The 46,063-nt window shown below is 46.8% G+C and carries 36 protein-coding genes; 11 read left to right on the top strand and 25 right to left on the bottom strand.

What is annotated here, in order from left to right; translation table 11 throughout:
• Positions 1–150 precede the first annotated feature (150 nt).
• From BCT27_RS14895 to BCT27_RS14880, 4 genes are read right to left on the bottom strand one after another with little or no spacing between them, the layout of a single operon-like run.
• Positions 151–591: a type IV pilus modification PilV family protein gene (locus tag BCT27_RS14895; RefSeq protein WP_102318945.1), complete on the bottom strand. Its 441-nt coding sequence runs from the start codon at positions 589–591 to the stop codon at positions 151–153.
• A complete protein-coding gene (locus BCT27_RS14890) occupies positions 581–1,867 on the bottom strand; it encodes a hypothetical protein (RefSeq protein WP_102396126.1) in 1,287 nt (428 codons plus the stop codon). The genes BCT27_RS14895 and BCT27_RS14890 overlap by 11 nt, the downstream gene beginning before the upstream one ends.
• A 3-nt stretch (positions 1,868–1,870) precedes the next feature.
• Positions 1,871–2,560, bottom strand: a complete 690-nt coding sequence (locus BCT27_RS14885) for a PilW family protein (protein ID WP_102391824.1) — start codon at positions 2,558–2,560, stop codon at positions 1,871–1,873.
• Entirely contained in the window at positions 2,557–3,096 is a 540-nt protein-coding gene (locus BCT27_RS14880; protein ID WP_102318948.1) for a pilus assembly FimT family protein, read from the bottom strand. The genes BCT27_RS14885 and BCT27_RS14880 overlap by 4 nt, the downstream gene beginning before the upstream one ends.
• Positions 3,097–3,153: 57 nt before the next feature.
• Here BCT27_RS14880 and BCT27_RS14875 point away from each other — a divergent pair, with 57 nt between their 5' ends.
• Complete coding sequence (locus tag BCT27_RS14875) at positions 3,154–3,630, top strand: type IV pilin protein (RefSeq protein WP_102396125.1); 477 nt, start codon at positions 3,154–3,156, stop codon at positions 3,628–3,630.
• A gap of 43 nt (positions 3,631–3,673) precedes the next feature.
• On the opposite strand, the gene dnaJ is transcribed toward BCT27_RS14875, so the two are convergent.
• From dnaJ to grpE, 3 genes are all read right to left on the bottom strand, one after another.
• Positions 3,674–4,816 (bottom strand): molecular chaperone DnaJ, encoded by a 1,143-nt coding sequence (gene dnaJ / locus BCT27_RS14870; protein ID WP_017012482.1) that lies wholly within the window; start codon positions 4,814–4,816, stop codon positions 3,674–3,676.
• Between the two features lie 126 nt (positions 4,817–4,942).
• The gene (gene dnaK / locus BCT27_RS14865; RefSeq protein ID WP_102318950.1) at positions 4,943–6,856 is read right to left on the bottom strand and encodes a molecular chaperone DnaK; all 1,914 of its coding nucleotides are present in this window, start codon (positions 6,854–6,856) and stop codon (positions 4,943–4,945) included.
• Positions 6,857–7,052: 196 nt separating this feature from the next.
• Entirely contained in the window at positions 7,053–7,655 is a 603-nt protein-coding gene (gene grpE / locus BCT27_RS14860) for a nucleotide exchange factor GrpE (RefSeq protein ID WP_017012480.1), read from the bottom strand.
• A gap of 183 nt (positions 7,656–7,838) precedes the next feature.
• Between grpE and nadK the strand changes: the two genes are divergently transcribed.
• From nadK to bamE, 3 genes are all read left to right on the top strand, one after another.
• Positions 7,839–8,720 (top strand): NAD(+) kinase, encoded by an 882-nt coding sequence (gene nadK, locus BCT27_RS14855; protein WP_017013349.1) that lies wholly within the window; start codon positions 7,839–7,841, stop codon positions 8,718–8,720.
• A gap of 158 nt (positions 8,721–8,878) precedes the next feature.
• Positions 8,879–10,546 (top strand): DNA repair protein RecN, encoded by a 1,668-nt coding sequence (gene recN / locus BCT27_RS14850; protein WP_102396124.1) that lies wholly within the window; start codon positions 8,879–8,881, stop codon positions 10,544–10,546.
• A 147-nt stretch (positions 10,547–10,693) separates the two neighbouring features.
• Complete coding sequence (bamE, locus tag BCT27_RS14845; protein ID WP_017012477.1) at positions 10,694–11,050, top strand: outer membrane protein assembly factor BamE; 357 nt, start codon at positions 10,694–10,696, stop codon at positions 11,048–11,050.
• Between the two features lie 69 nt (positions 11,051–11,119).
• Here bamE and phoU read toward each other — a convergent pair whose 3' ends face one another.
• The 4 genes from phoU to BCT27_RS14825 are packed head-to-tail and all read right to left on the bottom strand — an operon-like array spanning position 11,120 to position 16,547.
• On the bottom strand, positions 11,120–11,827 hold the full coding sequence (gene phoU / locus BCT27_RS14840) for a phosphate signaling complex protein PhoU (RefSeq protein ID WP_017012476.1): 708 nt from the start codon (positions 11,825–11,827) through the stop codon (positions 11,120–11,122).
• 13 nt (positions 11,828–11,840) lie between these two features.
• Complete coding sequence (pstB, locus tag BCT27_RS14835; protein WP_017012475.1) at positions 11,841–12,659, bottom strand: phosphate ABC transporter ATP-binding protein PstB; 819 nt, start codon at positions 12,657–12,659, stop codon at positions 11,841–11,843.
• Positions 12,660–12,684: 25 nt separating this feature from the next.
• On the bottom strand, positions 12,685–14,331 hold the full coding sequence (gene pstA / locus BCT27_RS14830) for a phosphate ABC transporter permease PstA (protein ID WP_102396123.1): 1,647 nt from the start codon (positions 14,329–14,331) through the stop codon (positions 12,685–12,687).
• A 44-nt stretch (positions 14,332–14,375) separates the two neighbouring features.
• On the bottom strand, positions 14,376–16,547 hold the full coding sequence (locus BCT27_RS14825; protein WP_102318953.1) for an ABC transporter permease subunit: 2,172 nt from the start codon (positions 16,545–16,547) through the stop codon (positions 14,376–14,378).
• A gap of 241 nt (positions 16,548–16,788) precedes the next feature.
• Here BCT27_RS14825 and BCT27_RS14820 point away from each other — a divergent pair, with 241 nt between their 5' ends.
• The 3 genes from BCT27_RS14820 to ppx are packed head-to-tail and all read left to right on the top strand — an operon-like array spanning position 16,789 to position 20,915.
• Positions 16,789–17,298 carry a glycine cleavage system transcriptional repressor gene (locus BCT27_RS14820; protein ID WP_102318954.1) on the top strand — a complete coding sequence of 170 codons (510 nt, stop codon included), beginning with the start codon at positions 16,789–16,791 and terminating at the stop codon, positions 17,296–17,298.
• A 19-nt stretch (positions 17,299–17,317) separates the two neighbouring features.
• Positions 17,318–19,414, top strand: a complete 2,097-nt coding sequence (gene ppk1, locus BCT27_RS14815; RefSeq protein WP_102318955.1) for a polyphosphate kinase 1 — start codon at positions 17,318–17,320, stop codon at positions 19,412–19,414.
• Entirely contained in the window at positions 19,407–20,915 is a 1,509-nt protein-coding gene (ppx, locus tag BCT27_RS14810) for an exopolyphosphatase (protein ID WP_102318956.1), read from the top strand. The genes ppk1 and ppx overlap by 8 nt, the downstream gene beginning before the upstream one ends.
• A 114-nt stretch (positions 20,916–21,029) precedes the next feature.
• Here ppx and BCT27_RS14805 read toward each other — a convergent pair whose 3' ends face one another.
• The 5 genes from BCT27_RS14805 to sbcD form a co-directional block, all read right to left on the bottom strand.
• Entirely contained in the window at positions 21,030–21,983 is a 954-nt protein-coding gene (locus tag BCT27_RS14805; protein WP_102318957.1) for a PstS family phosphate ABC transporter substrate-binding protein, read from the bottom strand.
• A gap of 14 nt (positions 21,984–21,997) precedes the next feature.
• Positions 21,998–23,293 (bottom strand): phosphate regulon sensor histidine kinase PhoR, encoded by a 1,296-nt coding sequence (phoR, locus tag BCT27_RS14800; protein WP_102396122.1) that lies wholly within the window; start codon positions 23,291–23,293, stop codon positions 21,998–22,000.
• 63 nt (positions 23,294–23,356) lie between these two features.
• Positions 23,357–24,046 carry a phosphate regulon transcriptional regulator PhoB gene (gene phoB, locus BCT27_RS14795; protein WP_017012467.1) on the bottom strand — a complete coding sequence of 230 codons (690 nt, stop codon included), beginning with the start codon at positions 24,044–24,046 and terminating at the stop codon, positions 23,357–23,359.
• A gap of 146 nt (positions 24,047–24,192) precedes the next feature.
• The gene (locus BCT27_RS14790) at positions 24,193–27,882 is read right to left on the bottom strand and encodes an AAA family ATPase (protein WP_102396121.1); all 3,690 of its coding nucleotides are present in this window, start codon (positions 27,880–27,882) and stop codon (positions 24,193–24,195) included.
• Complete coding sequence (gene sbcD / locus BCT27_RS14785; RefSeq protein ID WP_158240036.1) at positions 27,879–29,114, bottom strand: exonuclease subunit SbcD; 1,236 nt, start codon at positions 29,112–29,114, stop codon at positions 27,879–27,881. Before sbcD ends, BCT27_RS14790 begins: the two co-directional genes overlap by 4 nt.
• A 122-nt stretch (positions 29,115–29,236) precedes the next feature.
• On the opposite strand from sbcD, the gene rdgC reads away from it, so the two are divergent.
• Complete coding sequence (rdgC, locus tag BCT27_RS14780) at positions 29,237–30,151, top strand: recombination-associated protein RdgC (RefSeq protein ID WP_198597572.1); 915 nt, start codon at positions 29,237–29,239, stop codon at positions 30,149–30,151.
• Positions 30,152–30,227: 76 nt separating this feature from the next.
• On the opposite strand, the gene BCT27_RS14775 is transcribed toward rdgC, so the two are convergent.
• Entirely contained in the window at positions 30,228–31,508 is a 1,281-nt protein-coding gene (locus BCT27_RS14775) for a peptidoglycan DD-metalloendopeptidase family protein (RefSeq protein ID WP_102396120.1), read from the bottom strand.
• Positions 31,509–31,800: 292 nt separating this feature from the next.
• Between BCT27_RS14775 and trhP the strand changes: the two genes are divergently transcribed.
• Both trhP and BCT27_RS14765 read left to right on the top strand, forming a co-directional pair.
• A complete protein-coding gene (gene trhP / locus BCT27_RS14770; protein ID WP_102318963.1) occupies positions 31,801–33,192 on the top strand; it encodes a prephenate-dependent tRNA uridine(34) hydroxylase TrhP in 1,392 nt (463 codons plus the stop codon).
• 3 nt (positions 33,193–33,195) lie between these two features.
• Complete coding sequence (locus tag BCT27_RS14765; protein ID WP_102318964.1) at positions 33,196–33,450, top strand: YfhL family 4Fe-4S dicluster ferredoxin; 255 nt, start codon at positions 33,196–33,198, stop codon at positions 33,448–33,450.
• Positions 33,451–33,508: 58 nt separating this feature from the next.
• Here the strand turns inward: BCT27_RS14765 and mepA are convergent, their stop codons facing one another.
• From mepA to BCT27_RS14725, 8 genes are all read right to left on the bottom strand, one after another.
• The gene (mepA, locus tag BCT27_RS14760) at positions 33,509–34,345 is read right to left on the bottom strand and encodes a penicillin-insensitive murein endopeptidase (RefSeq protein WP_102396119.1); all 837 of its coding nucleotides are present in this window, start codon (positions 34,343–34,345) and stop codon (positions 33,509–33,511) included.
• 202 nt (positions 34,346–34,547) lie between these two features.
• Positions 34,548–36,473, bottom strand: coding sequence for a TonB-dependent receptor domain-containing protein (locus tag BCT27_RS14755; RefSeq protein ID WP_102396118.1), 1,926 nt, complete (start codon positions 36,471–36,473; stop codon positions 34,548–34,550).
• A gap of 151 nt (positions 36,474–36,624) precedes the next feature.
• Positions 36,625–37,329, bottom strand: coding sequence for a response regulator transcription factor (locus tag BCT27_RS14750; protein WP_241908579.1), 705 nt, complete (start codon positions 37,327–37,329; stop codon positions 36,625–36,627).
• Between the two features lie 143 nt (positions 37,330–37,472).
• Positions 37,473–38,303 carry a sugar phosphate isomerase/epimerase family protein gene (locus BCT27_RS14745; protein WP_102396116.1) on the bottom strand — a complete coding sequence of 277 codons (831 nt, stop codon included), beginning with the start codon at positions 38,301–38,303 and terminating at the stop codon, positions 37,473–37,475.
• Between the two features lies 1 nt (position 38,304).
• On the bottom strand, positions 38,305–39,579 hold the full coding sequence (locus tag BCT27_RS14740; RefSeq protein WP_102396115.1) for a DUF6005 family protein: 1,275 nt from the start codon (positions 39,577–39,579) through the stop codon (positions 38,305–38,307).
• 9 nt (positions 39,580–39,588) lie between these two features.
• Positions 39,589–40,845: an AMP-binding protein gene (locus BCT27_RS14735; RefSeq protein ID WP_102396114.1), complete on the bottom strand. Its 1,257-nt coding sequence runs from the start codon at positions 40,843–40,845 to the stop codon at positions 39,589–39,591.
• A 22-nt stretch (positions 40,846–40,867) separates the two neighbouring features.
• Positions 40,868–42,583, bottom strand: a complete 1,716-nt coding sequence (locus tag BCT27_RS14730) for an IucA/IucC family protein (RefSeq protein WP_102396113.1) — start codon at positions 42,581–42,583, stop codon at positions 40,868–40,870.
• Positions 42,570–44,378, bottom strand: coding sequence for an IucA/IucC family protein (locus BCT27_RS14725; protein WP_241908578.1), 1,809 nt, complete (start codon positions 44,376–44,378; stop codon positions 42,570–42,572). Before BCT27_RS14725 ends, BCT27_RS14730 begins: the two co-directional genes overlap by 14 nt.
• A 207-nt stretch (positions 44,379–44,585) precedes the next feature.
• On the opposite strand from BCT27_RS14725, the gene BCT27_RS14720 reads away from it, so the two are divergent.
• Positions 44,586–45,938, top strand: a complete 1,353-nt coding sequence (locus BCT27_RS14720) for an MATE family efflux transporter (RefSeq protein ID WP_102396111.1) — start codon at positions 44,586–44,588, stop codon at positions 45,936–45,938.
• The last annotated feature ends 125 nt before the right edge of the window (positions 45,939–46,063 follow it).

Here is a 46,063-nt window from a genome sequence, read left to right as displayed (position 1 = left end):
ATCAATTTTGAAGCCGTTTCACCGTACTGATTCAGTGGCCAGTTCCGTGTGGAGCAGGTCGCCGTGTCAGTGAGGTCGCATTATAGGGATGGTTCAGATCTTGGCAAGGGCTTTTTGTGAAAAACATCACGAAAAGCGCCCGCTCGAGCACTAATTGAGCAGGTTGGTGTATTTTGATACGGAAACAGGTATCGATAGGTTTTTGAAGCTTCCTGAACGGTCATTCCAGGATACGCTAACAATAAGTACCTTCGCGTAGGGCTCTTCAACGCCAGTTTCATCGGGATCCTTTAGCACTCCACCTTCAGCCCCCCTTAGAACAATAGAGAAAGGGCTACCATTTTCTAGCGACAATTTACAATCCGTGATGTCAGCTAGCGTTCTATCGGCGCAGCTAGAACCTATCGTATTAAAGCTTTGAAGCATGGCAATTTGCCTTTCAGCAATATAGGTCGCTTTAACAAATAGACCTGCGTTAGCTTTTTCTACCTCTATATAGCTGTATAGCTTTAGTGTTCCAACGCCTGATAGCACAACAATAAAGATAGATATCAGAACCTCTACCAATGAAAACCCACGATTAGAAGTCATGAATGCTCCCTTTTAATATCCTAGGTATACCAGAACCTCCTGGCGATGGGTCTTTACCTTCGTCATACCCTGGCTTAAATGATCCCTTCACGAGTGATATTGAACCCGGAACATCGACGAGATAGCTTCCCTTACTCTCATAGGAGCCATGGAAGTAAAACGGTAATTTACCCCATTTACTCGAATCATTTTTGTACTCAAGAATCAACTCAGCACAAAGAGAAGACATCGCTCCGCCTTCACATAGATTGTGACCCGTCCCGTCTGTCTTTTGATATGCTCCCCACGAATCTGCGAGGCTACTTTCTGAATAATCGACCGTAAACTGAAAAATTGTTCCATGAAATGTGAAAGCATCTTTAGCGCCGACCACACCATTCTTTATAACGACAAGCGGAGGGTTTTCACTACTTCCTGCACCAGATAGCCCAGCTATAAAACAGTCGCCATCAACCCAGATCTTTTTTTTACCCGCATCGATTTCAGACTTAATGGTACTGCCGCAACTGCTAACCGCTTCTTTGTTTGAAATCGCAGATCCTGTGGTTATCTTTACGTCAAAAGTCTTTTTTACACTTGCCCAATTTTCTTTGGGTGTATAAAACAAATCTTGGAATACATCGATATTTTCTTGATTATCTAATATGTCAGATTCGAATTTGTTTGTTACAGGATCAGACTTCGCAGGTATGTGAGTGCTGAAGTTTTCATGACATTGCTCATTCGTTCCGGTCAGTGCCGATTTGAATTCAGCGGAACTTTTGCCAACATCGATAGTGACATCGCCTCCTGCAATAATGGCAATGCACTCATATATACCTATATCTCCATCGGTACCGATTTTGTCGCCTTTCGCAGGTATCCAAGCATTACCGCCATCTAGAACCAAACTGCCCGAGGTCTTGAATGTTGCAGCCGTAGCTCCACCAGATTTAACCAATACACTCTGAACGGCATAGCCTGACGTGGCACTCAATGTCCAGTGCGTCATGTCATCAGTCAATGTAATACTGCTGTTTGTTGGCGCTTGACAAACATCAAAGACTGATTGGCTAAAATCAGCATCTTTTGGATTGAGCCCCTTTTCCTCAAACACTGCAATGGCGCAATCTAGCCCGGCTTTAGCGTTTGCTCTTTGCTGAGTATCTATCACTATGTTTTGTGAATTTTTAATGTCTGAAATCCCCGAGCTTCCAACTGATATAGCAAACAAAGCGATAATTAAAACAACACTGCTAACTACAGCTAACGTAGCCATTCCTTTTTGGTTGTTCATGCATTAACCATCCACGTTGGGTACAACAACGGAGAAATTTACCGAATCAACGACCGAGCTGTCTGCTTTCAATGAAGCTTTGATCTCTATGTCAATAGATTGAAGGCGATTCGTATTGCTGCCAACAGAGTGGTAGCTGCTTCTTTGGAAAGTCAGTGTATTAATAACGATCCTGTCGAAAGTCATATCTCGCCAATATCCACTTGTACCGCCATCAGAGCTACCACTGCCGCAGTTCCAATTCGTAAGCCCTTTCCAATTTTCATAAACTTCAATGACAGGGTTATTCTTACTGTCTTGTCCTAACCTGTATCCCTTCGCATCATCTTTATTAAGAGATAAGGCTCCCGAACGCTTGTCATGGTTGTAGGCAAATAGGATGCATGCCCTTTTCTTCGTTTCAGTCGCGCTATCATCGATTAAAATTGAAGAAGAATCACCTAACGAATCTGACAACATAAAGACATTCGTAGACACGCAGTCAAAGCAAAAACCCGCTCTTTTTATCTCATTGCTTATCGTTGTCGCTAACATATTTAGCTGAGTATTGAGGAAATCCCTTTGGAGTTGTTGCGTACCCATGCTGGTGTTAACTGAAAACAAGGCGAGAGCGGAGGCAAGAACGATAAGACTGACGGTCAAGCCAATCATCATTTCTATAAGGGTGTAACCGTACAGCAATGCTTTTTTCATGATGGACAAGCATCCCAATCACTCACGGCTGTGTTACTGCATCCTTTTAGACCGGAATATTGTCGGATCATAATGCCAGACTCTTTGCCTGTTTCAGATCCTGCCGAAAGTTTGAGCGTCGTGTTTGTAGAGGGAAGGCCAGTCATATGTGAGAAGTGAAAGAGTTTTACTGGTCCAGTTTCCACTGGAGATTGGACGGCAACCAAGTCGTCAATATCAAGAAAAACCTTCTGCAAACCTTCATTATCCGAACAAGAAAACGCCTTAGCATCAGATGTTTCGCTTAAACCAATACAACCACCAAACACATTGGAAACAGGGATGTAATGTACATAGACATTACGATGACGTTTTAGCGACTCTGATTGCCCGACTTCCAAAACCGAAAGCAACTGCATTGCAGTGCTTTCAACCTTCGCAGTTTTGTGTGAGGAAACATATGTAGGGACTGCTACCGCTGTGACCACTGCCAGTACTGACAAGGTTGTTATCATTTCAATTAAGCTAAATCCGCGTAGTCGATTCCAATAACTCACTGTTGACGTCCAATATTTCCAACATAACTTGTCTGGATATTATCACGAAGATAACTTATGCCTTTGGAATCAATAAAGAATTACTGCATAGCGAAGATAAAAATGGTTCGAGGAATCAAAACGTTACAACTGGGTATGACATTGATCGAAATATTAGTGGCTATCGCTATTATTGGTGCGCTGACATCTATAGCGGTACCCGCATTCAGCAACTATTTGATCCAAGCAGAAAGAAGCCGTGTACAAACCGATCTTTATCAATTGCAGGTTTGGGTAGAGCAGCAATACACAGCTACAAGCGCTTACCCTTCAAAAATAGAATGCACAAGATGCCAAGTATCCGAGGAATATACATTTTCTATCGACAATTCAGGGGCAGGCAATGACGTTTACAAAATTAAGGCCACCCCAAAATCAACGTCAAATCAGAAAAATGATACCGACTGCTACACAATGATCATTAATGCTGCATCGGAGCAATCAAACACGAGTAAAGATGGAACCGCATTAGATAGCAGCAAATGTTGGACATAAAAAAACCGGCCATCAGGCCGGTTTTTTGTATTCGCTTTGCGTCTTAGCTTGTCAGGTCATCAAAGAATTTTTTGACGCCATCAAAGAAGCCTTCAGATTTAGGCTTGTGCTTTTTCGCTGCACTTCCACCCAAAGACTCTTCAAACTCTTTTAGAAGTTCTTTTTGTTTGCTGCTTAGGTTAACAGGCGTTTCTACCACAAGCTTACAAATCAAATCACCGACGCCGCCGCCGCGCACTGACTGAACACCTTTACCACGCATGCGGAACATGCGACCGGTTTGTGTTTCAGACGGTACTTTCAGGCTAACACGGCCATCAAGAGTTGGGACTTCAACTTCACCACCTAGCGCAGCCATCGTAAAGCTCACAGGCACTTCGCAATAAAGGTTGTTGGCATCACGCGTAAAGATGTGGTGGTCGCGAACGTGAACTTGTACGTATAAGTCACCCGCTGGTGCACCAAACTCTCCAGCTTCACCTTCGCCAGTCAAACGGATACGGTCACCCGTGTCGACACCTGCTGGGATCTTCACGCTAAGTGTTTTGGTTTTCTGAACTCGTCCTTGACCATGGCAAGAATCACAAGGATCTTTGATGATTTTTCCACGACCGTGACAGGTAGGACAGGTTTGCTGAACTGCGAAGAAGCCTTGACGCATCTGCACTTGGCCTTGGCCATGACACGTACCACAAGTTTGTGGTGATGAGCCCGCTTTCGCGCCACTGCCACCACATGGGTCACAGCTTACATAGGTAGGAACATCGATTTCGCGTGTAATACCGCGAACCGCCTCTTCAAGAGACAATTCCATGTTGTAACGAAGATCCGCGCCGCGTTGCGCACGTTGTGCACCACCGCCACGACGACCACCGCCAAAAATGTCACCGAAGACATCACCAAAGATGTCACTGAAGTCTGCGCTTCCGCCACCGAAACCGCCGCCACCCATGCCACCTTGTTCAAATGCAGCATGACCGTACTGATCGTAAGCAGCACGTTTCTGATCGTCAGTTAAGATTTCATAGGCAAGTTTAACTTCCTTAAACTTATCTGTGGCTGACTCATCACCTGGATTTTTATCAGGGTGATATTTCATCGCCAGACGCTTGTACGCTTTTTTAATGTCGCGTTCGCTGGCGTCACGGCTTACGCCAAGTACTTCATAAAAATCACGTTTTGACATTTTTCAGTTGTCACCTGTTTTTATACTAGGCGGACAAAAATCCGCTTCGCATGATACAACTACGGGCGGAGGAGAATCCTCCTACGCCCGTGCGAAATAAAACGGCTAGCTAAAAATTAGCTGGTTTTATTTTTTGTCGTCTTTAACTTCTTCGAACTCAGCATCAACAACATCGTCGTCTTGCTTAGACTCTGCACCGGCGTCTTGAGCTTGAGCAGACTGGGCTTGTTGCTGTGCAACTTCCATCAATTTCTGAGAAGCGGCGATAAGCGCTTGTACTTTCTCGTCGATTGCTGCTTTGTCTTCGCCTTTACGCGCTTCTTCTAGCTCAGAGATAGCAGTTTCAATTTTTGCTTTCTCGTCTGCTGGTAGTGCGTCGCCAGCTTCTTCAATTTGCTTGCGAGTACCGTGAACCATTTGGTCAGCTTGGTTGCGAGCAGTAACCAGTTCTTCGAACTTCTTATCTGCTTCTTTGTTCGCTTCCGCTTCCTGAACCATTTTCTCGATTTCGTCGTCGCTCAGACCACCCGATGCTTGGATAGTAATCTTCTGCTCTTTACCTGTGCTCTTGTCTTTTGCAGACACGTGCAAAATACCATCCGCATCCAAGTCGAAAGTAACTTCGATTTGTGGCATACCACGTGGTGCCGCTTGAATACCTTCTAGGTTAAATTGACCTAGAGATTTGTTATGCATGGATTGCTTACGCTCACCTTGCAGAACATGGATAGTTACTGCGTTTTGATTGTCGTCAGCTGTTGAGAACACTTGATTCGCCTTAGTAGGGATCGTGGTGTTTTTCTCAATCAGTTTCGTCATCACACCGCCCATGGTTTCGATACCAAGAGACAGTGGAGTAACGTCTAGTAGAAGTACGTCTTTAACGTCACCCGCAAGAACACCACCTTGAACCGCAGCACCAACAGCAACTGCTTCATCAGGGTTTACGTCTTTACGTGCTTCTTTACCAAAGAATTCAGCAACTTTTGCTTGAACCATTGGCATGCGAGTTTGACCACCAACCAAGATAACATCGTTGATGTCGTTAACAGACAGGTCCGCATCCGCAAGAGCAACTTTCAATGGCTCCAGTGAACGTTGAACCAAATCTTCAACAAGAGACTCAAGCTTCGCACGAGTCACTTTGATGTTCATGTGTTTAGGGCCTGACGCATCAGCAGTGATGTACGGCAGGTTAACGTCAGTTTGTTGCGCAGAAGACAATTCGATCTTCGCTTTTTCTGCAGCTTCTTTTAGACGCTGCATCGCTAGCGGATCTTTACGCAGGTCAATACCTTGGTCTTTTTTGAACTCTTCAACCAAGTAATTGATCATGCGGTTATCGAAATCTTCGCCGCCTAGGTGAGTGTCACCGTTGGTTGCTAGAACTTCGAATGTTTTCTCGCCGTCAACTTCATCAATCTCGATGATTGAGATATCGAAAGTACCACCACCAAGGTCGTATACCGCGATAGTGCGGTCGCCGCCTTCTTTATCCAGACCGTATGCCAATGCAGCAGCGGTTGGTTCGTTGATGATACGTTTAACTTCTAGACCTGCGATACGACCAGCATCTTTGGTTGCTTGACGCTGAGCATCGTTGAAGTACGCAGGAACAGTGATAACCGCGCCAGTGACTTCCTCACCAAGGAAATCTTCTGCAGTTTTCTTCATTTTTTTCAGAACTTCGGCAGAAATCTGAGGCGCAGCCATTTTCTCGCCTTTCGCTTCTACCCAAGCGTCGCCATTGTCAGCTTTAACAATTTTGAACGGCATGATTTCGATATCACGTTGTACTTCTTCGTCTTCAAAACGACGACCGATCAGACGTTTGATCGCGTACACTGTGTTTTCTGGGTTAGTAACAGCTTGGCGTTTTGCAGGCTGACCTACTAAAGTTTCACCGTCCTGGGTGTATGCGATGATCGATGGCGTTGTGCGATCGCCTTCGGCGTTTTCGATTACGCGTGGCTTGTCACCGTCTAGTACTGCTACACATGAGTTGGTAGTACCCAAGTCGATACCAATGATCTTACCCATTTGGTTTTCTCCGAAAATTCATCTTATATATTGCGTAACCCCTATATGGGGTTGGCTATTCAGGGTTCAACCCTAATAAAGAAAATTTTTTATTTTCTTTCCCGTTGACAGGTAAATGAGGGCTGCTTTTTTGCTTTCAAGGCTTCAAACGAAAAAAAACCCGCTTAAAAACGGGTTTTCTTCAAAACTGGCAATATTAGGCTTGTTCGTTAACGTTGCCTGATGCTGCTTTTGAAACCATAACCATCGCTGGACGTACAACGCGACCATTCAGTGCGTAGCCTTTTTGCATGACCAACATCACTGTGTTTGGTGCATGCTCAGCACTTTCTTGAATAGACATAGCTTGGTGGAATTCAGGGTTGAAGGCTTCACCTTCAGGGTTTAGCTCAACAAGGCCAAATTTCGCCACAGAATCTTTCATGGTTTTCAAGGTCAACTCAACACCTTCAAGCATAGGCTTCAGTGTTTCGTTTTCTTTGTCTGCCATTTCTAGGGCGCGTTCCATGTTGTCGATAACTGGAAGCAGTTCATTCGCAAAACGTTCCAATGCAAATTTACGCGCTTTATCGATCTCTTGCTCGGTACGACGACGAATGTTTTCAACATCTGCGCGTGCACGTAGCACGCTATCTTGCTGCTCTTTTACCGTCGCTTCGCTTGCTTCAAGCGCCGCTTCAAGTTCAGTGATCCTACTAATCATCGCATCAGTCTCTGCATCAAGGGCGTTTTCGTCCTGTGACGCAGCCGCGTCGTTTTGCAATTCTTCTTCCTGGATCTTATTTTCTTCGTTGCTCATGCTCTCTCCGACACAATACTCTGTGTTAACTCCCCAAAAAACCGATATTGGGAAATCAATCTCGACAGTTTTGCTTATTATGGGGATGTATGCCCGTGTTTCAAGGTGTCATTCGTGGCAAAGCACGACAAGCTTTTATCAATAACTTATAATTGAGCCTCTAAATGGCGCAGGATCAATAAGATGTCAAAGCGTTTCAATACTATCGCTCTGGTTGGTAAGCCAAGAAATCCGGAGGCGGTAGCGACTCACGAGAGTCTTTACCAGTGGCTTACTGAACAAGGTTATCGCACATTGGTCGATAACCGACTTGATAATTACTTAAATATTCCCGCGCAAGATTTTCACGATTTACTTTCCCTGGGCGAAAAAGCCGATCTCGCGATTGTCATTGGTGGTGATGGCAACATGCTGGGTGCAGCACGCGTTTTATCGCGTTTCGATATTTCTGTTATTGGGATTAACCGCGGCAACCTTGGCTTTTTGACCGACATTGATCCTGATGATTACGAAGCGGCACTGACGTCTGTTTTAGAAGGCGACTACGTCGAGGAACATCGTTTCCTATTGGAAGCAGAAGTTCATCGTCATGGGCAGATTAAAAGTCATAACGCGGCCCTCAACGAAGCTGTGCTTCACCCAGGTCAAGTTGCACATATGATTGAATTTGAGGTGTATATTGATGATAACTTCGCCTTCTCTCAACGTTCGGATGGTTTAATCGTTTCAACACCGACTGGCTCAACCGCGTATAGCTTATCGGGTGGCGGTCCGATTCTATCGCCAAGTTTAGATGCTATTTCACTGGTTCCTATGTTTCCGCATACGCTCTCGAGTCGACCACTGGTTGTCGACGCAAACCGTCACATTAAATTGGTGGTTTCCCCAGACAATGGAAGCACGCTAGAAGTCAGTTGCGATAGCCAAGTTTCTCTTCCCGTCAATCCAGGGGATGAAGTTCACATCTACCGCAGTCCATCGTTCTTGCAGTTGATTCATCCCAAAAATTACAGCTATTACAAAACGCTGCGTACAAAACTAGGATGGTCAAACAAACTGTTTTAGTTCTCATCCATTCATACAAAAAGAGCAGGCTTAGCCTGCTCTTTTTGTTATCTAAATCACATTTTTCTCATTCACAGTGCATTGAACAACTTTACTGTATGTAATCACAGTATATACTGTATATATCAACAGGTGATGATTAATACAGGTACTCATACATGCTGGCGCACATTACGATTCAGAACTTTGCCATTGTTAAAGCGTTGGAACTCGACTTTCACAAAGGAATGACAACCATTACGGGTGAAACCGGAGCGGGTAAATCTATTGCGATTGATGCACTTGGCCTATGCCTCGGCGATCGCTCAGACCCTTCAATGGTACGTCCTGGTGAAGAGAAAGCTGAGATTGTGGCCCTGTTTAATTTGCAGAATAATCCTGCCGCACGACGCTGGTTAGAAGACAATGAACTGGTTGATGGTGACGAATGCATTCTTCGTAGAATCATTACCAAAGAAGGTCGCTCTCGCGCCTTAATTAATGGCAGCCCAGTACCAGCATCTCAGCAAAAATCACTTGGTCAGCATTTGATCAACATTCATGGCCAGCACGCGCACCAACTATTGATGCGTAACGACTACCAACTAACTCTGCTGGATCAGTATTCAGGCCACCAAAACCTGCTGCATACTATGCGACAGCGTTATCAGGCATGGCGTGCCGCGAGAAATGAACTCAAACAGCTAGAAAAAAACAAAGATGCTTTCGAAGCACAAAAACAGCTTCTTGAATACCAAGTAAACGAGCTTAACGAATTAGCACTGGGTGAAAACGAATACCCAGAACTGGAAGAAGAGCACAGACGCCTTTCCAATTGTGGTGATATCGCCATTTGTAGCCAAAGCGTGCTTCAAGCCCTGACTGAAGACGACAATAACAATGCCATGTCATTGTTGCAGTTTGCACAGCATAAGCTCGCTGAGCTTGCCGCGATGGATTCGCGTTTTTCTGAACTGACCCAAATGTTAGATGAAGCCTATATTCAAGTTCAGGAAACCACGCACGAGATTTCCAGTTACATGGATAGACTCGACATGGATCCTTCACGCCTCAGCTATTTAGATGAGCGCATGGCAACGATTCTTCGTTTGTCACGCAAGCACCAAGTCGCGCCTGATTCGCTGTTTGCCGCGCATCAATCTCTGGTGACAGAGCTAGAAACGTTTAACAGCAGCGATGAAAAAGTTGAGCAATTGGCTGCTGATGTCGATGCTAAATATCAATCGTGTTTACTTGCAGCGGAAAAACTCAGCAAGAGTCGTAAGCGTTACGCGAAAGAGCTCGACAAGCTGATTTCATCCAGCATGCATGAATTAAGCATGGAACACGGTAAATTTCACATTGCCCTAGAAAGTAGCCCTGATAATAATTTGTCGCCTCTGGGTGTTGATAGCATTGAATTGCTGGTTTCCACTAACCCAGGCCAACCTATGCAGGCGCTTGGAAAAGTGGCGTCTGGTGGTGAGCTATCACGTATCTCTCTTGCTATTCAAGTTATCACGGCACAGAAAGTGGATACCCCAAGTTTGATTTTCGATGAAGTCGATGTCGGTATCAGTGGTCCAACAGCCGCCATCGTAGGGCGACTGCTAAGAAAACTTGGCGAGTCCACCCAAGTAATGTGTGTGACACACTTGCCACAAGTCGCGGGTTGCGGTCATCAGCAAATGTTTGTGACTAAGACCAGCAACAAAGGCAACACCACCACAAGCATGGTGCCTCTGGATGTGTCGTCACGCGTTCAAGAACTCGCGCGTTTGCTTGGTGGTAGCGAAATCACTGAGCACACGTTGGCAAACGCACGTGAACTGCTCATCGCAGCGTGATTTTCAGATTTATGGGTGTTTGTGGTCTAAGATAAGAAACTTTTTGGAAATAGCACGGTCGAACTGACAAGTTCAAGCAAGAGATTTTTACTTCTCGTATTAGCTTGTTTATCATCGACCCCTATTTTGGAAATGAAGTAAGAAGTCATGCGTTGGAAAAACATCGCTGTGGTATCACTTGTTTTAGCCAGCCTTACAGGCTGTTCTCTTGCTAACAAGTTGGTTTACCGCATAGATATTAATCAGGGAAACTACATCGACCAAAATGCAGTTGAAGAACTCAAGTTTGGCATGACCAAGGAACAAGTAAAATTCTTACTTGGTCCTCCAATGTTAGTGGAATCAGGCTATCCGAATACTTGGTATTTTGTGCAATACCTCAAACCTGGGCACGATGCGCCAGAACAAAAAGAACTGATTTTGTCATTCGATGACAGCAACCAATTGGTTGGCATGAAAGGCGATTATCAACCCGGCACACGGTTCTTTGAAGCCATTCGCTAACGCGTTCCCCTTTACAAAAAAACCCGCTACTGCGGGTTTTTTTCTATCTGGGCTATGTGAAATAGCGACCTACTTGAGCATTTTCTCTAGCTGCTCTTTGTTCGTGTGTCGTATGTCTTTGCCTTTCACGAAATAAATAATGTATTCACAAATGTTCTGGCAACGATCACCCACACGTTCTATCGCTCGTGCAGACCACATCACTTTCAATACGTTAGGAATAGAGCGTGGGTCTTCCATCATATAGGTCATTAACTGACGAATGATCGCTTCGTATTCTTTATCGAGTTGGTCGTCTGAGTGGTAAACCTTCATGGCCGCATCAACGTCCATGCGTGCAAATGCATCCAGCACATCATGCAACATACGGGCGGCTTTCTGCCCAAGGTTCTCAAGGGATACTAAGAACGGCTGCTGATGGTTTGAAAAGTTATCCAGCGCCATTTTCGCGATGCTGTCAGCAACATCACCAATGCGCTCTAAATCCGTGATTGTTTTGATGATAGCAATAACCAAACGTAGATCGCCCGCCGTTGGCTGACGCTTGGCGATGATCCTCGTACAAGCCTCATCGATCGCCACCTCCATCGAATTAACCTTGTGATCTTCTTTGATCACCTGCTTTGCAAGGTCAGCATCTTGATAATGCATCGCGCGCAGCGCATCCGTTAACTGACGCTCCACCAGCCCTCCCATCGCTAAAACATGTGTGCGAATAGATTCAAGTTCAGCATTGAACTGACCTGAAATATGGCGGCTGATGTTGAGGTTATCCATCTACGTAAGATCCTTAGCCGTAACGGCCAGTAATATAGTCTTCGGTTTGCTTGTTCTTGGGTGTGGTGAACAGCGTATCTGTGTCCGCATATTCTACCAACTTCCCTAAATTGATAAACGCGGTTTGATCAGAAACACGTGCTGCTTGCTGCATATTGTGCGTAACAATAACCACGGTAAATTTGCGTTTTAAATCATTGATCAATTCTTCAATGGTCAGCGTGGAAATAGGGTCGAGCGCCGATGTCGGTTCATCAAGAAGCAGAACTTCCGGTTCAATGGCAATCGCTCTCGCAATCACCAAACGTTGTTGCTGACCGCCCGACAAACCAAAGGCGTTTTCATGAAGGCGATCTTTTACCTCATCCCACAATGCTGCGCCACGAAGCGACCGTTCGACCGCATCATCCAAGGTACGCGCATTTTTCACACCCTGAAGGCGAAGACCATAAATCACATTCTCATAAATGGATTTAGGAAACGGATTTGGCCGTTGAAATACCATCCCAACTTGGCGACGTAATGCAGGCACATCCACATCTTCATTGTAGATGTTCATCCCATGCAGCGATATTTCACCGCTTACGCGACAGCCATCCACCAAATCGTTCATTCGATTAATACAACGAAGTAGCGTCGATTTTCCGCACCCTGACGGACCGATAAATGCCGTCACTTTCCCTTTGGGAATACGCATATTGATATCGAACAATGCCTGAGTATTGCCGTAGTGCAGGTTGAGATTTTTGATCACCAATGCCGTCTGTTCATCAGGCAGTGATGACAGATCAACCGGGCCAGGCAATCCAATGTTGGCATTGATAGAGATCATTTCGCTATCGGTTCCTCATGAAGAATTACACTTCTTGTTCAAGCGCACGATACTTCTCGCGCAAGTGGTTACGAATGGTGATTGCCGCCAAATTCAAACTCACAATCACGGTGACCAGTAAAAACGATGTCGCGTATACCAGAGGTCTCGCCGACTCAATGTTTGGGCTTTGGAAGCCGACATCATAAACATGGTAACCCAGGTGCATGAACTTTCTGTCTAGGTGAAGAAACGGGAAGTTACCATCAAGCGGTAGACTTGGCGCGACTTTCACCACCCCAACGAGCATCAAAGGAGCAACTTCCCCTGCAGCCCGGGCGATAGCCAAAATCAATCCCGTCATAATCGCAGGGCTTGCCATAGGCAAAACGATGCGCCACAAGGTTTCTGATTGTGTTGCACCCAGCGCCATTGAGCCATGACGCACAGACGAAGGAATACGCGCTAAGCCCTCTTCTGTCGATACAATCACAACTGGCAAGGTCAAAATGGCCAAGGTCAATGAAGACCAAAGAATACCTGGAGTACCGAACGTTGGATTGGGTAAATCGTCCGAATAAAACAGGGCATCAATGTTGCCGCCAACGAAATAAACGAAGAAACCCAACCCAAACACGCCATAGACAATCGACGGCACACCCGCCAAGTTCACAACGGCAATTCGAATCATGCGAGTAAACGCATTCTTACTGGCATATTCATGCAGATATACGGCAGATAACACCCCAAGTGGTGTCACCATGATTGACATCAGCAATACCATTAACACGGTACCAAAAATGGCGGGGAACACGCCGCCTTCTGAGTTTGCTTCACGCGGGTCTTCTGTCACAAATCGACCAATGTGAACCAACCAATGCCCTAATTTTTCATGCCACCCCATCGCATTGGGATACCAGACAGACAACACATCATCGATAGGTATCATGACAGAGTGACCATTACGATCTTTTACAATTAAGCTGTCTAGGGACATTTCAGTGCGCAGTGACGCTAACGTAGCTTCTAATCCTGCGTAGCGAGATTTCAACGCCACAATTTCATCATTCACCGAATCAGGCACGGACTCACCCGCTTTAAGCAATGCTCTTTCTTCCACACGAAGCGCATTTAGCGCATAACTGACCTTGCCGATTTCAGTGTGTTCAATAAGAGAAATCTCGTCACGGTGATCACTCGCCAACGTGACCTTTTGTTCAATCAAACTTGGCGTAAGCGTCTCATCAACCAGTTTACCACCCTGCATGTAGCCACTCGGAATGCCGAAGAAGACCCCGTTTTCAACGCGTTCAACCACCGCAAGATCTGGCAATGCTTTTTGAGAAAGCAGGTTTTGCTCCAGCACTGAGATAAAGTCGTGTGCCTCTCGCTCACGGTTCGCAATCTTAATCAATAAACGCGTGTGGTCTAACAGTGTCGGGTTTTTAAGCGCAATACCGGCTTCTTGAAGTTGAATTGAAGACACGTTCTCAGTGCCATAGATTTCACCAATAAATGTCTCAACACCGCTCGGAGTATCAATTTCAAATTGATAAACAGGTGACGGCCAAAAGTACGCCAATCCCTTCCAACCAATAAGCAACATCACCCCAAGCACAGCAATAAGGCACAGGCTGACCATGCCAGCAGACATCCATACCCAAGGTGAACTTCTGTTCAAGCGTTTAAACATAATCACACCCCGCTAACGAGCGCTTCGATGTGAGGAGAAAGCCATTACAACGCACGGTATTTCTCCCGCAACCGCTGACGAACAAATTCAGCAATCGTGTTGAACAAGAAGGTGAAACTGAACAAGATAAACGCGGTGAGGAACAACACGCGATAATGGGAACTGCCCACCTCGGATTCGGGCATTTCAACTGCAATGTTGGCCGACAGAGTCCGCAGCCCTTCAAAGGGGTTCCACTCCATCAATGGCGTGTTACCTGTCGCCATCAGAACAATCATGGTTTCTCCAACCGCACGGCCTAACCCCATCATCACCGCGGAGAAAATGCCCGGGCTTGCCGTCAGCAATACGACGCGTGTAAGGGTTTGCCAATGGGTTGCACCCAAGGCTAGTGAACCATTCGTAAGGTGGCTAGGCACAGAGAAAATCGCATCTTCCGCGATGGTAAAAATCGTCGGTACGACAGCAAACCCCATCGCCAATCCAACAACAATGGCATTTCGTTGATCGAAATTCACGCCAAGCACATCGGTGACAAAAACACGGCTATCGCCACCGAGATAATGCATTTCAATGTAAGGGCCAATCGCAAATGCCGTGTATCCCAACAGCAAAATAAGAGGGATAAGAACAAACAAGTGTCCGCCACTTGGCAGGTGCTTTCTCACTGACCGCGGCAATTCAGCCCAAGCAAATGCGGTGACCAAAAATGCAATCGGCAATGCAAAGAAGATGAGCAACACGGCAGGTAAATGGGTTTCAACAATGGGTGCAAGCCAAAGCCCAGCAAGAAAGCCGAGAATGACTGTCGGCAATGCTTCCATGATTTCAATCGTCGGCTTCACCACTTTACGTAAGCCCGATGGCATGAAATACGCCGTGTAGATAGCACCACCAACGGCTAAAGGCACCGCAAAAAGAAGCGCAAATGCCGCCACTTTTATCGTTCCGAACACGATAGGCACCGCACTCAATTTACCTTCAAATGATTCATCACCAGATGTTGATTGCCACACATAGTCAGGCTCGCTATAGCCTTCATACCAGATTTGGCTCCACAACGATCGGATGCTCACATCAGGGTGAGGGTTATCAACATCCAGCAACGTTAGAGTATTGCCTTGCTCTGCAATCAAGCGATCCGCACGCGGCGAGAACGAAAATGCTTCAACACCTTTCGCCAAATCCGAGAAAGAAAAACGATCATCGGTTTCACTCGGCGCGTGCCATAAGGTTAATTTCCCGAATTCAGATAAATTGGCAAACACATTACGATGCAATTCCGCCGCCATAATACCCGGAGGAGTATCAAAGCTCCGCGCTAACGTCAGCGATCTCGCATTGGCTTTGACGACGTCAAACCACTGCCCTATCTGACCGTTCTCTAAGCGGATCAACAAAGAGTGCCCACCCGCCAACGCTGTCATTGAGCGTGGTTCTTGATTCGTCACGGCCTCGATATCAACCGTTTCTCTCAGCGCGATATCGCGACGAAGCACACTGTAGACCTTCAGCTTAGATTCCGATAGAACGTACACTTTACGGCCATCATGGGCAGCTAACACGGTTGATCCCGACAACACAGGAAAAACAGCTCTACGCGTTTCTTTCCCTTGCTCTTGAACTGAAATGATCAGTTCATTAGCAACGATGCCCGCCACCAGCAAATGGTCGCCTTCCATCGAAAAAGACACCGACGATACTGGCGCCTCCCCCTCACTCAAATCTACAGTTTGAAGCGGCTGAATATCAGGGGTGAATTGGCGAGTGCCATTTTGGTAATGAGCAAGAAAGCGGAGTCGATGCAACGACACTTCGCCATTATTCAGCCCGTAAGCAACTTTGCCTGCCGCCGTCGATGCAGCAAAAAAACTGGTAGGCGAAAACGCGAGTTGCTGTTGAAGAAGCGTTTCGGGTTTCTCATTTAACGAAAAAACGACCAGCTCACCAGTGTCTGAATAGCGAAAACCAAATTGGTTATTTTCGTCAATGCCGAGCTGTGCAGGCGCACCAGAGAGAGGTATCTCCAGACGTGTGTCAATCGTCACATCTGGGCTTTTAAAAAGAGGAAACACAACATATGCGAGGTAGAAGAAAATCAATAGCAACGCAAAAAGCACGACTAACCCGCCACCGATAACGGATAAGCGAGCAAGTTTGTCTTTCAAGCGCCGACGGGGATCACCTTGTGTCAGCACATTGGCGGCGTTTGCCATTGGTACCTCTGAATCTAGATTTAGTGGCTCATATTATGTCTTTTTGATGACATAATTGTGACAGTGCATAAATATGTAAATCGTGTAGCAAGTGACATGAGGCGCCGATAAAAGGTATTGAGGCCTTTGTTAACATTGATTCAAGACACACTTCCTAATGGCTCAATAACGCGTCAGTGGACATGCAATAGACCTGCTTTAATAATGGAAGACCCACCGATGCAGATGTTAAGGATTAACCATGAAGCAGCTAGTGATCACCCTGATCGGCACAGATAGGCCAGGACTTGTCGAAACACTCTCCGATACCGTATTTCAACATCACGGCAGCTGGCAAGCGAGTAGCCTGAGTAAACTTGCGGGCAAGTTCGCCGGAATCATACAAGTAGACATCAAAAATGAAGATGTGGACTCGCTCGCAAAAGCACTGAACGGCATTCCAGAGCTTGACGTATTGATCGCGGATACGCCGCGTCAATCCGAACCAGATAGCACTACACACTCTCTCACAGTGACAGGCAATGACCGCTCGGGCATTATTCAAGAGGTTACGCGAGAAATTGCGAAATTTGGTATTAATATCAACAAACTGAAAAGCCACGCACAAAGTGCCGCCAATTCTGGTGGCATGATTTTCACGGCAGATTTCGATCTTGATATCGCCAATTCAATCCCTTTATCGGATCTCGGAGAAGCATTGGAAGGCTTGTCTGACGATCTCATCGTGGAGTTTGACGTCAGCGATATCTGAATAAGTAGGAAAGGGAAGGATGAGTGCTGACACGTTTTTCATAGATAAAGAACTAAGCTGGCTATCGTTTAACGAAAGGGTATTACAAGAAGCGGCCGACAAAAGCGTTCCGATCATCGAACGTGTCCGTTTTCTCGGTATTTTCTCAAGCAACCTTGATGAGTTTTATCAGGTCAGGTTTGCCGATGTAAAACGCCGACTCATTATTAGCGAAGAGCAACACGGAGACGTGGGCGTTCGTGAACTGATGAGTAAAATCCAAGAAAAGGTGCTTAAACTCAATCAAGATTTTGACCACCTTTATAACGATATTTTGTTGGAGATGGCGCGTCGCCATATCTTCTTGGTCAATGAAAGACAATTGACTGAATATCAACAAAACTGGCTTAAACGCTTTTTCGTCAGCAGCCTCCTTCCCCACATCACACCCATTATCCTAACGGAAAAAATGGATGTACTGTCTTTCTTGAAAGATGCTTACTCCTATATTGGTGTCGAGCTCAAAAAAGAAGGACAACCAACGCGCTACGCACTCATTGAAATCCCAACAGATGACGTAGAACGCTTCATCAAAGTACCAGAGCCCAAAGGCAAGCGCCGTCGTAAAACCATCATCTTACTCGACAACATCATTCGTCTTTGTCTTGATGAAATCTTCCGTGGTTTCTTCGACTATGACAGCATCGAAGCCTATGCGATGAAAATGACGAGAGATGCAGAATACGATTTAACACACGAAGTCGACCACAGCTTGCTTGAAAACATGTCAGACAGTCTCGACCAACGCTTAACCGCCCTTCCGGTGCGTTTCGTTTATCAAAGAGACATGCCTGAAGACATGATTGAACGCATCATCAAAATGCTGAAGATCTCTGATTACGACAGCGTTCTGCCTGGCGCACGCTACCACAACTTCAAAGACTTCATTGGTTTCCCAAATGTGGGGATGAAGTACCTTGAAAACCCGGCGTTACCCGCCATTGAATCTACCGACTTCATGCGTCATAACAACGCATTTGATGCAATCCGAGCGCGCGATGTGCTTTTGTATTACCCCTACCACACCTTCAGACACATGACGGAATTGGTTCGCCAAGCCTCATTCGATCCCAAGGTGCGTAGCATTCGCATCAACATCTATCGTGTTGCGAAAAACAGCCGAATCATTAACTCGATGATCGATGCGGCGAATAACGGTAAACGCGTCACCGTAGTCGTTGAACTTCAGGCCCGCTTTGATGAAGAAGCAAACATAGAATGGGCACGCGTATTAACGGATGCAGGCGTAAAAGTCGTCTTCGGCACACCCGGCCTAAAAATCCACTCAAAGCTATGCCTCATATCTCGCCGCGAAGAAGATGGCGTTCAGGAATATGCGCACATAGGTACAGGTAACTTTCACGAGAAAACCGCCCGTATCTATACCGATTTTTCCTTGTTTACTGCCGATAAAACACTGACAACTGAAGTTCGCAAGGTGTTCAACTTCATAGAGAACCCCTACAAGCCCGTGAAGTTCTCCAACCTTATTGTTTCACCACGCAATTCACGCAGTCGTCTTTACAAGCTTATCGAACGCGAAATTGAACATGCCCGTGCAAAGCGCAAATCTGGCATCACGCTCAAAGTAAACAATCTTGTAGACCCTGGGCTGGTGAACTTGCTTTACAAAGCCAGCAGTGAAGGCGTGAAGATACGCATGATCATTCGTGGTATGTGCTCACTGATCCCTGGTGTTAAAGGCCTGAGTCAAAATATCAAAGCCATCAGTATTGTCGACCGCTTCCTTGAACATCCACGCGTATTCGCTTTCGAAAATGGTGGGGAACGCGATGTTTACATCTCTTCTGCTGACTGGATGACACGCAACATCGACAATCGCATCGAAGTCGCTACGCCCATCAAAGACGAACGCCTGAAACAACGCATCATGGACATTCTTGAAATTCAATTCCTAGACCGTGCGAAGGCGCGTGTTTTGGATAAAGACATGTCAAATGCGTATGTAAAACGTGGAAATCGCAAAAAAGTTCGTTCGCAAACTGCCATTTACGATTACCTTAAACAAGTAGAACGAGCAGAAAAGCGGCAGGCGGACAAACAAAAGAATGAATGACGACGTTAGTGCAGAAAAGCCAAGAGAAATTGCAGCCATTGATATCGGTTCCAACAGTTTTCACATGGTCGTTGCCCGCGTCGTCGGGCAAGGACTGCAAATCGTCAGTCGACACAAGCAGCGTGTCAGATTAGCGTCTGGATTAGACAGCCATCAAAACCTAGACAATGCCGCCATCACGCGCGGCATTGAATGTTTAAGTATGTTTGCTGAACGCCTGCAAGGGTTTGATGAAGCAAACGTTCGTGTTGCCGCAACGTTCACGCTTCGAGAAGCGAAGAACAGCCATGTGTTCTTGCAGCGCGCCGCTAACGTATTCCCTTATCCTATTGAGATCATTCCTGGCATTGAAGAAGCCCGATTGATCTACATGGGTGTCAGCCACACACAACCCGGCGAAGGAAAAAAGTTGGTGGTTGATATTGGTGGAGGCAGTACCGAGCTGGTAATAGGGCGCGATTTCTACGCCGCACTCACGAACAGCAAGCACATGGGTTGCGTCAGCTACAACGCACGTTTTTTCAAAGATGGGCAAATATCAGCGAAGCGATTTACGTCCGCGCAGCTCGCTGCAGAATTGAAACTCGAAAGTATCGCCAGACAATACATCCGATACGGTTGGAATGAAGCTGTTGGTTCGTCTGGCAGCATTAAGGCCATCCGAGAAGTGCTTATTGCGTCAGGCCATGATGATGGGCATATCACACGCAAGCGACTCGATACCCTTATCGAAGCATTGTTGACGTTCAAGCACAGCGAAGACATCGACTTACCGGGACTGTCACCCGATAGACAACCTGTGTTCGCTGCGGGACTCGCCATTTTATCCGGCATTTTCAGTGCATTGAAGCTTGAAAAAATGGTGTTTTCAAACGGCGCTTTGCGCGAAGGGTTACTGTATGAAATGGAGGATCGCTTCCAGCACAGTGACATTCGAAGCCGCACCGCCGCTGATTTGGCCGAGCGATATCATATTGATAGCCAACATGCCGATAGAGTGCAGCAAGTCGCGTCTAGCTTATACCTCCAAGCAGAGCCTCAATTGAGCTCAAAAAAGGAGGAGTTATCCGTTTTACTAAGATGGGCGGCACAGCTTCATGAAGTGGGGTTAAGTATCTCGCACTCTGGTTTTCACAAGCATTCTGCCTACATATTGCAAAACACGAACCTACCAGGTTTCAACCAAGAGCAGCAAACCGTGCTTGCTACCCTTGCACGCTTTCATCGAAAGGCACTAAAACTGGGGGAAATGCCCGACTTCACCTTGTTTAAATCCAAGCATATCTTCCCTTTAATCAGGTCACTTCGGTTAGCGTGTGTATTGAACGTTCAACGATCTGACGATCCGTTACCCGACGTTGAACTGGTCGTAAACGAAGATGTGTGGACGTTGCGCTTTCCCAAAACATGGTTACGTCAAAATAGATTGCTAGAAGCGGATTTGATCGTTGAACAGGCATTGTGGCAAAACGCAGGCTGGACGCTTGATATTTCGGAATAAATGACACCTCGACGCACAGCGCTTGGGTAAAGCATCAAGTGACAACGAAAAAGCCGAAGCAATTTGCTTCGGCTTTTTTCATGTTCAATAACTCACGGAGAATAGCTGACAGAATCAGTCCAGCCCCACCAGCTCAAGCTGCTCTTGAATCACTATTTCAGGGAGGGCGACAAAACCTTCTGACGACACCAAAGCCTGACCTTGGCGAGAAAGCATCATCTTAATGAATTCCGCTTCCATACTCTGTAGTGGCTTATCAGGCACTTTGTTCACATATACATAAAGATAACGGGATAGCGGATAAATACCCGACGTTACCTTGTCTGCCGTCGCGTAGATAAGCTCTCCATCTACGTTCAGTGGTAACATTTTGGCCCCCGCAGTGCGATACCCTACACCCGCATAACCAATGGCATTAAGAGAAGAGCTCACCGATTGCACCACAGAGGCAGAGCCTGGCTGTTCATTCACATCGCTACGAAAATCCCCATCACACAAGGCTTCATCTTTAAAAAAGCCATAAGTGCCCGACACAGAGTTTCGACCAAATAACTGAATGCTACGTTTTTCCCAGCTGCCTTCGAGCCCCATTTGACCCCAGCGTGTTATCCGCAGTGTCGAGCCACAACGCAGGGTTTCTGAAAACAGTGCATCCACATCATCAAGAGAAACACCTTCTATGGGATTATCCTGATGAACGAAAATCGCCATGGCATCAATCGCGACTTTTATCGCCGTCGGCGGATACCCGTATCGACGCTCAAATAACTCCACTTCCTTCGCGCGCATTTTGCGGCTCATGGTGCCGAATTGCGCCGTTGACTCAATCAAAGCGGGCACAGCAGTGGAAGAGCCTGCGGTTTGAATTTGCATGTTCACGTTGGGGTAATATTGCTTAAACAACGCCCCCCATTGCGTCACAAGGTTGGCCAAAGTATCAGAACCCACCGTCGACAGGTTTCCAGAAATATCGTCAGTGCGGTAATACAACGGCAAATGATCGTCAGCGTTTGCCGCCGAACTTGTCGCGAGCACACCGGTGACCAGCGTGCTCACGGCTAATAGCACACTCGCAACGCGCCTTAGCATGACAAACGCTCCGGCAAGGTAAAGGAGAACACACTGCCTTTACCCACTTGGCTTCTAATCTCAAGTTCCGACTCATGGTGGTTCAGGGCGTGCTTCACGATCGCCAACCCTAAGCCACTGCCACCGGTTTGGCGCGAGCGTGCTTTATCGACGCGATAGAAGCGTTCGGTCAGGCGATCAATATGCTGAGGTGCGATACCTTCACCGCTGTCGGTCACTTCCAAACGCGGCCCTTTTAATGAACGGAACCAGCGTACTTTAATCGCCGCCCCTTCGGGTGTGTGTTTCACGGCGTTATACACCAAGTTGGAAATCGCACTGCGTAACTGATCATCGTCACCCAGCACTTGAAGGGAATGATCGACATCAAACTCAAAGGTATGAGCCTGATCGCCACTCAATGTTTGCGCTTCTTTTTCAAGTACATCCAACATCGCGGGAACATTCACTTTCTGGTCGAGCGCTATTTTCACGCTCGCTTCGATTTTAGATAGCGTCAGCAGTTGCTCCACCAACCCTTCCATACGAGACAATTGTTCCGTCATCACCCCGTGGGCTTTATCCCACATTGGACCTTGCAGCATTTCTGGGTCTTCAGACATTTCCAAATAACCGCGTAATACTGTCATCGGGGTACGTAATTCGTGGGAGACGTTAGCAAAAAAGTTTCTGCGCATGCCTTCGAGCTGTTTCAACTGAGTAATGTCACGTACCACCATCAGGTACTCACCTTCAGCATAGGGCATGGTTCGAAACTCAAGGGTTTTAGACGCAAGCAGCGGTGAACGCATTTCGAAAGCATCACCAAATTCAGCACGAGAAAGGTATTCGATAAATTCTGGCGTACGAATCAGGTTCGCGATGTACTGTCCCGCATCATCAGGCATGCGAAAGCCTAAGAGTTCTTGAGCCAGCTTGTTACACCAAACGATAGAACCATCGTGCTCAAACACCACAACGGCATCAGGCAACGATTCGGCACCGTTTCTGAATCGACGGATCAGATTAGCAAGCTCTTTACGGCGACGGCGGTTACGTTTTTGAAGGCGGTAAATGCCATTAAACAGCGGCGTCCAACTGCCTGAGCCGGAAGGTGGCGTGAGACTACGCTCTTTCCAGAGCCAATCAGAAAGCTTTAGCTGGTGATAGAAATTCCACAGCAAAACAAGAACGGTTGCGAGAAGGAGTAGCCAAGGCAAACCGCCAAAGAACCATCCTATGATGAACCAAGGTAAATAAAAAAAAGCCAGCTCAAGAGCCAGCTTCTTCCATGTGAGTCTTTCGACCATCTATGTCTCCAGCCTGTCATCCAGTGGCCATTGGATAACAATATGAAAGCGTATCCGTGAGGATTAAGAGCGAGTCGAGAAGCGGTAACCAGCGCCACGAACGGTTTGAACCAGTTTGTCGTGACCTTCTTCTTCGAGCGCTTTGCGTAAACGACGAATATGCACGTCTACTGTGCGATCTTCAACATAAACGTTAGTGCCCCAGACGTTGTTTAGCAGTTGTTCACGGCTATAAACACGTTCTTGGTGGGTCATGAAAAAGTGCAGCATTTTGAATTCAGTCGGGCCCATATCCAGCGGCTTTTCATTTGCCGTCACACGGTGCGATACAGGATCTAACTTCAAACCTTGCACATCGATAACGTCATCCAATGACGTGGGTGACACTCGACGCATGACCGCTTTTAAGCGTGCCATCAACTCTTTCGGTGAGAATGGCTTGGTGATGTAATCATCTGCGCCCACTTCCAAACCACGAACTTTATCTTCTTCTTCACCACGCGCAGTCAGCATAACTACGGGGATCTGACGTGTAAGTTCGTCGCGTTTAAGGTGCTTAATCAGGTTGATCCCTGAACCGCCTGGCAACATCCAATCCATGAGGATTAATTCCGGGTACGGCTCGCAGATCTTTTCCAGCGCGCTGTCATAGTCTTCTGCTTCTACGGCCTGATAGCCTTTTTGCTCTAGTACAAAACACAACATCTCACGAATCGGTGCTTCGTCTTCTACAACAAGAATCCGTCTTACCATTATTTAATAATCCAGTTAACGTTTATTTCTTGGACGCCATTATGTGATTATATTATGACATTTTTGTGACCCATCACGAGCTATCACAGCACAGAAAATCATCCCAACTGTCGTCATTTCACGACAGGCCACGGAAAATGCCGCCTTCAACACGATGACGATGATGCTACACGATAATGATTTTCTAACTCACTGATCCCTAACCCTGTCTTTTTCGTCACACGCAATTGCGTCGGAATACGTTCCTTCATGGCTTCGATATGGCTGATCACACCAATCATCTTGCCAGATGCATTTAAGCTGTCGAGCGCATCCAATGCAATGTCTAGGGTTTCACTGTCTAACGTGCCAAACCCTTCATCAAGGAAAAGCGAATCAATGCTGGTTTTGTGGCTCACAAGATCAGACAGCGCCAGTGCCAACGCCAGACTGACCAAGAAGCTTTCACCGCCGGATAGGGTTTTCGTGTCACGCTCTATGTCGCCTTGCCATGTATCAAGCACACTCAACTCCAACCCCTCGCCCTGCTTGCGGTTAAGCTGATAACGGCCATGAATACGGTCCAGTTGCTTGTTGGCAAGGTAGACAAGATTATCCAGCGTTAAGCCTTGGGCGAACTTACGGAATTTATCGCCCTTTTGAGAGCCGATCAGTGAGTGCAAGTACTGAATATCATCATAATCTGCGCGAAGACGCTCAATCTGTTCAAACAAGGCTTGCTGATTCTCTCGGCGTTGCTTATCCGATGATAATTCATTGCTCAATTCACCACTGCGTTTTGCCAGTTGGTTCAACACATCCGTCTGAGCCTGAAGGGCTGTTTCCACCTCATCCAGTGGTGTTTGCTCTAGTAGTTCTGCATTATCACGTGCCAATACTTCTGCCACGTGACATTGTGCTTTTTGAAGCAGGACTTTCGCGCCTTCCAAGGCATTCTCAAGTTGGCGCTTTTCTACCAACAGTTGCTGCTTTTCTTCTTCAGGCAACAAGGCAGATTGGAAGGTATAAAGCGATGTGAAAGGCGATGCCTTCAAACGTTCATTCCACGTTGCTTCTTTGCTTGCCGTATCTTCTTTCTGGCCATTGAGCGCTTGCTCTAAGCTGCTTGTTTCTGCTTGAATTGCACGTAAATCACCTTGGCAATGTTGAGCTTGCTGCTGAGTTACCGTCACGGTTTCTTCGGCGTTCGCTAATGTCACAGCACTCTGTTGCCTTTCTTGTTCCGCCACTTTGTCGCCGAACAATTCTTCGCGTTGCGTTTTCGCGGCATTCAATGCCCCAAGCAGTTTCTCGCTGTCCGTTTGCACGGCTAACAGCTGCTCATTCAACGCGCTCAGCTCACGAGAGATACTCGCAAGTTCAGATTCCAACAGCGCTACCGTCTTTCCAAGTACGTCTTTACGCTGTGTATTTTGTTCCCACTGTTCAGCATCTTGCTTTCTTTCCTCAAGCCAGGTTAATAGCGTGTCGGCATGTGGCGCGGTGTAACCGCTATCGGCAATTTGCGTGTTCAGGCCCGCTTGCAAGGTATCGAGCTTGTCTAAACGCTGGCGCAGGTCTTCGAGCAAACGTTGTAACTGTCGTTCATTGTTTTCAATGGTTAGCGTCAGCAAAGACAGTGCCTGTTCAAACCCTGCTTGTGCACGCACGGCTTCATCCCATTGCTGCTTAGCAAGTTGAAGGTGCTTGTCGTGCTCTTTTAGCTGAGCCAGCGTTTGGGTCAATGTATCTCGCGCATTCTTTTGCTCATCATTGAAGGCCATAAACGCGTCTTGTTGCGATATCGTCAACGCCAGACCCAATGCTGCAGAGGTTTCGGCCCACTGGTGTTCTAATGCTGCCTGCTGAGATTGTGTGCGGGTGAGTTGCTGTTCAAGCTCAGTGACGTAACGCTTGCATGTTTCCAGCTTCACGCCGGTTTCTTTACCTGTAATTTCCAGCTGACTCAGTGCTGTTTCGGCATCCATTTTCTGTTGAACGGTTTCCGATACATTCAGTACCGCCCCAGCCAACGCAGGGTGTTCAGTCGAGCCACACAGTGGACACGCCTCCTCGGGCTGAAGTGCTGCGCGATATTGAGCGAGGTGCTCTTCTTGACTGACAAGCTTGCCTAGCGCGTCAATAAGTTGCTTTTTATCTTTGAACTGACCGCGAAGTGCCACCAGCTCTTGTTCTAGGGTTGTCGCTAACACCGTTTGCTGTTCAAGTAGCGCTCGCTTCTCGACATTGTCTTTATCAATATCCAACCATTGCTGCTGCCACTGGCTCAACTGGAAATGCGTTGAAAGCTGATTGTTTAATCGCTCACGCTGCTTATCCAATGCATCCACATCACCTTTTGCTGTGGCTTCTGCAAACGCATGTTGCAGCGCCTCCCAGTGGCGTTTCGCCGTATCACTGGTTACAACGGCGGTGAGTTGTTCTTTTTGATCTTTCTCCGCACGGGCTTTGTCAGCATTGAGGGCGGCCATGAGGGTCTTTTCTTGCTCATGCAGCCCCGCCATTGCAGATTGTTCTTGCTGAATCTGCTCACCCATTTGTGCCCACCTACCAAGGTGTTGTTGAAGCATTCCCGCCGATTGATGCTCACTCAGGAACGTCGTCACCACATCGAGTGCTTGGGTTTGCTCCTCTAGGGCTCGCGCTTTTGCGTCACGATCCGAGGTATGTTCAACACACTTGGTTTGTAATGCCATACACTGCGCAGACATCTCTTGATGACGCTGAGCGCTATGTTTGATCTCGTTATCAAGTGGCATGACTTTTTCGGTGATCAACACATCAAGCGCTTGGTGCTGCACTTTCGTCTGCTTCAAGGTGTCCAGCGCTAATGTCAGGGCTTTTTCAGCCATTTCGTTTTGGGCCGTACTGCTTGTCAGCATGTGCTGTTTCGCCGCCAATGCGTCTGCACTTGATGCACTTTTTTGCACGGCGGTTCGCCATAGCTCGTAGGGCATCCGCAGCTTCTCTGCAGGCTCACTGTTTTCTAATTTTTCAATGCGCGGTTGGGCAGCGTCCCAGTTTGATTTCGCAAGGTGTTGCTGCTGTTCTGCCTGTGACTGTTCCTGTTGGCTCTTTTGGTATTCCTTCCACCACGCAAGATGAGCCACGAGTTCAGCCTGTCGCCCTTGTTGTGCTTTATGGTTAGCGTCCACGTCAGCCAAGGCCACTTCGATGGCTTCAATCTCTTCAGCATTCAGCAGTTGAACACCTTTGGCTTCCGCTTCTTTTTGACCAAGTTGCAATTTTGCTGCAGCAAAATGCTCATGCACTTTCTCAGAGATTCGACCGTAAATCTCCGTGCCCGTGAGTTCTTCTAACAACTCCGCACGTTCGTTTTCTTTGGCATTTAAGAAGGCGGCAAAATCACCTTGCGACAACATCATGGATTTAGTGAATCGCGAAAAATCGAGGCCAGTGATGTCTTCCACCAACTCATTCTTCTGCTTCACTTGTGTTGCCAACACCTTGTCCGTTTTTGCATCGACAAGCTCAACGTCGGCTTGTTGCAAGTTACCGTCAACCTTGCCACGAGAACGTCGCATGCTCCAAAACGCGCGGTACGGGTGACCTTTCACTTCAAACTCGACTTCTGCGGCACACTCCGCCGTGCCCCGCGTCATGATTTCATTGCTTGATGTGGAGATCAGCCCCAATCGTGGTGTTTGGTGATAAAGCGCCAAGCAGATGGCATCCAACAAGGTCGTTTTACCTGCCCCCGTCGCACCGGTAATGGCAAATAAGCCATTGTCTGAAAACGGTGTTTGGGTGAAATCAATCTTCCATTCGCCTTTCAGCGAGTTCAAATTTTTAAAGCGTAAGCTGAGGATTTTCATTCGCCCGCCTCCACATGCTCAACTTCCGCGACGATTTGCGCGAACTGCGTTTGAATGCGGGCTTTACGGGCTTCTTCCACTTCGCCGTCAAACACTTCTAAGTCGAGACGTTTTTGGAAAACGTCTTGCGGGGTTAATTCCGCCAAAGTTTCTTTTGCCTCTTGGGTCAGTGCTTGCGATTTTTGTGTGCGAGCGCGTTGCAGTTGAAGCACTTCCACATTGAGGTCTTCGGTAAGCAGCTGAATGCGCTGCTGCAAGTCGGACAGATAGTCTTGCACCGCGACTTCGATGTGCAGCCAAATAGGTTTTGGATCATCATGATCTTTTAACGCAGAAAGCTGTACCTCTATCTCTTCCAGCGACCCTTTTAGGACAGCCATAGGCTGAAAGCTCGGTACGCTGATAGGCTCGATACCAATGCGCTGCTCACCGTCGAATTCCACCAGCACCACTTGCTTGCTGAATTTAAGTTCATCGAAGCTAAGAGGGATCGGCGATCCGCTGTAGCGAATATGCTCTGATTTAGCGACAATTTGAGGACGGTGAATGTGCCCTAAGGCGATGTAATCCGCAGGGGGAAAACCATCAGCCGCAAAGCCATCCAGTGAACCGATATAGATGTCACGCACCGATTTAGACGGGCTAACCCCTAACGCCGTTAAATGCCCAGTGGTGATAATGGGCACTTGCCATTGCTGTTCACTGCGCAATTCAACCGCAGCTTGATACAAGGCGTGATAATGGGCTTTGATGGCATCGCCTAACGCTTGGCGTTTTTCGGTGCCAGACTCCCCAGCACGGCTGGTCATCACATCGCGAGGGCGTACAAAAGGCACTGCACAGACAATCGCGCCGACGTCACCCGCCTTGGTTTTCAGCGTCAACAATTGGTCTTGAAGGTCGTCACTGGTGTTGGCCACCACTTGTGTATGAAGGCAAGCCAGTAACGATTTAGATTCTTTTAGCGTGGATACTGAGTCATGGTTTCCACCTAAGACAATCAACGAGCAATGACGCTGGCTGATTGACACCACAAACTGGTTATACAGTTCACGTGCATAGCTTGGCGGCGCGCCAGTATCAAACACATCTCCCGCGACAATAACGGCATCTATTTGGTGTTCATCGATTTGATTTAACAACCAGTCTAGAAACGCTTGGTGCTCGCTTCGGCGACTTTTTGTGAAGAAATTTTGTCCTAAATGCCAGTCAGAGGTGTGAAGTATTTTCATCGCAAGTTGTGTGCTCGTTCTTGTGCTCAGTGCCAAATTGTACCCCATTTGAAGCGACATTCTCCCTTGAATGCAATACCATGTGGCCTTTGTCATTACTGGATGGATAAAGCCTCGCCATGATTTGGTTCAAGAACATTTTCACCTACCGCCTTTCGCGCGATATCGACCTCGACCCAGAGCACATTGAGAAGCAATTGTCTGAGTTTCGCTTCACGCCTTGTGGCAGCCAAGACATGCAAAAATTCGGCTGGACCACTGCGCTAGGTAAACATGGCGACATGATGACCCACGTAAGTGATGGCAACATTCTGATCTGTGCGCGCAAAGAAGAGAAAATGCTTCCTGCTTCCGTCATCAAAGACTCGCTAAACGCGCGTGTTGATGCGATGGAAACAGAGCAAGGCCGTCCATTGAAGAAAAAAGAAAAAGACAGCATTAAAGATGACATCGTGATGGATTTGCTGCCGCGCGCATTCAGCCGTTTGAGCCAAACCTATGCGTTGATCATGCCAAAAACTGGCCTCGTGATTGTTGATGCCGGCAGTGCAAAAAAAGCAGAAGACGTGTTGGCATTGCTACGTAAATCATTGGGTAGTCTGCCTGTGGTGCCTGTTGAAACCAACAAGCCTGTCGAGCTAGCGATGACAGAATGGGTTCGCTCAAACGCTGCACCCAAAGGTTTCACCATTGGTGATGAAGCTGAGTTAAAAGCGATTCTGGAACAAGGCGGCGTGATCCGCTGTAAGCAACAAGATCTGTCGAGTGATGAAATTCTCGCGCACATCGAAGCGGAAAAGTTGGTGACCAAACTGGCACTTAACTGGCAAGACCGTATCGAACTGATGCTTTGTGATGACATGTCTATCAAGCGCATTAAGTTCTCTGAAGAACTGCGTGATCAAAATGCAGACATCGACCGTGAAGACATCGCTCAACGCCTTGATGCAGATTTGTCTCTGATGTGCGGTGAGCTTGGCGCGTTCTTGCCAAACCTTTATGAAGAACTTGATGGGATTGATACGGGAAGCGACTAAACCTTTCGCTTCGCGATCATATCGCCACATAAAAAAACAGCGCCAATCGGCGCTGTTTTTTTATGTTCAAAAGCCACTACATCTTTGCAAACATCATCTTGTCGTAAGACGCCACAGATTTTTTGAAATCGGTCATTTCACTGCGTGATACAGAAGTGGCCATCGGGATTTTCGCCGTCATTGGGTTAACAGCACGACCACGGATCAGCAGTTCATAGTGAATGTGGGGCCCAGTGACACGACCGCTACGTCCTGATAAGGCAATGCGCTGACCACGCGTCACACGTTGGCCTTTACGCACCAAAATTTTACTGTTGTGCAGGTAACGTGTTCGGAATTGGTTCCCGTGATCCACAACGATGTATTTACCCGCATAAGGGTGATTTCTCACCATGACAATCACACCATCCCCTGTCGACACTACCGGCGTACCCGTTGGTACGGCAAAGTCAGTACCGTTGTGCGGAGATACGCGCCCCGTCACAGGGTGCTTACGTTTCGGATTAAAGCTCGAACTGATACGTTTTTTGCTTACCGTCGGATAGCGCTGGAAAGCACGCTGCAAGCTATTACCGCTCTTATCGTAGTAATTTCCGTCTGTGTGCAAATACGCAGTGATCGGCGCGCCACGACGTTCAATACGTATGGCTTGAATTTCTCGTTGACCACTCGGCACACCGTCAACAAATTGCTCAGCGCGAACCACTTCAAAGCGATCACCTGCGCGCAAATCTCGCGAGAAGTTGATTTTGTCTTTAAGCAGGTTGGTAACGGTATCCACGTCGTTGTAACTCAGCCCCGCTTTTCGCGCTGAAACAGAGAAACTGCCTTTGATATCGCCCGCGGAGACGGTTTGCACCCACTCGCCAGGAATATCGATTTCGTTGAACACGAACGTGCCGTCATCTTCTCGCTGGTACATCACTTTCGATGCGACGTTAAATTCCAGTTCGAGCTTGTCGAGATGCTTCGCGGAGCCATCAACCCAAAAACGCAAAATATCCCCCGGTTGAAGGGTATCAATGCGCAGATGGTTAAGGTCGGTTTCCATCAAATTAAGCAAATCGCTATAAGGAATACCTAACTTCATGAAAATCTGGCTAAGGCTATCACCAGATTGAATGGTGTATTCATAATCTGGGAGCGCCAGTTTTTCAATCACGGCAGTGTCAGTCACTGCCACATCATTCGCGGGGAAAGAGGGAAGCAAAGAATTCGAAATCGTTAAAGGGATGATTCGAGACGCGTCCGAGCTTAAGAAATTGACGGACACGGCGACCGTCACAAGTGACAATCCCATTAAGCCAAGCATCGATTTAGACAACTTACTCATCGTCTTGGTTTTCTTTTCGTACATTAAACGACTTCTCAATTACGCAGTATTTATTCATCACGACCTGACAAGAGTATAGACACACGCCACGTGTTTCAATTTATCGCCATCCATTACTGGCAATTAACACCAAGCTATTCCGTCATTTTATGCGCACACTTCGCATAAACCCTTGGGCTGTAAGAATGACATTATTTTCTTCAAAAGGTTTCCAGAATCGAACTGGCTATGTTAACAAGATCACAGTAAAATCGCCGCTCCTTCGCATCAGCGTCTGATGCGCCTGACTTACACTCAGAAATAAGAAGCATTGAATATGTTTGTTCCAGAACTTCTCTCGCCTGCTGGCAGCTTAAAAAACATGCGTTATGCGTTTGCTTACGGTGCAGATGCGGTTTATGCAGGCCAACCACGTTACAGCCTTCGCGTGCGTAACAATGAGTTTAACCATGAGAATCTTCAAATCGGCATCGATGAAGCCCACGCATTGGGTAAGAAGTTCTATGTGGTGTGCAATATCCAACCGCACAACTCAAAGCTAAAAACCTTTATCCGCGATCTAAAGCCTGTTGTTGATATGGGCCCAGATGCGCTGATCATGTCAGACCCAGGTTTGATCATGATGGTTCGCGAAGCGTTCCCAGAAATGGTGATTCACTTGTCTGTTCAAGCGAATGCCGTTAACTGGGCGACGGTGAAGTTCTGGCAAACTCAAGGCATTGAGCGCGTGATCCTTTCACGTGAACTGTCTTTAGAAGAAATCGAAGAAGTACGTAAAGAAGTGCCAGAAATGGAGATTGAAATCTTCGTTCATGGTGCACTTTGCATGGCGTACTCAGGCCGCTGTTTGCTTTCTGGTTACATTAACAAACGTGACCCGAACCAAGGTACTTGTACTAACGCATGCCGTTGGGAATACAAAGCAGAGAAAGCGCAAGAAGACGAAACGGGTCAAATCGTTGAAGTGCAAGATGCCGTACAAGTTCAAGACGTTGAAGAACGTCCTGACAACACGCTGGGTCTTGGTAAACCAACCGACGAAGTTGTACTGCTGAGCGAAGCACATCGCCCAGAAGAGAAAATGGCAGCATTTGAAGACGAGCACGGCACTTACATCATGAACTCAAAAGATCTTCGCGCTATCCAGCACGTTGACCGTTTGACGAAGATGGGCGTTCACTCGCTGAAAATCGAAGGCCGTACGAAGTCTTTCTACTACTGCGCACGCACTGCGCAAGTATATCGTAAGGCGATCGATGACGCGGTAGCAGGTAAGCCGTTTGACGAAACCTTGATGAGCACCCTAGAAAGCTTGGCGCACCGCGGTTACACCGAAGGTTTCCTTCGTCGTCACAATCACAGCGAATACCAAAACTACGACTACGGCTACTCGGTTTCAGACGCGCAGCAGTTTGTTGGTGAATTTACGGGTAAACGCCGCGGTGATTTGGCTGAAATCGAAGTGAAAAACAAGTTTGTTGTGGGTGATTCTCTGGAAGTGATGACACCAAACGGCAACGTGACCTTCACGCTAGAAACGATGGAAAACCGCAAGAGCGAAATCATCGACGACGCGAAAGGTAACGGACACTTTGTGTTTATCCCAGTGCCTGCGGATATGGATCTTTCTTTCGGTCTATTAATGCGCAACTTGGTAGATGGGACAAATACCCGCAACCCGGTTACTGCTCAAACTGCGAGCGCGTAATCCATGGCACTGCTGATCACCGAGAAGTGCATTAACTGCGACATGTGCGATCCAGAGTGCCCGAACGAAGCCATTACGTTCGGGGCTGAGATCTACGAAATCGATCCAGACAAATGCACGGAATGCGTGGGTCACTATGAAAAGCCAACGTGTCAGTCGGTTTGCCCTATCACGAACTGCATCGTTATCGATCCAGAACATCGTGAAACGAACGATGAACTCTTAGAGAAGTTCGTTACCCTTCAGGGTCTAGCATAAGAAAAGCGCCGAAAGGCGCTTTTTTATTGTCCGCTAAATGTCATTGCGCACTTTTACCTCACTGACGAAGTACCACCAAGCACTGCTCTGGTTTTACTTTCACCCGCTTTTTCTTCTTCGTCGTCACGACCTTTTTCTGTTCATCTTTAGGTTTTGGCCGCCAACTTATGAGTTCACTGCCACAGCCATCGCCTTGCGGGGGCGCTGCTTGATCAACACAAGAAGTATTTCCATCAGGGCAGCGAAGTCGAACATGCATGTGGTAATGATGTCCCCACCACGGCCTGACCTTTTGTAGCCATTCTCTGTCCTCCCATGTCATTTCACACAAGGTCTCTTTAATGACAGGGTGAACAAAGATGCGTGCAACTTCCGGCTCTGAGGCTGCCACTTGGAAAAGAACGGCATGTTCCTCAAGCCAATTATCTCGACGCAACGAATAGGATTTCAAATCAACCATGCTGATTGCTGTCGGTTTTTCGACAATGTTTTTCTTGAGCCTTTCCGGCGCAAAGCTCAGCCAGATATCGGCATCAAGGCCGGTTTGATGGCTGGAATGCCCACTGGTGAAGTTTCCCCCACGAGGCATTGAAATGTCGGCAATCAATAAGTCATCCAGACCGAACCCTTTCGTTTTCCCCGCGAGTTTCGTCAGGTAGGCAATCATATCTGGGTGACCGTAGTATCGATTCCTTGATGGGCGAATAACTTGATACCCTTCCCCCACCAGCGGCATGGCTTCTCCACCTTGAAGACAACCATTGGCATAACTGCCTATCGATTGTTCTTGGCCATTTGACGGCAGGCCCGCGCGCTCCCATGGATTTGCCAATGCCATGGTTACACCCAAAAAGAATAAAGCAAACAGAAAAAGCATGAATAAGGTTTTCTTCATCTCATCCCCACAAGAAAGCGTTTCTCTATGATCTTAGCAGGCTAGACTTACGCAAGTGGCAATAGGTTACTCAAAGAGTAGAGCAAAGAAGATAATTGTAATCAAAATCAAAAAGGAGAAGCTCAGCTTCTCCTTTTGTAAATGTTTACCCATGCCCTAAGACATGACGTAAGAGGAACGTTCGTTCCTCTTACCTTTGGCATTAGAAGCCCCAGTTAACACCCAATTTGATGTTACGTCCTGGTTCAAACGTACCATTAAAGTCTTCACTCAAGCTCGCTTGATCTCGGTAAGCTTTATCAAACACATTCTTCACCGACGCTGTCAGCGCGAGATCTTCGCCGCTGATTGGCATCCATTGCGCATACAAATCGTGTACACCGTAACCTGGTTTTTCTTCTGAGCCGTCAGGCACATCCGTCAGACGATCGACAAAGCGACCTGTCCAACCAAATTCCAAATCATCCGTCGCAAAGTAGTTCACCGTAGTTACAAGAGTGTCCCCCGTTGCCGTGCCGATATTCATATTACCGTCGCTCAGAGGCACGCCATTTAGTTCTGGTTCAGCTCGGCTGTAACTGATGGTCGCCGCAACACTTTCCAACTGATATCCAGCGGAAACAGTAAACCCTTGGTTATCCAATGTGCCAACGTTCTCGAAAATGCTGCTCTCGCGATCAACAACATCTTCAATTTTACTGTCAAAAACGGTTGCAGATAGGTAGCCGTTGTCGAAGCTCCAGTTTACAGTCAGTTCAGTGTTTTTCGCCGTTTCACCCTTACGGTCATTGGCGCTATAGGCATAATCCAACAGCCACAGTTCACTCACTTGAGGGCCACGGAATGCTTCAGCATAACCAAGGATAACGTTCACATCTTCAGTGATGAAATACGTTGCTGCGACATTGGGGCTGAACCCGCTGTCGGAAATGTCTGTGCCTTCTGAGCGAGAGTCGCCATCTCGTAGATCTTCATCTAGGGCATAATGGTCATATCGCGCACCCGCACTTAGCATCATGGACTGCGTAAGACTGTAGTCACCTTGAAGATAGACACCCACCTGATCACCCTTGTCTACAAAGGTCTGGTTACCTCCGCTAAACGTGGATTCATCTCTACGGAAATCCGTACCGTAAATTAGCGTGAGTTGCTCGAATGTTGATGTATTGCGAATATCACCACCAATTGACTCTGTATTGCCGATGTAAGTGCCGAATCTAGGATCGTTGAAACGTTCAAGGTTCAAATCGGTGTAATAGAATGTGGTATCTAGATTCAGCCAAGTGCTGCCTGAATCCAAAAGATAGTTTAACGTTGCAGTATCGCGGTAAGTGCTTTGCAGCAATGGGTAGTTTCGGCTGAAGTCACCCATGTGAGGACGCGCGTAACGGGTCGCGTCATCTTCTTTGCGCTCATAACTGAAGGTAAGCGTTTGAGCGTCCGTTAATTCACCAACAATCTTCGCGAAACCAAACTTGTTACGGAAGCCTGTGTATTCAGCCGTGTCTCCGTTACCATCTTCATAATCGTCTTGGTCGGTGTAGCCCAAAGAAGCCAAAACAGTGACTTTATCGCTCAGTGCGCCATAACCTGTCGCAGATGTTTTAAAGCCATCTGTGTTATCGGAATAGGTGGTTTTTACTCGACCACCAAATTGCTCACCCGCTTCGAGTAGCGCACGAGGATCTTTGGTTTTCATTTTGATAGCACCACCTAAGGCACCTGCGCCATCAGTCGCACGCCCGGCACCTGCTGAGACGTCAACTTGCTCAAGTAACTCAGGTTCAATAAACAAGCTACCTTGATGGTGAAATAATGAGCCGGCTTGAACAGCACCATCAATGGTGACATTCAACATGGTGTCTTCAAGACCACGCACATACACTTTCTGCGAGTAGTCCGTCCCCCCTCCTACCGAAACTTCAGAGCTTGTGCGGAAAATATCGTTGAGATCACTCGCTTGGCTTTTCTCCAATTGACTAGCATCAATCGTGACGTCTGCGGCTTGGAGAGGGTTACCAGTAACAACGACGGTTTCGTCGGTATTTGCGATGGCTACATGACTGAAAAGTGCAGTACATACAGCAATATTGAGCGGGGATATTTTGAAGCTACTTCCTTGGAACATCTTGTTTACTTCCATTAATGATAACGATAATGATTTTCATTATTATCAAAAAGAAGTGCTGTTCTGTAAACGCATTTTACAACTGTTACAATTATACTAAATAATTGATTTTAAAAACCTTAATCGAAATAAGTGTACTCCTCACCGTTGATTAGGAAAAACAATACCCTACGCCGTGCGCTGTTTGTAGACGCTCCGCATCCATTCCTGCCGCCACGAGTTTTTTACGTACTCGACTCAAATGCATGTCTAAACTTCGATCGTATTTTTGAAACTCTCTAGAAAGAACCCGTTGATACAAATAGTCTTTACTCAGGATCTGATGTTGCTGAACCACCAATGTCCAAAGCAACTTAAATTGAATGGGAGTGACTGAAATAACTTGCCCATCAAAGGTCACGATCTGTTGCTTTTTATCCATGGCAAGTTGATCAACGATCATTAGAGAATGTTGGAACGGCATGGGCTGCTGTCCCGTTCTTCTTAAGATCGCCGCCGTTCGACAAACAATTTCACTGAAAGGTTGTTGGCGCGTGATGTAGTCATCCGCGCCATAGAGAAAGCTGTTAACACAAGTAAGCTGGCAGTATGTTTTTGCTAATAAAACAATGGGAACTGATGCCTTTTGACGCAGTTGTTTGAGTAAGCAGTGACCTTTCATTTCAGGAAGCGATGTCGATAACATCACGAGTTCAACTGCAAGTTGATCATGCAGTGCTAACGCTTCCTCGGATGATAAACACCAGCGAGCCATAAAGCCTTTGCGTTGAAGTTGATCGACAAGCACTTGTCCGTACTTTTTATCAGGCTCAACAACCAGCAAAATATTTCCATGCTGTGCTCCTCGTGCATTCATTACTTCACTCACATCTTTTTTCGAGCCCATTAAATGCGATCGATTATCAATATCATTACGTTTTATAAAAGCCTATCACCTTACATATAGGATCCATGTCACATAAATTGGGTCTAATTAGTTGGGCGACACATTCATTTTGATTATGAATGCATGCGAATGTGCCGTTGAACGGAATCGAGCGCAGCTTTATCCCCCAATAGCGTTTGCTTAACGTCATTGCCAAACCATTCCAACGAGGCTGTTGCATGATCGTTTTTCAACACTTCGGGGAGAAATCGATGGTAATCCATCGCTCCTTCTAACAGAGGCACCATGCCATAACGACAACCTGCGGGTGAGTAAACATTGTCTGGAGAAAATACGTTTAACTGATCTCTCGAACGTACATTTTTCAAATGGTAGTGCCCGATGCAATGCGCCACGCGCCGATGGAAAGCAACAGGGTCTTCTCCTGCTTCCCAAACGTGCAAGGTATCAAAGTTCAGTTTCAATGCCGGATGGTTAACTTCTTCCAGCAACTGAATAATGGAGTTAGGAGTATCCGCTAAGGTTCCAGGGTGCGTTTCGACAAGCACATCCAGCCCTAAATCGGCCGCATAACAACAAATTTTATGTAGGCGGTGTGTCATTGTCTTTCGCTGCTTAACATCAACGAGATGACTCGCCTGATGCCCAGCAAAAGTGCGGACTTTTGACGTTTCCCAGTAATTCGCTAAACGACAGATATGCTGACACTTTTCTTCTGCATCTCGCGCATCTCCCACTATGGGGAGATAATCACTAAGCATTGAAATAGACAACCCCATATCCTTGATCCACTTGGCATCATATTGAGGCTGCGTTTCTAACCCACGCGCATGAACCCCCCAAAGCTCTATACCTTGAAAGTCATGACACCTCGCCCACTCTGCGATGTTTTCTAAAGAAACCAGATGATGTCGAAACGAAATCGTGCAAATTGATAACTGCATATCACACAGCCTCAGCGCATTTTTCAACGTTCAAATCATTGAGTTCACACCAATCTCTATACACTTCATGGAGACGCTTTTTAATGCGCATTTCGGTTTTATTCTGCTTATTTAACAGAGCATAAATACCCACCTGCAAAGACAAATCTTTGGTCTCAGCAAGCTTCATGATTTGATACTGAATAGATGAGTAGGTTTGAATTAACTCTTCAATCACATCACACCAGCGCTCAAAATCATCATCGACGAGACCAAGTGCACGCCAGAAGAATGCAAAACCATGTTCATACGCATACTTACGAACGGCAATAACCCGAATTTCACGTAATGCGAAATTCAAGGCAGACAGAGAAACACCATGAGCACCCGATATATGCGCATTAAGAATGGTGCGAATGGCTTCCGTCAGTGGGTTCGAGCTCCCAATAAAGCATGCTTCAAAATAGGCTTTCACATCCTCGGGAGCAGCGTGTTTCAAACCCTGCTCATCAAACACATAACCACCGGCGACACTCGGCTGTGCAATAGCATTCAGAATGCGTTCGCGATCAAGCAAGCCTTCCCAACGAAAATCAGGATCTAGCACCATAAGTTTTTCAGGGTTATCCGTGTTTTCCAACATGACATAATGGGGGAAAGGGTTCTGGCTAAACTTATTCTCTCTCTCTGGCAGTTGGTACATGTCCAACATAACCATCAGGTTTGTTGTCTTCGGCTTTTGTGCCAATAACACATTCATTTCTTGAATGTTTTGTCGCTTAGACACATTCTCGTTATACCAAGAATCTAGGCGAACGCCGTAAAGGCGCTGATACCACGAAAGAAACTGTTCATGATTGATATCGTCAGAATGGTATTGAAGCTGAAAGTCTTCACTGATGGTAAAAGTGGCATCCCACACGCCGAAATAGAACGGACGATGATCGATCCCGTTGCGTTTGAGCGACTCGCACACACAACTGACAAAGCAATGCACTTTTACGTCTTCAAACTCTTCCGTTGTCACCTCATCGACCACCTCAACCTTATTGTTCACTCGGCACAGAAAGTCGGCCAAGCTCGACACGGTTGCGTAATCCGCAGCAGTGATGTTTTGCTCGGGCACGCTCAATCCTAAATCGAGTTCTAGATGCAGAATAAGCTGAAGAATCAGCACTGAATCAAGATACAGGTCTTCATTTAACTTTGCCGATTCACTGAAGCTGTCCATATGTCGGCTTTGCATGTTTTCAGCCAGCACTTGTCGGATGGATTCGATGATGTCTTCGCGCTGCATGGTACCTCCTTACCCTAACGCCGGAATTGAAATTGTGCTTTGTGATAACACCTTGCGGTTAATCTTGCCGTTCGCCATTTTTTCAATTTCTTCACATTGCTCGATATCTACGGGTAGCTGATAAGACGCTAATCTGGTTCCACACCAATGGCGAATGCGACTTGGTTCTAACTGATTCGTAGCAATAAATTGCAGACAAACACGCTCCCCAGAAAAAGGATCAGGGCGCTTAAAGACGATCGCTTCCGTGACGTCAGGGATTTCCAGCACAACATTTTCGATGTCTTGTGGATAAACATTCAGCCCCGATACGTTGATCATGTCGTCGCACCGAGATACAAAATAAAGCGCCCCTTTGTCATCAATATACCCAAGGTCTTGGGTGTGGATGGTTACATCGCCTTTTGTGATCACAATTTCATCAGGACAAGAAGCATCGTTTCCTGCAAAGACCTGCAAATGTGGTAACGGCTGTCCTATTTGGTTTGCGGTGAGCGTATTTGCGTTAATGGCAATACAACCTGCCTCCGAGCAACCGTATTGCTGGAAGACGTGTTTTGTTTTCTCTCGCAACGCATCAAACCAAGCCCCAGGAAGTACAGTGCCTGACGTCATTACCGCGTGTAACCTCTGATCTTTTGGATAAAGCTGAACCACGGAGTTAATCAGCGCGGGAGAGGAATACAGCAAGTGATTCGGTGTATTTAATAAGGTTTTTAGCAAGTATTTCGGGTTGATGTTATTGATGATAACGGGTGTTAACCCTCGCTTTAGGGCGACAAGTACGCCGGCTATTAGCCCATAAGAATGCGTGATGGGACATGCAATAAGTGGCGTCATAGTGTGAGGGGTTGAGAAGAAAGACACATAACTTTCAACTTCCTCAGCAATGGATTGCCAAGTGCGTGTGATCACTTTTGGTTCACCCGTTGTTCCTGAACTTGTTTGAACAAGTACTGCATCTTTATCAACTGTACTGTTTTGCAATGTCATCGCGGGCTGGTGTTTATCGAACAACAAGAAATGGCACTCAGCACGGTTCGCTAAGCGTTTGGCCGCAAGGCGAGGTGTCGGCGCAAATATCGGGTAAAAAGACCCGCCGTGTTGGCGCAAATACAGACACACAGACAATACATAAGCAGGGTCCTCACTGCATATCGCAAAGCGTTTTCCCGCGCAGTCTCCAAGGATGGGATCGGCTTTAAATGCCTCATAAGCGTCATGAAAATACTCATGACCATAGAATTCATCGTTAACAAAAATCATAACGTCCCTATTGTTCAATATGCTAAATAGACAGTGGGTTTGGAATATAGTGGTGGCACTCGGCGCTACTCGCCTTCAGCTTTCTTGTCATAAGAGATTCGGTGAGAATTTCGGGTGCTCGGTATCCAAGCAGCGACAAGCGCTCAGCAAGCTCAGGGTGTTCTTTTTCATACTCGTCGAGTTTGTGAGAAACACGGCGCCAAAACTCGTGTTCAGGCAAAGGATAAAAAGTACTGATAAGGTGTGAAACGTCGGCAAGGTTGTAGATAAACAAGGTATCCATGACAAGCTCTCGCAGCAGTTCGATCGAACTCATTGCGTAATAATCATCGAGCAGCGCATCACTGAGTGAAGGTTCAATCTCTGCAAAATTCGGCACCGCGTCTGCATCACGGATAAATGCGGCGTTGTACTCGACGCTCTCATGAAAGTCTCGAACAATGATACGCTCTGGCCACCCATCACGATGCACTAGAACCATGTTCTGACCATGGGGTTCTATACCGATGCCATGTTTCACCAAGAGATGCCATATTGGTGTTACCGTCACTTCGATAAGCTGCGCTAGCCATGCATCAAGTCCATAGCGTTCAACCCAACCCGTAACGAATGGCAGCCCATCATGTTCCACCATCATGATGGCGTTAAACGGAATAGCCGCTTCTCCTTTTTTCAAATGAAGCTCTACACTTTCTCTAAAAATAACAGCCAGTTGACCTAATTCAGTTGATGACGTCACATCCAATGAATCATCAGAAAACCGTGCACCAGCATACTCGTTGAGAATGCTGATCCCGCCCAATTCACCATCACGATGGAGTGTGTTTTCAAGCCATTGAGAAACCATGGGGGCAAGGCAAACAGAATGTGCAGCAAGGTTTCGATGAGAAGAGGTGTTCACCATATTCATCGGTAACTTTATGTTCGGGTGCAGGGGTGACTCTTTGTTCAACAGCGTTCGTACGGATTGCGTCGCCACATATTTATCTGAACCAATGCCAAGAAATATAATGTCTTTCGTCGCAAGGTATTTTGCTAGCCAACCGTCTTTCAATTGCTGCCATTGCCAAGGATGGATTGGCAGCAACGCATAATCATCCCATGTCGCATCATGAGCATTTAGCGCGCCGGACAATCGACTCCATTGCCCATGACCAAGCTCATTAAGCCAAAAGTGTGTCTGCTCTACAGGTAAGGTTTGCTTGAAGTAAGAATGACGAACCGCCAGCCAATACAGGTTAAAGACATTGCCCGCTTCAGGCCCAAATGCTCGATGGTCAGCTTCACTAAAACCCGTTCTCGCTTTAAATGAGGGATGATAGGGGTGCCCTTCATCCAGTTGATTTTCTAGCTCGGAATAGCTTGATGCACGTCGTGATAACCGCTTAGGTAAGTGCTGAACATTCCAACGACTGAGTTGTGCCGTTTGAAGAAACTCTTCTGTCAGCGCTTTTTTGATGCTCGCTGTGGTTGGGAGATCATCAATGATCGTCAGCCATTCGCTACTCACGTCGATAGATCGCCCATTGATTTTCAGGCTATTCATCATTAATCGATACCGACCGAATGCACCAATGCTGCCCTTAACCTTGTATTCACGGTTACCCATCATCCATAAGAACTCGTCAGTCAAAGATGAGGGGGACGGTTCAACTAACTTTTCAAACAACAAGGACTCAAGTAACTGCTTGATAACTCTTATTTCTGGTGGCAGTTGTTCACAATTAGGCAGAGGCATAGTTAACCTCCGTTGGCTCTTCTAGGCAGGTCATCACCAACGGGTTAGGAATATGGCAATAGATCGCTTGTTCATTTTCGACCGTCAACTCGTCAACGTCATGCACGCGTGTTAATAGATTGCCTTTGGCGGGAATACTGGATCGAGAGAGGAGCTGATCAACAAACAAGGTGCCAGCGCCAGTGAGAACGTGACGCAATGCTAAAAGGCGCTGCTGAACGAAGCTGACCAATATTCTTTCTTCAACCAAGCCGTCTGAACCCAAACGGCCAACAATAGAGAACAAATTATTAATCAAAAGGTAATACGCGAATCGATCACAAATAACGTCATCGTCAAAGTACAGAGCATCAACCGTGACTGACTCTGGCTCCATAGCCGCGAGGTGGTTTCTGTACGCATTCGATAAGTAGAAACCTTGGTTGTCCCTGAAGTAGTAAATAGACGGGTAGCCCTCTTCTAACTGAAGAACGCTATTTTGCTGATGCGCTTCCAAGGCGATGCCATGCTCATCGTAGAGCTTTAGCATAGGCTCGATACTGCATTCCCAATACTTAGCAAACCATTTAATGGAAGCTTGAGAAAGTGAGGTGTGATCTCTTAATGCGATGGTTTGAACGAAGCGAGACAACATCGATGTCTCCCCCGGAAGGGCCTCTTGGGTCAGCGCCGCAATGGTAATAACGTCAGCATCTTTTCCGGCCGAAAAGGGGTTCTCTCTGATAATGACTTCAAACCCTGTTTCGCTTTGTTCCGGCAAGACAACTGTAATGTAAGCAGGGTCTGTGATGATTTTGAATTGCGGATACGCTTCGCTGAATCCTGTTTTTCGATAGAGTGTCGCCATCACAACCCCAGCATCAAGTTCATGCCTTTTATTCACGCGTAGTGAGTTCGTTATTTTGACCGGCAGCGAGAATTTATACATCCACGCTAAATTCGCGTTATACAAAGAGCGAACGGAAGATGTTGCGGTGAAATCAACGCCCTGCGTACCTAAGTCGACGACCAAACCTTCCGACATCAACCGACGAACACTCGATTGGTGAATAAGCCATTGAGCTTGTAATGGGTGCATGGGTAGCACCAAGTGACCCTCTTTTATAGGTGATGATATTGGCAATGAAGACGTGATGATCTCTTCTGCAGAGATAGTCAGCACGGAACGCTGACATATAAGGCGTCGAGCAACACTGAAATAATGCAGTGAGAAACGCCCCTTGGTCTCTGGCGCATAATAGGCATGATGATAATCAAGCATACCTTGACGACTTTTTGGGGTTGGGTGTTGCCAATGTCCATATAACAGGGACTGTTCCGCATCGATAAAATCTGTGCTTACCAGCTTAGGATCATCAAGTCTTTGCGAAATATACGCATCCATTAATGAGCGACTTTCATTTACGCGGGAAAGCAGTTCTTGTTTATTCCTTTCACGCTGAACATTGAAGGTCGAAAAAACATTTGATGAGAAAATGGTTTCAATAAGGAGTTGCACAACACTCGAAAAAGGCACCTCTTGCCATTTACAACTCGACGGGTGGAACAGATAGGCTCGAGAAAATCGATGACACCCCACTAAGGTGCGGTAGTTGATGGTAACGGCAAGTTTAGTGCTTTGGGCTGCCAGAGGCGTTTCAACGACCCAGGCACAAGCTTCGAGTGGCATCGATTTGTCCGCGTCTTGCCATTGCTTCGCGGTATACCAATGTCCTTCATCTATCTCTTTTAAGTAGCAATTGAAGAAAGCCTGAAATGATGCAATATCTGCAATTTCCTTTGCGTTCTGACTCAAAATGACCTCACCTTCAAAGCGAGCAACACTCTTTGTAAGTGCTACATCCAACAAGGCTGAGAATCCTAAGTGATATTAATTATCATTTCACTAACTGTTACTTTTGTTACAACGCCCCTCCAGAAAGGTCTCAAATTCACAACCGGTCCCTAGTGATGATTCACTCACTCGAACAAGATAACGTTTTTACACAAAGCATGACTCTCAATGGCCACAAAAAACCGCATTACTGACGCGCCGATCATCCCAACATTCTTCTACTTCGCCTTACCTTCCCTCGCTGGATTGCTTGCCATATCAAGTGCCAGCATTGTTGACGGTATATTTGTTGGACGCTATCTAGGCGCAGCACCTCTTGCATCAATTAACCTGCTCATTCCTTACTTTACGTTTATGTTTTCTGTTTGCTTGATGATTGCGATAGGAGGAACAGTATTGGCGGGTAGATATTTAGGTGAAAAGAAGCAGAAAAAAGCAGACGCTATATTTTCCCAATCTCTCATTAGCGCAATGTTGTTCACGGCAGCAATGGCGACGATCGTGACACCAAACAGTGGGTACCTATTTGATGCCCTCAATGCGCCACAAGACATACATGAAACCATGAATAGCTATTTTGGCATTATGTCTTTCTGCCTAATCATCCAATTGACCACCATGGTGTTGTATTACTTTGTACGTGCCGACGGTTTTCCGGTATTAGCAACGACGGCGCTCATCTTTGGCTCAATCACCAATATTGCATTGGATATTCTTTTCCTCGGATACTTAGGGTTAGGCATTGAATGGGCTGCATGGGCGACCACGATTGCCCAGAGTCTACAGCTCGTCGTTTTGCTTTCCTTTTTTGTGCAGAAAAACAGAACCCTGAAGCTCACGTTAAAGGGTTTAAAAATCAAAGAGTCCACACGCGCATTCGTCAATGGATTTTCTGAATTCATCAATGAAATATCTGTAGGGATAGTGATTTTTACTGTTCACTGGCTCTTGCTCGTAAACGGAGATGATGCAGCAATTGCAGGCTTCTCTATCGCAAATTATGTTCTGTTTATCAGCATGATGGCGTACTACGGTATTGTGGATGCTATCCATATTCTTGTGAGTCAAAATCTAGGTGTTGGGAATCTCCGCCGTATCAGACAATTCATGATATTAGCGGCAGTAACTATTCTAAGTATTAGCACTGTACTAGTGTTGGTATGTACGCAGTTCCCTCAGCATATCTCCCAATTGTTCCTCTCAGATCTAGAAAGCGCATCACAGCAAAGTGCTTTGCTCTATCTGAATATCCTTTGGCCATGCCTTATGTTCAGTGGCCTGAATGTCTTAATCTCCGCGTATTTCACCGCAATCCAGAAACCATTGCAATCCACTGCAATCGCATTAAGCAGAGGGTTACTGCTTCCAGTGATACTCCTCCTCTCCTTTTCGACCTATCTGAAACAAACACACTTTCTCGCCGCCCTACCCGTCGCCGAATTCATAACACTAGCTTTAGCGCTGACTTTGTTTGCTGTGCACCAGAAACGGAAGACTCCCGACGCCCCTGTCTATACTTGAGTCCAAAACAAAAAGGCCCCGCTATTACTAGCGAGGCTTCTTAATAAATGGCGAAGCGGCCGGGGGCCTGCACATCCGAGACTCAAGCCGAAGGCTCATGAGAGCCCATTAACAAAACCTACAGA

Source organism: Enterovibrio norvegicus, from assembly GCF_002876705.1.
In the GTDB taxonomy this organism is placed as follows: domain Bacteria; phylum Pseudomonadota; class Gammaproteobacteria; order Enterobacterales; family Vibrionaceae; genus Enterovibrio; species Enterovibrio norvegicus_B.
This window is presented reverse-complemented; position numbering and strand designations above follow the sequence as displayed.

Excerpts from the sequence above, each read along its gene's own strand:
- dnaJ (WP_017012482.1), bottom strand. The coding sequence starts at position 4,816 with ATGTCAAAACGTGATTTTTATGAAGTACTTGGCGTAAGCCGTGACGCC.
- sbcD (WP_158240036.1), bottom strand. The coding sequence starts at position 29,114 with ATGAAAATACTTCACACCTCTGACTGGCATTTAGGACAAAATTTCTTC.
- BCT27_RS14875 (WP_102396125.1), top strand. The coding sequence starts at position 3,154 with ATGCCTTTGGAATCAATAAAGAATTACTGCATAGCGAAGATAAAAATG.
- BCT27_RS14730 (WP_102396113.1), bottom strand. The coding sequence starts at position 42,583 with ATGCCTCTGCCTAATTGTGAACAACTGCCACCAGAAATAAGAGTTATC.
- BCT27_RS14775 (WP_102396120.1), bottom strand. The coding sequence starts at position 31,508 with ATGTACGAAAAGAAAACCAAGACGATGAGTAAGTTGTCTAAATCGATG.
- pstB (WP_017012475.1), bottom strand. The coding sequence starts at position 12,659 with ATGATCTCTATCAATGCCAACATTGGATTGCCTGGCCCGGTTGATCTG.
- mepA (WP_102396119.1), bottom strand. The coding sequence starts at position 34,345 with ATGAAGAAAACCTTATTCATGCTTTTTCTGTTTGCTTTATTCTTTTTG.
- dnaK (WP_102318950.1), bottom strand. The coding sequence starts at position 6,856 with ATGGGTAAGATCATTGGTATCGACTTGGGTACTACCAACTCATGTGTA.
- BCT27_RS14720 (WP_102396111.1), top strand. The coding sequence starts at position 44,586 with ATGGCCACAAAAAACCGCATTACTGACGCGCCGATCATCCCAACATTC.
- BCT27_RS14825 (WP_102318953.1), bottom strand. The coding sequence starts at position 16,547 with ATGGCAAACGCCGCCAATGTGCTGACACAAGGTGATCCCCGTCGGCGC.
- ppx (WP_102318956.1), top strand. The coding sequence starts at position 19,407 with ATGAATGACGACGTTAGTGCAGAAAAGCCAAGAGAAATTGCAGCCATT.
- BCT27_RS14890 (WP_102396126.1), bottom strand. The coding sequence starts at position 1,867 with ATGAACAACCAAAAAGGAATGGCTACGTTAGCTGTAGTTAGCAGTGTT.
- BCT27_RS14755 (WP_102396118.1), bottom strand. The coding sequence starts at position 36,473 with ATGTTCCAAGGAAGTAGCTTCAAAATATCCCCGCTCAATATTGCTGTA.
- BCT27_RS14895 (WP_102318945.1), bottom strand. The coding sequence starts at position 591 with ATGACTTCTAATCGTGGGTTTTCATTGGTAGAGGTTCTGATATCTATC.
- bamE (WP_017012477.1), top strand. The coding sequence starts at position 10,694 with ATGCGTTGGAAAAACATCGCTGTGGTATCACTTGTTTTAGCCAGCCTT.
- BCT27_RS14790 (WP_102396121.1), bottom strand. The coding sequence starts at position 27,882 with ATGAAAATCCTCAGCTTACGCTTTAAAAATTTGAACTCGCTGAAAGGC.
- BCT27_RS14735 (WP_102396114.1), bottom strand. The coding sequence starts at position 40,845 with ATGATTTTTGTTAACGATGAATTCTATGGTCATGAGTATTTTCATGAC.
- BCT27_RS14820 (WP_102318954.1), top strand. The coding sequence starts at position 16,789 with ATGAAGCAGCTAGTGATCACCCTGATCGGCACAGATAGGCCAGGACTT.
- BCT27_RS14885 (WP_102391824.1), bottom strand. The coding sequence starts at position 2,560 with ATGAAAAAAGCATTGCTGTACGGTTACACCCTTATAGAAATGATGATT.
- ppk1 (WP_102318955.1), top strand. The coding sequence starts at position 17,318 with ATGAGTGCTGACACGTTTTTCATAGATAAAGAACTAAGCTGGCTATCG.
- grpE (WP_017012480.1), bottom strand. The coding sequence starts at position 7,655 with ATGAGCAACGAAGAAAATAAGATCCAGGAAGAAGAATTGCAAAACGAC.
- BCT27_RS14745 (WP_102396116.1), bottom strand. The coding sequence starts at position 38,303 with ATGCAGTTATCAATTTGCACGATTTCGTTTCGACATCATCTGGTTTCT.
- trhP (WP_102318963.1), top strand. The coding sequence starts at position 31,801 with ATGTTTGTTCCAGAACTTCTCTCGCCTGCTGGCAGCTTAAAAAACATG.
- phoU (WP_017012476.1), bottom strand. The coding sequence starts at position 11,827 with ATGGATAACCTCAACATCAGCCGCCATATTTCAGGTCAGTTCAATGCT.
- BCT27_RS14740 (WP_102396115.1), bottom strand. The coding sequence starts at position 39,579 with ATGCAGCGCGAAGACATCATCGAATCCATCCGACAAGTGCTGGCTGAA.
- nadK (WP_017013349.1), top strand. The coding sequence starts at position 7,839 with ATGTCAAAGCGTTTCAATACTATCGCTCTGGTTGGTAAGCCAAGAAAT.
- BCT27_RS14765 (WP_102318964.1), top strand. The coding sequence starts at position 33,196 with ATGGCACTGCTGATCACCGAGAAGTGCATTAACTGCGACATGTGCGAT.
- recN (WP_102396124.1), top strand. The coding sequence starts at position 8,879 with ATGCTGGCGCACATTACGATTCAGAACTTTGCCATTGTTAAAGCGTTG.
- BCT27_RS14750 (WP_241908579.1), bottom strand. The coding sequence starts at position 37,329 with ATGAATGCACGAGGAGCACAGCATGGAAATATTTTGCTGGTTGTTGAG.
- pstA (WP_102396123.1), bottom strand. The coding sequence starts at position 14,331 with ATGTTTAAACGCTTGAACAGAAGTTCACCTTGGGTATGGATGTCTGCT.
- phoB (WP_017012467.1), bottom strand. The coding sequence starts at position 24,046 with ATGGTAAGACGGATTCTTGTTGTAGAAGACGAAGCACCGATTCGTGAG.
- phoR (WP_102396122.1), bottom strand. The coding sequence starts at position 23,293 with ATGGTCGAAAGACTCACATGGAAGAAGCTGGCTCTTGAGCTGGCTTTT.